The sequence below is a fragment of the Gluconobacter sp. OJA genome (genome assembly GCF_039638325.1).
GTDB classification, from domain to species: domain Bacteria; phylum Pseudomonadota; class Alphaproteobacteria; order Acetobacterales; family Acetobacteraceae; genus Gluconobacter; species Gluconobacter cerinus.
Window position 1 is genome coordinate 342204 of sequence record NZ_JBDIWI010000001.1, and the last position, 56281, is coordinate 398484.

The following is a 56281-nucleotide window of genomic DNA, read 5'->3' on the forward strand; positions in this document are numbered from 1 at the left end:
ATCACTTCATGATGACGCCAGTCAGCGATCAGCTCGTGGTTTACGCTTTGCCTGACGCCGTTAAGTAAAGCCGACGACTGTGGCGGATGTGCTGTGCACATTCGCTACACTCCATCGTCAAGGGGGGACTTCTGTGCTAGCAGGGCATGGACGTCTCCCTTTTTCGTTTCTGCCTGTTTTTTATTCTTAATGCCGCAGGTGCAGACCGATCAGGAAGGCTTCTCGTTCGGATCAAATTTTCAGAATTGCCCGCCGAAACGCTCATGACTGACCGTTCTCCTGTGATCCTCCAGGTCCTTCCTGCACTCAGTACTGGGGGGCTTGAGCGCGGTGCCATCGAAATCGCCGCTGCCATCACTCAGGCAGGCGGGAAGGCCATTGTCGCTTCAAAGCCAGGCCCATTGCTGATCCAGCTGAGGCATGCCGGCGCACTTCATGTTCCGCTCAACCTGAAATCCAAGTCACCTGTTGCTGTACTGCGCCGGGCGCGTGATCTTCAGAAACTGATCCGCGAGCAGGGGGTGGATCTGGTGCACGCCCGCTCCCGTATTCCGGCATGGGCGGCCTGGCTGGCCTGTCGTCGTGAAGGGATACCGCTGGTCACGACATGGCATGGTGTTCATGGTGCGGGCTGGTGGGGCAAGAAGCTTTATAATTCTGTTCTGGCCCGTGGCACGCGCGTAATTGCCATTTCGAACTTCATCGCCGGCCGTCTGTCCAGGCAATATGGTGTTCAGCCAGACCGTCTGCGGACTATTCCCCGTGGCGCTGACCCCTCTCTCTTTGACCCGCAAAAGGTTTCCGGCGAGCGGATCCAGCGGCTTGCCGAAGCTTGGTCAGTGCCTCACGGCGCCCGCGTGATCCTGATGCCTGCACGTCTGACGGCGTGGAAAGGACAGAGGGTCCTGATCGAAGCACTGAAGTTTCTCAAACAGGTCTCTGTTGCACCCTGGATCTGTGTTTTGGTTGGCCCGGAAACGGATCATAAATTCGCGCTTTCTCTTGGGCGGAGAATTCAGGAGCTGGGTCTGGAAGACAGGGTTCGCTTCGCAGGGACATGCCGGGACATGCCAGCGGCCTGCGCTTTGGCGTCCGTTGTCGTTGCACCGTCTTTGCGGCCTGAACCATTCGGGCGCACGCTTGTAGAGGCGCAGATGATGGGCAAACCCGTTATCGGAACGGCACAGGGCGCCATGATGGAGACGGTATTGCCCGGACAGACCGGTCTCGTTATTCCTCCTGATAATCCTCAGGCATTGGCAGAAGCACTCGTCGGCATTCTGTCGGCCGATGATGAAACGCTTGCCTATCTGGCGGAAAATGCCCGTGAGCATGTCTTGCGAAATTATACGATCCGACAGATGCAGTCGGCGACACTCGGTGTATATGACGAGCTGCTTGGAACGCATCTTCGAGCATCTTTCGACGGACAGACTGATGACGACTGACAAGACGGAAAACGACAAAGCTACGGCCCATCTGACTGATAAGGCGCAGGCTGCCAAAGAGGCACGCGCGGCTCGTGAAGCCAAGGCGCTCCGGGCCAATCTTCTGCGCCGCAAACAGCAGCAGCGTATCCGGCCCACTACTCCCGTGCCGTCTTCCGAAAGCTAAGCCGTCATGAAAATCCGTCTGCCAACCCCGACACCGCAGGAGCTGGCGTTGGCGGGCGTTACGGCGCTCTGGGGAGGCACTTTTCTGATCCTGCATCTAGCCATGCAGCATTGCGGACCGATGTTCTTCGTCGGTGTGCGGTTTCTGATGGCCGCAGCCATGGTGGCGTGTCTGGCAGGTCGTCACATGACGGGTCTGACACGGAAAGAAGTGCGATCCGGTCTTCTGATCGGGATTGCCCTTTCAATCGGGTATGTTTTGCAAAGTGCAGGGTTGCGTGAGGTGACCAGCAGCCGTTCTGCGTTCATCACGGCTCTCTATGTGCCGTTGGTGCCATTATTCCAGTGGGCCATTCTGCGTAAATCCCCGCACATCATGAGCTGGGTCGGAATCGGCCTGGCGTTTGCCGGATTGATTGCGCTGGCAGGGCCGGCAGCCCTGACCCTGACCTTTAGTCATGGTGATTTGCTGACGGTGCTGTCAGCATGCGCCATCGCTGCAGAAATTGTTTTGATCAGCCTGTTTGCCCAAGGCGTGGACAGTCGTAGAATCACGGTCTGTCAGCTTGTTGGAGGCGGCCTTTTTGCACTTTTGCTCATGCCTGTCGCAGGGGAGCACGTGCCGACGTTTTCATGGATCTGGGTTGTCTGTGCTGCGGCTCTGGGAAGCCTGAGTGCTCTGGTACAACTCGTGATGAACTGGGCTCAAAAGTCCGTCCCACCTTCAAAAGCTGCTGTGATTTATGCAGGAGAGCCTGTCTGGGGCGGTCTGGTCGGCTGGCTGGCGGGCGATCAACTGCAGGCCACCACGCTTCTGGGCGCTGCTTTGATTGTCTGTGGTGTTCTTGCCAGTGAGATGAGACCGCGCTGGCTTGTCAAAAGGCAACAGCACCTCACGGAAAATGGCTAAACCGACACATTGCGTGATCGGGCGGCTGTCGGTAGAGCAGATCGATCCCCCCGTGTAGGAGTTAATGCGTCCATGCCAATCATGCCTGATACCTGGATCCGCCAGATGGCCAAAGAACACGGCATGATTGAACCGTTTGTGGAAAACCAGAAACGGGAAGGCGTTATTTCCTATGGTCTGTCGTCATACGGTTATGACGCGCGTGTCGCGGAAGACTTCAAAATCTTTACCGATGTGGACAGTGCCGTCGTCGATCCGAAGAACTTCGCCGCGAACAGCTTCGTGACACGGACGGGCGACATCACGATTCCCCCGAACAGCTTCGCACTGGCGCACACGATCGAATATTTCCGTATTCCGCGGGACACGTTGGTCGTCTGCCTTGGCAAGTCCACCTATGCGCGCTGCGGTATCATCGTGAATGTGACGCCGCTTGAGCCGGAGTGGGAAGGGCAGGTCACCATCGAAATCAGTAACACGACGCCGCTGCCTGCGCGCATCTATGCGAACGAAGGCATCTGCCAGTTTCTGTTCTTCCAGGGCGCCAGCCCTTGCGAAGTCAGCTACGCGGATCGTGCCGGTAAATACATGCGCCAGTCCGGCGTAACCACGCCTCGGCTGTAAGGAGCGCATCACTCATGGACCGTTTCATTATTCGTGGTGGCCATCGCCTGACGGGCGAAATCGAGATCGGGGGCGCAAAGAACTCCGGCCTCAAGCTCATGGTCGCAGGCCTGCTGACCTCTGATCGTCTGGTGCTGTCCAACGTTCCGCAGATTGCTGACATCAAAACGATGCGCGATCTTCTCAAGGGGCTGGGCATCGCCGTCGAGGCTGTGGGTGAGCGCACCCTCTCTATCGGAGGCGAAATCGGATCGGTGGAAGCCCCGTACGACATCGTTTCCAAGATGCGCGCTTCCATTCTTGTTCTTGGCCCGCTTCTGGCGCGTGCCCGTGAAGCCAAGGTTTCGCTCCCGGGTGGCTGCGCTATTGGCACGCGCCCTGTGGACATGCACCTCAAAGGGCTTGAAGCTCTGGGTGCTGAAATTCGCCTTGAGAACGGATATATCAATGCCCGTGCGCCCGAAGGCCTAAAGGGCGACCGGATTATCCTGCCGTTCGCCAGCGTTGGTGCGACAGAAAACCTGCTGATGGCGTCCACGCTCGCCAAAGGCCGCACCGAAATCGTCAACGCAGCGCGTGAGCCCGAGATCAGTGATCTGGTGCACTGCCTCAACGCGATGGGCGCACAGATTACGGGTGAAGGTTCCGGTACACTGATCATTGAAGGCGTAGAGCGCCTGCATGGCGCCAACTATGCGGTCATGCCAGATCGTATCGAGTGCGGCACCTATGCTTGCGCTGCGGGCATCACGGGCGGTGACCTTCTGCTCGTCGGTGGTCGTGCCGATGATCTGGGGGCTGTAATCCGAACCCTGCAGGAAACGGGTGTTGAAGTTGAGGAAGATCCGCGTGGTCTGCGCGTCCGTCGCACGGGCAAGCTGACAGGCGTGGACATCATGACGGAGCCATATCCGGGTTTCCCGACGGACATGCAGGCCCAGTTCATGGCGATGCTCTCTGTCGCGGATGGTGCGTCCATGATTACCGAGACGATTTTCGAAAATCGTTTCATGCATGTTCCTGAGCTGAACCGGATGGGTGCGCGCATCAATCCGCATGGTCGCTCGGCAATTATCCGTGGCGTTCCGAAGCTGTCCGGTGCTCCGGTCATGGCAACTGATCTTCGGGCGTCTTTCTCGCTCATCCTGGCTGGACTTGCTGCTGAAGGCGAGACGCAGCTCAGCCGGATTTACCATCTGGATCGTGGGTATGAGGGCGTAGATCGCAAGCTCGCAGCATGTGGTGCTGATATCGAACGCGTTTCAGACTGAAGACTGTTCAGGCTTCTTTTGATGCAAGCGGTGAGCCATTTCGGCTCACCGCTTTTTTTATGTCTCGTGCGTCTGAAGCCATCCGTTATGAAACGCTTCCTCTCTGTCGGGCGTAATACGTCAAACCCGAAAGTCTTCCTTAGGCATTTGATAAATTCCCCAGGGATTGAATGCGGCAGAGTCAGGAGAAGCAGAGAATGACGATTCCGACAGTCACGCTGAATGACGGCACAACCATTCCGGCGATCACGTTCGGAACCTATAAGCTGAACGGCGCTGCGGGCGTTGAAGCCATGAACAGTGCCCTCAACGTGGGCTATGATGCGCTGGACAGTGCGTTCAATTATGAGAATGAAGGTGCAGTTGGCCGCGCCGTGCGTGAGAGCGGCCGCCCCCGGGAAGAACTGCGCGTCGCCTCAAAGCTACCAGGCCGCCATCATGACTATGATGCTGCGCTGACAACGATCGAGGAGTCCCTCTATCGCACGCAGCTTGATTACTTTGACCTGTATTACATTCACTGGCCTAACCCGAAGCAGGGCAAGTACGTTGAAGCCTGGAAAGCCCTGATTGAGGCAAAGAAGCGCGGCTATATCCGATCAATTGCCGTATGCAATTTTCTGCCAGAACATCTTGAGCGGCTGAAAGCCGAAACAGGCGTTCTTCCGTCGATCAACCAGATTGAACTGCATCCCTATTTACCACAGGACGATATGCGGAAGTGGAATCATGATCACGGGATCATTACGCAGGCCTGGAGCCCCTTGGGGCGCGCAAGTGACCTTCTGACAAATCCGCTGTTGAAAACAATTGCTGAGCGGTTAGGCAAGGAAGTCGGGCAGGTTATTCTCCGCTGGCATCACCAGCTTGGTTCTGTGCCCATTCCCAAGTCTGCCACGCCTGAGCGCCAGATTAAGAACAGGTCCATTTTCGACTTTGCCCTGACAGAAGACGATATGACGAAAATTGCCTCTCTGGCGCGTGCGGATGGGCGTCTCGCCGATCAGAACCCTGCCACTTACGAGGAACTCTGACGTTGGAAGGGCTTCCTGCAGCGGAAGCCCCCCCCTTTGGTTACCCTCGCGTCAAAGCTCGCTGAAATAGGGTATTCGTCCAGTTCATGGCCTGCAGGAAGAGAGCAGCATCGAAGCGTGGTGCTCCATCACGCAGGAATGCGTGTTGAGCGTTAACTTCATGCCACTGCAGCTTGACGCCCGCGTCCTCAAGTCTGTCCCGGATTATACGCCGTCCCGCATAGGGAACGTGCGGGTCTGACTGGCCCCAGACCATCATCAGTTCACCAGTGATGTCTGTAGCCCGCACGAGAGAGTCATCGGACTTGCCTTCACCAAGCGTCGCTGAATGCAGGTCGGTGGCATAGAAACACGCTGTTGCTTTGACTGCCGGATGGAGAGCCGCCCGATAGGCGAGATGCCCTCCAAGGCATACACCGAAAGCACCAACGGCGCCCGTGCAGAAGCTGCTGCCTTGCAGCCATTCGACAAGGGCTGCCGTGTCGTTGTCAAAGGCCAAGACAGGCTTGGCGTATTTCAGATCATTCCCGCGATCTGTTCCATCCTTGTCATAGGCAAGGACAGTCCCGGCGGCCTCGTACTCATGATACACTTCGGGGATTGCGACGAGATATCCCTGTCCCGCAATCATGGCGCCCAATCGTTCGATAGGTGCCGTGACCTGATAGATTTCCGAAAATAGCATGACAGCTGGGAAACGGCCATCCTGAACCGGTCGAAAAATATGGACACGCATTGAGCCAGTAGGCGTTTGAAGATCGATTTTTTCGTCAGTTCTGATGATCATGAGACGATCTATCCTGCGAGAGTTTGCAAGTAACGCATCTGGCTCTGTTTGTAGGCGGCCCGCTGGCGTGCCGCAACGTCGTCTGAAAAAAGGGCTTTGTGCCGGTTGTTAATCTCAACCGGCACAGGACACCTTGATCAGCCCTTTGGCGTGATGACGTCCGCAAGTGTCGCAGCGGTTCCACGATCCTGCAGGCTCTGCCGCATGTCAGTGAAAAGCTGGACAAAAGCAGGGTTGTCAGTGAGGCCCCAGCCCGCAAAGACGCCCATATCCAGAGCGCGCGCCGGATCGGTGTCCGTCACCAGGGCACGATCTTCCTTGCTGAGACGAGGCTCTGTGACAGGGAAGTCCGCGTTTGTATCGTCCCGGCCGTTCATGTAGGCGCAGTAGCACGCCAGCAGGAACGCGATCCGGCGCATGTCACCGTTGTCTTTCACCACGATCTCGGCTGTCGGGCGAATAAAGACCGGCAGTTTGGATGTGCTGTCCGACGCAATGCGCAGAAGCTGATCACTGACAGCCTTGTTGCGGAAACGCTGGAGCAGGAGGGCCCCATATTCCGGAAGGCTGATGCCCGGAGGAGCGGTCAGATGCGGTTCTGAGTCAAAACCCAAAAACTGCTGAAGGAGGCGGAAAAGGTTCTCGTCTTCCATGGCTTCACTGACGAAGCGGTACCCCATCAGGACGGCGGGGAGGGCCAGCATGGAGTGGGACGCGTTGAGCATGCGCAGCTTGACCTGTTCGTATGGCTCAACATTGTTCGTGAATAGCACACCCGCCTGCTCCCAGGCCGGGCGCCCCTCCGGGAAATTGTCTTCCACAACCCACTGGATGAAGTCTTCGCAGAACAGTGGGGCGCGGTCTTCAATGCCGCTTTCACTATTGAGGCGAGCAATGTCTGCCGGTCCAACCGCTGGGGTAATACGATCAACCATGCAGGCCGGGAACGAGACGTTCCGGGAAATCCAGTCCGCCAGTTCGTCGTCTCGCAGGCGTGCGAAGGACAGGACGGCGTGGCGCGCAACCTCTCCGTTCGACGGAACATTGTCGCAAGAGAGAATTGTGAAAGCATTCACACCGGCTTCACGGCGCAGACGAAGAGCCTCGGTGAGGATACCAAATGCTGTTTCCGGCACTTCACGCTTGAGGTCCGCAACGATGGTCGGATGGTCAGCCATGAAGTGGCCTGCCTCATCCATGTAATATCCACCTTCCGTAATCGTCATGGTGACGATGCGGATTGCTGGATCGGTCAGGCGCTTCAGGGCTGCCAGACGGTCTGCGGGAGCGTGGATGTATTCCACCAGGGATTTTACAACCCTTACGACGTCCGGACGGCCCGATGGGCATTCCCGCAATGTGTAAAGACCGCCCTGAGACTGAAGGGCTTCAGCCTTCTGCACTTCAGACGGCATATCCATCAGCCCAAGGCCAACAATGCCCCAGCTTTCCTGGCCCGGCAGAGCCAGTGTGCGGTCTGTGTACACGGCCTGATGGGCGCGGTGAAAGTTTCCGACACTGAGATGGGCAATCCCCGCAGTCACCTTCTGGCGATCATAAGGGGAGGTGAGGATGGTCTCTGGAAGGTGGGCCAGAGTTTCCGGGGTCAGTTTCATGATGGTTCTTCCGAACGAAAGGCCCGACCCTTTTAAGAAGAAGACGTGATGAGGAAACTGTTTTTATTAAATATAAATTTTTTCTAATATTTCTCGCACCAACGAGAGGCTTCATTAGGGAAACGAAAATATTCATAACCCGAAAGCAGATGCTTCCGGCATGGGAATAAAGTCAGGCAGCGCTTCTATACGCTCCAGCCATTGTTGAACTGCAGAATAAGGCGCTAGAGACACCGCGCCCTCAGGTGCGCGTTTGATGTAAGCGTAACAGGACAGATCGGCGAGCGTGGGCATGTCACCTACGAGAAATGGCCGCTGTTTCAGTTCATCATTCATGAAGGGAAGCAGCTTCGCAGCCTTTGCCTGAGCCGGGGCAATATCATCCGGGCGCTTCCAGAGCGTCGCCGCACGCGCCATAGCCGGTCCATACCGCAACTCGCCAGCGGCAATGGAAAACCATTTTTGAACTCGCGCCGCGCCGAGTGCATCCTCTGGCAGCCATGAACTGTCGGATGCATAGGTTTTCGCGAGATAGACCAGAATGGCATTGCTGTCTGTCAGGATAATATCGCCGTCTTCCAGAATCGGAATTTGGCCCAGCGGATTAAGCTTCAGCACTTCAGGCGACTGCATTGAGGCTTCAACGAAGCTGTAATCCAGCTTCAGGATCGACAGGAACAGCCGGACGCGATGCACATGGCCGGACAGAGGAATTCCATAAAGACGTCTAGCCATGATCTGGTCCGGTAATGGTGAAAAGGGCAGAGTGGCCATCGTGACGGAGACACGCAACGGCTTTATGGTCCTGTTTCATCTCATTTTAACTCAGGATCATCCGACATGAGTGCGCCTATCCATCGTCTGACCGTGGAAGATCTGGTGGAAACCGTTGAATCGGTTGTCGCGTCTGAAACGGATCAGATTGCGAACATGGCCAATATCGCGGCCCTGCTGTTCGAGGCCTTGCCAGACATTAACTGGGCCGGATTCTATCTTTTCAAGGATGATCAGCTGGTCCTTGGCCCGTTTCAGGGGCGTCTGGCCTGCACGCGCATTCCGCTTGGGAAAGGCGTCTGTGGAACTGTTGCCCAGCAGAAAACCACGCTTGTTGTCCCGGATGTGCATGCGTTTCCAGGGCATATTGCCTGTGATGCTGCCTCGGCTTCCGAAATCGTGGTTCCCATCCTGCATGATGGAAACCTGATCGGAGTTCTGGATATTGATAGCCCTGTGAAGAACCGCTTCGATGCGGAAGATCAGGCCATGATCGAGAAGATTGTCAGCGCCTTTGAAAAGACGCTGACAGCCTGATTTTCAGGCAGGAACGTTTTCGCGCAGATGGTTCATCAGCGCGGGAACATCTTCCACAACGGTGAACAGCTTGAGCGTGTTGGGGGAGGCAAAGCCCTGCTCAACGGCATCGGTCAGGGTGCGGACAAGCGATTTTGCCCAGCCACCAATATTGACGATGTAAATCGGGTCCTGGTGCAGACCGAGCTGCTTCCAGGTCAGAATTTCCATCAACTCATCAAAGGTGCCGAATCCGCCTGGGATGATGGCATACGCATCTGAAAGCTCGAACATGCGGGCTTTGCGGCTATGCATGTTGGGTGTCACTTCAAGCTCTGTCACGCCTTTATGCATGACTTCGCGATCATGCAGGAACCCAGGAATAACGCCGATAACCTGCCCTCCCGCAGTCAGGGCGGCATCCGCGACGGTACCCATCAGACCCACATGACCACCGCCGTAAACAAGCGTAATTCCGTTCTGGGCCAGAGCTGTTCCAAGTTCGGATGCACCTTCTGCATACACAGGGGAGTTGCCGAAGCGGGAGCCGCAGAAAACAGCGCAGGAACGAATGGTCATGGGAAGCAGGTCCTGTAAGGAAGCGGGCAGAACGCTTAGACGGCAGGCTTCCGCCCAAGCGAACGGCTGATGAGCACACCGACCAGACAGCACACCGCAGTCGTGCCGAACATGGTCTTGTAGCCAGCAAACTCGATGACCTGCCCGAGCACAAGACCCGAACATGCAATCGCCAGATCAATGAAGATCGAATAGGCGCCCAAAGCGGCCCCGCGGTTCTGTGGGCCAGCACTGTTGACGGCCAGAACACCAAGCGCAGGGAACAGCAGGGAGAAACCTGCGCCAGTCAACGCCGCACCGATCAGAGCAGCCCCTTGTGAGGGGAAAATTGCCAGACAGGCCAGCCCGACAGCTTCGATCAGCAGAGAGACGATCGCCACGAAGACGCCGCCACGCCGGGCAATCTGTGAGGCGAAAAAGAACCGGATAACAACGAATACGATACCGAAGACGGACAGGGCTGTTGCAGCGCCCTCCCAGTGCAGAACGGCATAATACAAAGCAAGAAAGGATGAGATGGCACCGAATCCGATGGAGCCAGCCGCCAGCGCCATGCCATGCGGCAGAACCAGACGAAGCGCGCGCGTGAAGGGAACGGGCTTTTCCGTGGAGGGAAGAGGCTTGATGCCCTTGTAAAAGCCGATCAGGGCAAGACCAAAGAGCGGAAGAATAACGGACAGGATACCGACCGAGACAATGCCGCCATAAGGATGAGGAAGCTGTGAGAGCTTGGCGCCAATCGGTGCACCAAGAGCAATGCCTCCATAAGAACAGATACCGTTCCACGAAATGGCAATAGCTGTGTTTTCAGCTCCGGCCCGGCGAATATTCCAGACAATAACGCCCGTGGCGGCCCAGCTTTCTGCCCAACCTAGAAACAGACGACTTAAGAGCAAAATTCCAAGGGAAACGGCTGGTGTTTCGCCCGACCACCCCGCACCGATCATCAGCAGGCCTGATATGAGGCATGTCACCAATCCGCCTAAAACAACCGGTTTGGGGCCTATGCTATCTACCAGCCGACCAGCAGAAGGGCGCGCTGCAAATGTCGCAAGATATTGCAGGGAGAAGGCCAGACCAGCGATCGTCGTGCTGTAGCCCAGCGTATGGTGCACAAAGATCGTCAGGACGGCATTCGGAAGCCCGATAACGATGTAAACCAGAAGATTGAACAGAACGACGGTAAGAACCCGCTTCGTCGGTGAACTCACCGGCGTTTCTTCCGCAGTCATGCCTTCAATCTCCTGTTTCTCTAAGTAACTAACTGGTTACGTCCTGTCTGGCATAGGACAGTTTGAACGATCCGTCACGGTCAATGGACCCCTCAGGTCCAAAAAACAACAGTATGTGATCTCTCGGGAATGAACATCCCGAGAGAAGGTGGCCTTAAAGCATGTTCTGCAGGCGGCTTGAAACCGCTGAGCATACTTTCTGGCGCAACGGCTCTGCCAATGAGGACAGGGAGTATTGCTGGGACGTATTCGTCTGGTTGCTGACGGCCTGAAGAATGCCCTGCTGGCCAGCACTGTATGCCGGGCTGTTGGTCACGCCTGCTGCCTGTGTGGCAGTGGAGAGAAGACCCGTAGCATTCGTCCCCGTAGCCAGGTTGTTCGTCACGCAATAGTTCAGCACGCCGGCCAGATTGCTGGTGGAGGTGGAGGAGAGATTGGGCAGCCCAAGGGCGCCCGTCAGGCCTCCGGTTAACTGTGAAGCTGTGCTCTGGGCTGCGGCAGTTGCAGCAGATGTTGCCGCTGCCTGCGTTTCCGGATTCTGGGCAGCCGACATCCCGGACGTGCAGCCTCCAAGAGAGAGGGCTGCAATGGCAGCAATTGCGCCAGTCGAGAGCAGGGCTGGCAGGCGGAACGGAACCATAAAATTTCAACTCCTGTAAGGACAACCATGAGGCGTGACCTGCCTCTATGCGTCCTAACAACGCTCAAAAGAGAGAAAGTGAGCGAAAAACCTGTCGATTTTCGGGGAGCGCCGTTTCTGGCTGATCGAAAGCAAGCTGCATCTGTGAACTCTCGTCCGGTATCTCCAGCGTTGATCCCGCGAGAGCGGATAGCGTGAGGCCGAGAAGACGCACGCCGGGCACTAAAGGAAAAAGCGGCGTCAGGAGAGACTGCCCAACTTCGGCCAGAAGGGCCTCGGATCCAACAGAGACAGGCAGACTGCGGGCACGGGTAATTTGACGAAAATCTGAGTATTTGACCTTGAGAGTTATGGTTCGGCCTGTGATCTGTTTACCCTGGGCCTGTAGCCAAAGTTTGGTGGCAATCATTCCAAGAGCATTGCGTGCGGCGGCTTCATCTCGCAGGTCTGTCAGATAGGTCTGTTCCGTTCCCAAAGACTTGCGCTCGCGATTAACCACGACGGGGCGGTCATCAATCCCGCGGGAAATACCATGATAAAAGGAAGCGGCCTTTCCAAAGTGGCGTGTGAGCGTGAGCAAATCTATTTTCCGGAGGTCCGCGCCGGTTTTAATGCCCAGAGCATTCATTTTTCGAGCAGTTGCCGGGCCAATTCCATGGAACTGGTCTACGGACAAATTCAGCACAAAATCCGGTCCCATTCGCGGCGTGATGACAAAAAGCCCATCAGGTTTGCGGTAATCAGACGCCAGTTTGGCCAGAAACCGGTTGTAAGAAACCCCAGCGGAAGCTGTAAGGCCGGTTTCTTTGCGGATGTCCGCACGAATGCGCTCCGCAACCAACGTGGCCGAACCATAAGCGCCCAGATAATCTGTGAGATCCAGATAGGCCTCATCAAGGGAAAGAGGCTGGATGAGGGGCGTATATCGGGCAAAGATCTCGTGGATCTGCGTGGAAACAGCACGATAGACGTCAAACCTGGACGGTACGAATACAAGGTCCGGACAAAGGCGCTTGGCTTTCAGGGACGGCATTGCAGAGCGCACACCAAAAGGACGCGCTTCATAACTGGCAGCGGCAACAACGCCACGGGCCTCGCCCCGTCCAACCGCGAGGGGGCGGCCACGTAAGGACGGGTTATCTCGCTGTTCGACAGACGCATAAAAAGCGTCCATGTCGATATGCACGATCCGGCGGGACTCCATCTGTACAGTGTCGCCGATCAACAGGAACGAAACAAGATCGGATCAGTCCATGAGCATCGAAGACGCCCGTCGCGCCGCTGGTTTCCAGACAGTCTCAACCCGTCTGGCTTACAGTAATCCGTGGACGGCCCTGCGAGAGGACATCATCATTCATCCTAACGGCAAGAAAGGCCTTTATGGCATTGTCGAGCGTGGAGAGTTCGTGGTGATCCTGCCCATGCATGCTGATGGCCGCGTGACCCTGATCCAGCAGTTTCGGTACCCGGTTGGGGAGCGCCTGCTCGAACTGCCAATGGGAATGTGGGAGACGAAGGAGAACGTCGATCCTGTCGAGCTTGCTCTTGGTGAACTCCGCGAGGAAACGGGCCTGCGCGCTGGCGAGATGATCCATGTGGGAACGATGTATCAGGGGGCCGGATATTCGAACCAGAAAGGCCACGTCTTTCTGGCGCGTAACCTCACGCGCGGTGAAGCCGAGCTGGAAGACACCGAGCAGGACATCACGACGCAGGACATGACGCTGGGCGAATTTGAAGACCTGATCGCCCGTGGCGAACTTAAATGCATGGTGTCTCTGGCTGCCTTTGCGCTGATTCGCGCAAAGGGCCTGATCTGACGTTTGTTCAGATTACCGTATCGAGAAACACAACTTTCGAGCCGCCGTCTTCAACCAGTGTTTCTATGGCCTTGTTGAAGACGCGGCCGTGCTCGTTGGAAATATGCGTTCTGAAAGCAGCTTCATCACGGTAGCTTTCTTCCACATGGAAAAAATCAGGGTCTTCTGCCAGTGTGTGCACAACGAAGCGCTCACAGCCGGGCTCAGCGCGCACATCGGCAGCTAAAGCAATCAGAAGGTCACGGACCTTCTCACGGCAGCCCGGCAGGGCTTTCATCGTGGCGTACAGGGATTTGGACATTGATCTTATCCGCATTAATGGTCTGAAAAGCGTGTCATCATTGGGCCTCCTGACGGTCTACATCAAGTGGGGCAGTGCTTAACCTTTTCCGACGAGTTCTTGGCACCGCATGAATGACAGTTTTTCGCGAAAAATGAACAGGACATAGTAGTCCAGCTCACGGCTGCGGGTCTTTGTCGTGCGGGTATAGAATGGATAAATATCCAGCGGTCCCTGCAACCCTGCAGGGCGAGGCTCTGACTCTAAAATACAGTCCACCCGGAACAGCGGCATATAAACCGCATCTTCCCCAGGATTGCGCCGGACGTGCCACAGATTGCGCCGGAATTTCTTAAGCCGGTCAGGAAGCGCAAAGATCATTGATTTTTCAATGAAACCGGCTGGAAAGACCTCAGGCCGATAGTACTGCATGTCTTCGGGCATATTGCAGAAGTAAGGGTGGTCCTGAACAATCATGACCACCCTTTACTCCATTCATTCTCATAGACGAAGAGGCGTGATCTTCAGTCGGCGGATGGCTTGTCTTCTGGTGTTTCACCGCTGATGTCGGCTGCAGCCTGCCGCAGGATCTGCACCACCCGGCGCAGTTCCTCTGCATTCGCTCCGCGACGGGATTTCAGAGCCAGCTTCAGAGCCAGACGTGCCTCATGCAGGTCCTGACCCAGGCTTGGATCAAGATCATTCACTCCACTGAAGGCATCCCGAACTTCCGACATCCGGGCACCAATCCGGGCGAGGACCTCGAGAATACGATTCGCCGTCTCCCGGTTCGCTTCATAATGGGTGCGTCCCTCATTCGTGAGGCTGTAAAGCTTACGGTTGCCTTCCTGTGTGACAGCGGTCAGGCCAGCCTCTTCAAGATAGGTGAGGGAAGGGTAAATGACGCCAGGACTTGGCTTGTAGAAGCCACCGGAGTGCTCTTCGAGGCGGCGGATCAGCTCGTAGCCATGCGCAGGCTGATCTTGGAGAAGGGCTTCAATGACAATCTGAAGTTCCTCAGCTGTCAGTTTGCGACCACGTCCGAAAGTGTCGTCACCAAAGCCGCCGCCACCGAACCGGCCGCCACCGCGTGATCCCCGACCACCAAAGCCGCGTCCGCCACGGCCTTCTCCACCCCGGCCACCAAATCGGCGCCCTGCGTGTTCGCCACGCTCTGGACGAAATCCGCCTTCATGGAAGTCCGGACGATCCTGCATTTTTTCTCCTTCGCTGGTTGATGCGTCGCTGCGGCTTTGACCGCCCTTGCGATGCTTGTGTCCGCCGTAGCCAAAACCCCGGGAGAACCTTGAGAAACCGCGCTCAGCGCGATGGGTATCATGTTTGAACATTCTGTTTTCCTTCATTCGATATGTCGTACGATATAGTATCTTAAGATATATCTGCAAGAGTTTCTTTTTCAAAATCTGCTCGTGCCATAGCCGCGTGCCGTTTCCGCTGGTATCCGGCGGAGATGGGTAGCCCGATCTCTTCCCCTCCTGATCCCGAACTGCGGCGAACATTTCGTCAGCTTGTGCCGTGGCGTGCTGCTTTGACGATTGGTGCGATGTTGTTGTGTGTGGCGCTGTTGCAGCGGTTGCCCTTCATTCATCGTCTGCTGGAAAACGCGCCGCATTGGCACGAGACTCCCTATGCAGCGGTCTGGTTCCTGCTACTGGCCATTCCGTATTGTGCCTGCGGTCTGCCTCGTCAGGCTTTGTGCATTGCCGCGGGGCTGGCGTTTGGAGTCTGGGGTGGGCTGGGCCTGTGTTCTCTGGCGTATATGCTGGGTGCGATGGCGGCTTATGGCTGGGCCAGAGTGCTTGCACCGGTAAAATTTCGACAAAGGTTGCATGACCGCCTGCAAAGGAATTATGCAGCGCTGGCAAGAATCCTTCATCGCAAACCCTTCCGTGCTGTTCTGACCTTGCGGCTTATGCCTGTTGGGTCTGCTCTGCTGGTCTCCATGGCAGCCGGATTATTTGAACTTCCGCTTCCAGCCTTTGCGTTGGCAACCTGCCTTGGCGGTTTGCCTCAGAACCTGGTGTTTGTTCTGGTAGGGGCTGGCACACGTATTGGTCATATGATCCAGCTTGGTCTCGCGGGTGGCCTGTTTGTGGTTTCTGGCGTTCTGGGAGCATTGCTCCTGCGTCAGGCAGATGAATAACCGTTCGAACATCTCGTTCTGAACGATTCACTGGTTTGATCCGTTCGTGAGGGACGGATCCTTTCTCATCTTCTGAACATTGCTTTTTCACAGGCAGAAACGAATGACAGAACAGAGCATGGCGTTCCGGCGTGGAGATACCATTCCGGGATGGTTGCCGCTTATGCTGGGTATCTTCACGGCAGTCGGACCTGTCTCCACAGATATCTATCTCCCGGCCCTCCCTGAAATGGAACGCCAGCTTCATTCTGCTCCCGGTTCAGGCAGCATCACCATGGCTGCCTGGGTTATCGGACTGGCCATTGGTCAGATCACGATTGGCCCGGTGTCAGACAGGTTCGGCCGACGGCTGCCGCTGCTGATTGGCATGATCGGCTACACAATCGGCGAGATCGGCTGTGCACTGGCCCCGACCATGACCATCATGTGCATCTGTCGGGTTTTTTCAGCTCTGATGGCCTCGGCCGGACTGGTGATTCCCAATGCATGCCTTCGGGATCTGACGGAAGGTGATGAAGCATCCCGCCTCATGTCGCGCCTGATCGTTGTACAAGGTGTTGTCCCGATTCTCGCGCCCATGCTGGGTGGCTTTGCGCTGAAGTTTGTGGACTGGCGGGTCATTTTCTGGGCCACGGCCGTGTACGGCGGGCTCTGTACCTTGATGCTCCTGACTGTATTCCCGGAAACGCTCCCTACGCAGGAGCGCCGGGACATGCGGCCTCTCTCCATCATCGAACGCTATATCTATATTCTGCGAACACGAAGCTTCATCACGAATGGCCTCGTCTGGAGCTTTCTGGGCTTCGTAACTTTCACCTATCTGACAGGCGCTCCCACGCTGTTCGAAGAGCGCTTCGGCATGTCTCCGTTCCATTACGGAATGCTGTTTGGTCTGTTCGCGGTCTGTATGATCGGGGCTTCCGCCATCAATGGGCTTGTGGTGGGGAAGGTCAGTACGACGCACATGCTTTTCAGTGCGCTGGGGATCAGCCTGACAGGCAGTATCCTTTTCCTGGCGCTGGCCGTCATCTCCGCTGTTGATCTGACTGCGGGCGGACAGCTTCGATCCTTCTTCCTCTGGCCGCTGATCATCTCGCTTGTCATCACAATGGCGCCAACAGGCATCATTGGACCCAATTCAATGGTTGGCATTCTGTCCGAACAGTCCGAACGTGCAGGCTCGGCTTCTGCTCTGGCAGGAACAATGCAGTACCTGTTCGGAGCGGTAGCAAGTGCGCTGTTCGGTCTGATGTCCCCCGGGACGGCCATTCCATTTGCGGGCTTTCTGGTGTTCGCCTTCTGCGCGGCAACCGTGTTTGCTCTGCTGAGGCCCAGACTGCCATCATCAGCGCCCTGAAGGAGTTGAGAGTGATGCAGGTACTTCTTGTTGAAGACGATGTGGCCGTGGCCCTCGTGGTAAAGACGGTTCTGACGCGGGAAGGATGGGACGTTCATCTGGTTGAGGATGCTGAAAGTGCCTTGGCATGGGACGGGTCCGCAGACCTGCTGGTGACTGACTACAATCTTCCAGGTGTGCTCAATGGTCTGCTGCTGGCCCGGAAACTGCGGGAACAGAATGCCAGCCTTGCCGTGGTTCTCATGTCAGGAGACTTCGAGGAGGGGCAACTGATGGGGGAAAGCGTGGCTGTTCTGCCAAAGCCGTTTCGCAGGAATGCGCTGCTTGAAGCCATCGATCAGGCCCGGAACGCAATCCGGGCTTGAGTTGTAAGGGAAGAGTCCCCTACATGGCCCGCTGTTTGCCACGCCCAGAAGAAAGCAGTGTCGCCATGTCGTTTCAGGAACCCCAGCCGCTCAACCTCAAGGACTACATCCGTGAGGTTCCCGATTTTCCGAAGCCGGGTATCCTGTTTTACGATATTTCCACGCTGATCCGCTCTGCCGAAGCCTGGCAGGTTGCAACGGGTCGTCTGGCACGTATCATCTCTGCCTGGCAGCCGGACCTGCTGGCTGGCATCGAAAGCCGCGGCTTCCTGACAGCAGCGCCTCTGGCACAGCGCCTCGGCTGCGGCTTCACCATGTTGCGCAAGCCGGGCAAGCTGCCAGGTGAGACAATCTCCCTGAAGTATGGTCTCGAATATGGCGAGGACGAACTCCATATTCAGGCTGATGCTATCAAGCCGGGCCAACGCGTCGTTGTTCTCGATGATCTGTTGGCCACGGGCGGCACGCTCGCTGCCTCCATCGACCTCCTGCGCAAGGTTGGTGCAGAAGTTGTGGGTGCCAGTGTGTTGATTGAGCTTGCAGGTCTCAAGGGACGTGACAAACTGGATGTCCCGCTGAATTCGCTCATCACTTACGAAGACTGAGGAACCACCATGTCCGGCATTTCTTCCCTGTGGCAGACCCGCTATCGCACTGACGCCCCGAAAGACCTGCCGGACAATCCGGTTCTTCAAACTCTCCTGAAACACCATTCCGTCCGCGCATATTTGCCGGATGCATTGCCAGCCGGGACGCTGGAGGCTGGAATCGCAGCATCCTCTTCTGCGGCAACGTCCAGTAATCTGCAGGTATGGTCCGTTGTTGTGGTTGAAAATCCGGAGACACGGGCAAAGCTTGCCGAACTCTGCGGTAATCAGAAGCACATCGAAGTTGCACCGTTGTTTCTGGCGTGGATCGTCGATCTGGCGCGTCTGGAACGGATTGCGGAACGGGCAGGCAAGGGGAGTGAAGCGCTGGATTATGAGGAGATCTTCCTCATGAGCACGCTCGATGTCGGTATCGCTGCCCAGAATGCTGTGACGGCGTTTGAGTCCATGGGGCTTGGGACCGTTTATATCGGTGGCTTGCGAAATCATCCGGAAGACGTTGCCAGGCTGCTAAACCTTCCGCCCAAAACCGTTGCGGTTGTTGGTCTCTGTGTGGGACGTCCTGATCCGTCGGCTCAGAACGGTTACAAGCCGCGTCTGGGGCAGGATATCGTTGTGCACCGTGGACGCTACACTTCCGCAAATGAAGCCGAAGGTGTTGCCGCCTATGACCGCGTTGCTGATGCCTATCAGCAGGAGCAGGGCCTCGCACCGCGAGCATGGTCTGAAACCGTGGCAAGTCGTGTGGATAGCTACCACGGGTTGAGCGGCCGCCATGTCATGAAGGCTGTGCTCAACCGTCTGGGGTTTGCTCTGAAATAAAAATATCGGTTTTTGGTTATAGCATTTTGGCCGCCTGGATTATGCGCTGTGCCAGAAGCCGCGGGTTATGACAGACGACACTCGCCCGGAACCCATTAATCCCATGACCGTTTTCAAGAAGTTCGGGGTCATGAAGATAAAGGCTTCGGGAGTTCGTGACCTTATCAATTAAAACCTGATTGGATGGGGCTTCGTCTGTGTGGCAAAGGGAAAGAATCCGGTTCTTCTGATGGAAGATGCCTGTGTGCAGGGATGAGCCACTAAACCCCATAAACACTCCCCCTTCTTTCCACAGGCGAATTTGCTCAACTAACGTGAGGTTTTCGGGGGCTACAATTTCTACTCCGTAAGCGGCCAGATGATGTGTAAGCTCTTCTTCCTGTTCGATGCGTCGGATACCAGATTGTAAATGGTGCTTAGTGAAATAAATCATCCTATCTGGGCATTGTTTGACAGGCGTTGGCACCAGGACTGATCCCAGCCAGTTCATCAGATCTTGATAGGTTCTGTGGATATGGCTGTTTTCCTCGAACGCGAGGCCGGGAACTTCAATGGACTCAAAGACTGCCCCGTGAGGAAATCTGACAAAATTTTCCTCTTTCAAACCCAGGGCGTCCCAAAGGATTCGAATGTGAGGAACCGCAAACATGTCCTCAACAGTGTAGTCTTCATCAAAAACCAGGCGCAGGCGCGAGCGGTTTCCAGATGACAGGTTCCAAAGGCGCGCGACGGCTCCTATAAGGAAATGACCATAGTGCCGGTTGACGTGCCCTAGATGAATATAGTGAAAATCCCTGCTGATTTTTGGAAGATCAGCTCCGGTTTCCAAAGTATACAGTCTCCCAAGAGGAGTATGGGGTTCTGGAAAGCCGCGGAATGTCAGGGACTCAGTGACAACCCGACCGGAAGGCTCATAGAGGCCTTTTGCATCTCTGTATCTTGAACGGGGCAACCATATGGCGCCTTCAATGATGCGGGTTGGTGGATTCTGCTCAATCAAAGCAGCATGTCCGTACATTTTTGTGCAATTTATGAGCATCAAGTATCCTGATTTTGCCCTAAAGCGTGGCAATCAATTCAATATGTTTATTTGAATGAGCCTGAGACATATATCTCCGTCAATGACCAATGCTGCTGTTCGACGTCTGGCCTCTAATTCCGGAGTTTTGTCCTGAGCGATTTCCTTTCTCCGGATCTTCCGGTTGCGGCTGTTCTTTCTGATCTTCTGAAAACGTTAGAGCAGCAGCCAAACGCTGTTCTCGTTGCTCCTCCCGGTGCCGGTAAGACAACCCTGACGCCACTGGCTCTGCTTGAGGCACCATGGCTTGGGGGGCAGAAAATCATTCTGGTCGAACCTCGTCGTGTTGCTGTGCGAGGGGCTGCGTCACGGATGGCCTCCACGCTGGGAGAGCGACCGGGTGAAACGGTAGGCTTTCGTACGCGCACCGACAGCGCCGTATCAGGCCGAACGCGTATTGAAGTTGTGACGGAAGGGTTGCTTGTACGGCGCCTTTTGGCAGACCCAACGTTGGATGGGGTTGGCGCTGTCCTGTTTGATGAGGTGCATGAGCGCTCGTTGGATCTGGATGCGGCTCTGGCGTTCTGTCTGGACCTCCAGCGTGAACTCAGGCCGGATCTCCGCATTCTGGCCATGTCCGCAACGCCTGATGGGCGTGCGTTTACAGATCTTATGAATGCCGCCCTGATCGAGAGTGAAGGCCGACAATATCCCATCGATATACGCCACACCCGGGATGTAATGTACCCGCGTGACCTGCCAGAGGCCTGCGCACGCGCTATCCGGCAGGCTTTTACAGAGGAAGAGGGCGATATTCTTGCGTTTCTTCCCGGGGTTGGGGAAATTCGCCGAACACAGGCTCTGCTTGGAGATACTGTGCCTGTTTTTCTCCTTCATGGAGAACAGACGACAGAAGATCAGGACCGCGCGATTGCGCCATCCGACAGACGGCGTGTTGTGCTGGCAACGTCGATTGCCGAGACTTCCGTGACGGTTTCCGGGGTTCGGATTGTTGTCGATGGTGGTCTGCGCCGGGCACCGCGTCTGGATTCCAACACAGGGTTATCCCGGCTGGAAACACTGAAGATTTCGCGGGCAACGGCCACTCAGCGCGCGGGGCGTGCGGGGCGTCAGTCTCCTGGTGTCGCGATCCGTCTGTGGTCCGAGGCGACGCAACGCTCTCTGCGGCCACAGGATGCGCCCGAAATCCTTGTTGCGGATTTAACGGACTTCGCTCTCGTGACGGCAGCCTGGCAGGACGTCATGGGAACAGCGCCCGACATGTTGCCACTCCTTGATGCGCCTCCTGCCGGAGTGCTTGCGGGTGGGCGTGAGTTGTTGCGTGAGTTGGGTGCCCTGAATGAAGCCGGTCAGATTACGGCTCTTGGAAAACGCATGGTGGGGCTTGGAACTCACCCGCGTCTTGCGGCCATGCTCTGTGCGGCGAAAACTATCCCCGAGCGTGTGACGGCTGCCTGCCTGGCCGCTCTTCTGGAAGAGCGTGATCCTTTGCGCCCCAGACCGAATATGCCTTCCGGGGCATCTGCGGGAGCGGACATTCGCACACGTCTGGCTTTGTTTGAGCGGGATGATCCACGAGCGGACAGGGCCAGCCTGTTCCATATGCGTCAGGCGGCGAAGCGCTTTCTGCGTCGCATGGGTGGCAAAGACCTTCCACTAAGTCCAATGCCGTCTCATGCAGGGCCACTTCTGGCCGCCGGTTTTCCTGATCGTGTGGCGCAGGCTGCGGGAGAGATTGGACGATTTCGGCTTGCAGGCGGCGGGAGTGCCCGTGTGCAGGCCAATGACGGTCTTGCGCGGGAAAAGCTTTTGGCTGCCGCAGCTTTTCACACGCGGACTTCGACGGAAATCACGCTTGCGGCGCCTCTGGATGCTGAAAATTTACCCCAGACGCTTCTGGATCGGACAACCGAGCAGGTTGAAACCAGTCTGGACGGGGCTTCAGGTCGGATCATCGCGCGACGCAGGCTGCGTCTGGGCGCGTTGATCCTGCGTGATCGCAATACAGAAGTAACACCTGAGGAGGCGCAAGCCCTTCTTCTACAGCAAATCGCGGCTGATCTTGCCCGTGCTTTGAACTGGTCTGACGCAGCGTTTCAGTTCCAGGCCCGCGTGGCGCATGCACGCGCGACCTACGCACCTCATCTGCCGGACCTGTCGATGGCTGCTCTTGCTGACGATCTGGCGTGGCTGGAGCCATATCTCGCAGGCTGCGACCGTCTGACCCAGGTGAAAGCTCTCGATCTTCTGTCCATTCTTCGGTCCCGTATGGACTACAGCGACCTGTCCGCGCTGGATCGAAAGCTGCCGCCTCGTCTGACGCTCAAAGCCAGCACCCACGACATTGATTATACAGGGGCCGTGCCAACAGTGTCTGCACGAGCACAGGCATTCTATGGCACGGCCGGAACGCCGTTGCTCGCTGATGGCGCCGTGCCGCTTCAGTGTGCATTACTGTCACCGGCGGGCCGCCCACAGGCCATTACTGCTGATCTTGCCGGTTTCTGGAAAGGGAGCTGGTCAGATATGCGCAAGGATATGCGAGGGCGCTACCCAAGGCATGACTGGCCTGAAGATCCGGCAACGGCTGAACCGCCAAAGCCACGTCCCAAACGCTAGGTTCCATCAGGCCATCTGGAAAACTGCCTTACGGAACAGGGAGCGCACGCCCTCGGCATCCACCTCTGTGCAGATCTGAACAGATGGGCGATTGTCCCAGTCTCCGGGTGGATAAACCCGACCGTCTGCTTTTTGAACTGATTCACCAAGGGTAACGCCTTCCGTCGAGACGCGAACAGCACCTTTTTGGGTTTTGAACAATTCCGGCGCAATCACGTATGCTGCAGCAGAGGCATCGTTGACATAAATGCCGTCCAGACCAAGCCCCCGATGAAACATCATGTAGACCCGCGTGATATCCCACAGGAAACGCCCTGACTGGCCCCCATGCTGGCGCAGGTTTTCGAAGTAGGCGTCTGTCATCAGGGTTTGTGTCGTGACATCGAGCCCTACGATTGTCACCGGCCAACGCGCGGCACAGATCTCATCGGCAGCTCGTGGATCCCCATGGAAATTGGCTTCCGCCGCGGGTGTCACATTTCCCCGTGCATCGTGATGCCCGAATGCGCCGCCCATCAGCACGACATCCTTCACCAGACTGGCAATGTCTGGCGCCTTGCGCAGAGCGAGCGCGAGATTGGTCATGTGTCCTGTCGCGACGAGAGTGATCTCGTGTGGGTTGGCGCGCACCAGATCAATGATGAGATCATGCGCGGGGCGAGGATCGAGTTTTTTGTGGACGGCCGAGAGAGGAATATCTCCCAGAGCGTTTCGTCCATGAATGGTGACAGGAGGGGACGATGTCACACCATCCAGAGACGCGCCTTGGCCTTTTGAAACCGGGACATCGATCCGGAAGCGTTCGGCCAGATAGAGCGCATTGCGTGTTGTGGTGTCGATCAATCCATTACCGGCCGCAGTCGTAATGCCCACCAGCTCGATGTTTGGCGTGCCATGCAGCAAAAGAAGCGCCATTGCGTCATCAATGCCGGGATCTGTGTCGAAAATGACTTTTCGTGAGGCAGGTGCAGCGCGGGCCATATTCGGGAGCAGAGACAAGGATGCAAACCCGGCGGACTGAGCGAGCAGGGAGCGACGGGACAGGCGCATGACGGGTCATTCCTTGAGAAAACGAAGTTACCGTTACCATCAAGGAATGACCTGTCTGCGGCAAGCTTTTAGCGGAGCCTGATTGCGAAGCGTCCTGCGCCAGCGGCGGCAAGAGCGAGCAGGCCACCTGCAATGCTGATGTTCTTATAGAAATGGATCATCATGTCGTAGCGGAGCATTCCGGACATCGTCCAGAAATGATGGCCGATCAGTCCTGTCACGATGGTGTAGAGGGCAAGAACAATCGCAATGGGTTCCACTAAAATGCCGCCAAGCAAAGCTAGTCCTGCCCCGAGCTCCACAACGATAGCGAGGATGGCTGACAGGGTGGGAACAGGCGCACCGGTCTGAATCATGTAGGACACTGCTGCGGGGAAGTCGGCGAGTTTGCCCCATCCCATGACGAGGAAAAGACCGGCGAGCAATACGCGACCTATGAGGAGAAGGGCATCGCGAGGCAGAAAATTGGTGAGCATCGGGAAAATCTTTCGAAGCAGAAGAACTGCCTTGAAAATATGAAAAGTAGATATTTTAAAAAATAGAAATGATGGAATGGTATGATTTCCAAAATGCTCATTATCGGGTTTTTACATCTCCCTCCGGCCTGGCAGGAAACCCCTGTCTGCGGCTTCTTTTAGGAGCTTTGACGGTTTTGTGTTAGCAGCTGAAACATGACGATGTTCGTGACCTGTTTCCCATGAATCGCTCTCTTCAGGCCGCTGCAATCGGGGCCGGAACAGCGACTGTCGTGACAGTAGGCCTGATGCTGGCATTGCGTCTGCACAGCCACGGAGAGCAACACGCTCCCACATCTCAGCCTGCTGCAACGACCATTCAACAGCAGGCCGTTAAACCGCTTTCGTCCATTAGTCCGGACAGCCCTTTGGCAGGAGAAAGCACGGACGCACACGGGATTCCGACACAGCCTCCGGTGCCCGCCGCAGCACCGGCACTGCCTCCCTTGTTGGTTAAATACGGTCCTCTGAGTTTTGCGCCGCTTGTGCGTCAGGTCATTCCGGCCGTTGTGAACATTGCCATTACCCAGAGCAGCCCGGACGGCCATGATCACGTTCCACCGCAAATCAAGGGAACCCCGCTGGAGAAGCGCTATCATGATCGCATGAAGCGCCAGCAGGACGAAATGGTTGGCGCAGGCTCGGGCTTCATCGTGGATGCCACCGGAATCATTGTAACCAACCGGCACGTTGTCGGTGGAGCGGACAAGGTAGTCGTCTCCCTTTCCAACGGTCATGAAATGCCGGCCCGTCTTCTGGGAGCTGATCCGCTGACGGATATTGCCGTCATCAAGGTTGATAGTCCTGAGCCGTTGCCGCACGTCACCTGGGGCGACAGTCGCCAGACGGATATCGGAGACTGGATTCTGGTCGCAGGGAATCCGTTCGGGTTTGGCTCGTCTGTGACGGCGGGCATTGTTTCTGCCGTAGGGCGTGACCTGGGTATCGGCTCTCTGGACGATTTCATTCAGCTCGATGCCCCCATTAATCCGGGAAATTCTGGCGGTCCGGCCTTCAATATGCGGGGACAGGTCGTGGCGGTGAATGCTGCCATCGTGACGCCTGCTGGGGGCTCCGTAGGCATTGGCTTTGGTATTCCATCTGAAATCGTCGCCCCGATCGTCGCTGAAATCGAAGCAACCGGGCATGTCGAGCATGGTTGGCTCGGTATTACCCTTGATGACGGGGACACGGACGTCGGTATTGCGGGTGTCGATAACGGTGGGCCGGCCCAGAAAAGCGGTCTGCGTCGTGGCGACATCGTGCGGCAGGTAGATGGAGCGCCCGTTATCAGCGCCCGTATGCTGTTGCGAAGCATCGCTGCGGCCCGGCCGGGCATGGTTCTGAATTTTGGCGTCAGGCGTGGCGGCACGGACCTGACGCTTCCCGTTCATATCGGACCACGCCCCAAGAACGCGGATAACTGATCGAGCCTCCACTTTGACCCGTGGACACAAGCCGGTATTCTGAGGCCCTGATACGGCGCCCAGTCGCCCGGAAGGAAGAGAGTAAAATCAATGCGTATCCTGCTCGTTGAGGACGATTCCACAGTCCGCGCCTTTGTGCTCAAGGGGTTGCGTGAAGCCGGGCACGTCGTGGATGAGGCGGATAACGGCAAGGATGGTCTGTTTCTGGCCGTCAGTGAAAATTATGACGTTGTGATCCTGGACCGTATGCTGCCCGGTGGGATTGACGGCCTGCGTATTCTGGAAACGCTGCGTGGACAGCAGAATGCGACGCCGGTTCTGTTGTTGTCCGCTCTGGCAGATGTTGATGAACGCGTGGCTGGCCTGAAGGCCGGTGGCGATGACTACATGACAAAGCCATTTGCCTTCTCAGAGCTTCTGGCCCGGATTGAGGCGCTCGGCCGCCGTGGTCGTCCTGAGTCTGCTCCTCAGACACGTTTGACTGTGGGCGATCTGGAAATGGATTTGCTTTCCCGGACTGTGAAGCGTGGGAATGAGAAGATTGATCTTCAGCCCCGCGAATTTCGTCTGCTGGAATTTCTGATTCGTCATGCGGGGCAAGTCGTCACGCGGACCATGCTGCTGGAGCGCGTGTGGGATTATCATTTTGACCCACAGACCAACGTGATTGACGTGCATGTTTCACGCCTGCGCCAGAAAGTGGACAAGCCGTTTGCAACGCCCCTCATCCATACGATCCGCAACGCCGGATACATCCTGCGCGCGGACTGACCCGTGAAAATCTGGCGCGGGTTCCGCCGTCTGGGGAAGCGTTTGCGCTGGCCGATCCGGTCTGCAGGGCTGAATTTTGCCCTCGCCTACGGGTTGGTGTTCATCATTTCTGCGGGCGTGTTCCTGTCGTTCATCTGGTGGAACACGACTGGCCAGCTGGACCGTCAGGTCGAAGCTGCCGTGCAGGTGGACGCCCACGATCTGGCACAACGCTGGGTTCATGGTGGCCCGGCGGCTCTGGCGCTCGCCATTCAGGACCGATTGGATCAGAACGTCGAGGATGACGAGCTGTATTTGCTCGTCGGGCCTGACGGTCGCAAATATGCTGGAAATCTACCGGGGTGGCCTGTGGTCATCACCCAGATGGATGAGTTTTATGAGCTCTCCATCCGCCGGGATGGTTTTCGCACCCAAGCCAAGATGCACGCCTTTCCGTTGTCGGAAGGCTTTCGCCTGATTGTTGGGCGGGATGTTCGCGGCCGGCAGGTCGTCCGGCACGTTTTGACCGATACGCTCATCTGGGCCTGGGTCATGGTGTCGCTGCTGGCGGCGGGTGGGACGCTCGCCATTCGGCGAATTTTCCGACAGGTCGTGCGCTCCATTGCCCGCACGACGTCTGCTGTAGCGCAGGGAGACCTCAGTCGTCGCATACCGTTGACCGGCAATGAAACCGATCTTGTCGCTCAGACGGTTAACACCATGCTCGAACGTATCAACCGTTTGATGGATGGCGTGCGGCAGGTCTCGAATGCCATTGCCCATGACCTGAGAACACCCATTGCACGAGCGCGCGCGCGTCTGGAAGATGCGAGCCTGACTGCTACGTCTGAAGACGAGCTCCGCGCGGCGATTGATCGTGCCGTTCTGGATCTGGACCATGTGACGTCTATTTTCGAAGCTCTTCTGCGTATCGCCCAGCTTGAAGCTGGCGCGCAGCGGGCGGCGTTTACAGTGCTGGACATTCCGTCCTTGCTGGAAGGTCTGAGCGAGCTTTATGAAGCATCCATGGAAGACGCTGGCCTGAAACTCGATTTTCGGATCGGGGTACTGGCGCCGGTCAATGGAGACCCGCATCTTCTCCAGCAGGCTGTTGCCAATCTTCTCGATAATGCCATTAAGTTCGCGCCGGAAAATACGACGATCACTCTCTCTGCCGTCATGCAGAAAGGGCGTGTTGCCGTCAGTGTTTCAGATCAGGGCCCTGGCATGAGTGAACTGGATATGGCCCGTGCGTCAGAGCGATTTTTCCGTGCAGAAACAGCGCGGAATACCCCCGGCGCAGGGCTTGGGCTTTCTCTGGTGCAGGCCGTTGTTCAACTGCATGGTGGAACCATGGAGCTCTCGGACGGAAAGCCAGGGCTGCGAGTAACACTGCTTTTGCCAGCTCTCCAAAATGCCAAGACCCTCCCTGCATGACGGAAGTTTCATTCCTCCCTCACCCGTGGCTTAGGTGAGACTGTGTAAAGAGGGCGGAATGCGCCTTCTCCCTCCAATGTCTGTCTGTCTTCTGGGTCTGGTGGGAAGCCTTGCGGCTGCCCCGGCTGGACATGCGCCACCGCAGAATGCGCCTGCCCGACCTGTCACCGGGAAAGAAGAAGGCGTAATTTCCGTGACGTCTGACAGCGCGGAATACTGCACCCAGCTGACACAGAACGTGGATCATCTTCTGGCGACACCCCATGGAATCCCTGTTGGGGCTATGGATGATGCGCACCGTCTTCGGATTGAAGGCGATACACTCTGCAAGCACCATCACCTGCGGGCGGGGATCGCGAGGCTGCGTCGTGCGTTGGTCCTTTTGGAACATAGTCAGGAGCACTCATGAAGCGTCTTTTCCGTCTGGTCACCCCACTCGCTGTCCTGTCTCTAGCAATTTGCTGTCAGGCCCGGGCAACAGAACCCCAGATGACTGGGACAGAGTTGGATTTCACAGTCACGGGTGAAGCCCATGCAGCGCCAACGCTTCTGACGGTGCGTCTTTTCGGGCGAGTGGACAGTGCCTCTGCCATCGAAGCGCAGAAAACCCTGAATGCCCATATGGCGGAAGCCATGAAAATGGCATCCGGGGTGTCAGGAATTGAGGCGCAAGCTGGCAGTTATTCCCTGTCGGACCAGACGCCAGAGCATGGCCCGACGCGCTGGACCGCCCGTCAGGATTTAAGTCTGAGCGGGAAGGACGCTGTGTCTCTTCTGGATCTGTCAGGCAAGCTGCAAAGTCACGGTTTGATGATGGATGGCCTGGACTGGTCGCTGGACTCCGAAACACGGGAGACGTTACTGCGCCAGGCCCGTACCCAGGCACTCCAGAAAGTTCGGCAGGAAGCCGATGAAAGTGCCAGAACGCTGGGGCTACATGTTGTACGACTGAAGCAGGTTCGTGTGTCTTCGATGGAACCGGGCCCGCGGCCGGTCATGTTGATGGCGGCTCGTGCAGCTAGCGATTCGTTCACACCGCCACAAGGCACTCCGCAGGAACAAACCCTTCGCGTTACAGTGAGTGTTGAAGCCGAACTGGCTCCCTGACATGTCACGTCTGACGGTCTGGCATGACGGAAACTGTCCTTTATGCCAACGTGAAATCGCCTTGATGCGTCGGCTGGATCGGCGTGGAAACATCGACTTCATTGATGCCTCCGGAGAAATTGCGGATTGCCCGTTAGACCGTGCAGCCTTGCTCGCCCGGTTTCACGCACGCGAGGGCGAGCAGCTCTATGACGGCGCGGCTGCTTTTGCGGCCATGTGGCGTGCCATTCCGGTTCTCCGGCCTTTGGGCGAAGTCGCCCGTTATCCGCTGGTGCTTAAAGGCCTTGAGGTCCTGTATGGGCAGTTTTTAAAAGTACGGCCCATCCTTCAACGGCTGGTTCGCAAGGCCGGTCAATAAGGCATCCTTCATTTTTTATTCGGAATAGTTGTACAAGCTGTAAAATTCAGACATGGTTTGACATGAAATGTCGTAAAGGGCTGTGTCATGAAAGTCTGGATGCCTCTTGTTGCCGCATTGCTTGCCTTAGCGCCTTCTCTCCACGCTCAGGAGAAACTGGTCGTGCAGGGTTACTCTGCCGATCAGACCCGACATGCCGTGGAAGAAATTGTTCAGCCTGCCAGTGGTCGTCAGATTGCTCGTTGGGACCGAACGGTCTGTTCGCAGTTCATCGGTTTTCCAGCCGGGGTGGAAGAGAATTTTCAGAGCCATCTGGCGGAGCGTTTTGCGAAATATGGTGTTCACCTGCGGGCGAATTGCAGGATACCCCGGCTTTTCATTCTCGCGACTGTCCATGAAGACGATCTCATCTCCCATATCCTGGATCGTGATCCCTATCTCATGCAGGGTCTCGACACATCGCCCGTGTTTACTGACAACATCCGTCTTCCGTCTCCACGCGTGAAGAAAGCCTTGCAGGAAAGTTATCCTGTTCGCTGGTTTGCGGATGTCGGGATTGAGGACACTTACCACATGCCCATGCATGTTGGTCCCACACTTATGGCCCCAGCTTATGTGCATGAGCCGTTAATGACGTCTTTCCTCGGATCACAGACGGTCGAAACGATCAAGTATATGGCTGTGACGGTAGATCTTTCGAAGATGGATGGCGTCTCATGGCCGTCTCTTTACGAGTATGTCTCCATGATTGCTCTCACAAATCCGGCGCTTAAGGATTACGACACCACAGAGAGCATTCTGGGCAGCTTTGTGCAGAAGAAGCAGCCACAGCAGGGGAGTTTTTCCATGACCAACCTTGATGACGCGATTGTTCATCAGGTCTATTCCCTGGACCCTGCTGAAGATGGCCGCTCAGAAACGCAGAAAATTACGTGGGACGTTACGGCCAGTCTTCATCACTGAAGTGCTTTCAGGACAGAGCCATCGTGGTCAGATCGCCGCAAAGGGCAGCTGTATTAACGGTCACGACGTGCTCTTCCAGAAGCCATTCGGGGCGCAGACAATCCAACACATGAATGGGAACAATGCGCCCTTCGCGTGCTGTCAGGGTTGAGGCAGCCTGCAGCGCGCGGGGGGAATGTCTTTCCATGATCATGACAGCACATTCCGGCAAGGCCCCTGGATCAACGCGCTGGATACGGTCGGCTAAACCGGGAGAAAGGCGCTGCATCCAGTCCAGTGCGTGATCTGGGCCAAGAACCAGAGCAGGGTTGCCGGTTCCCAGAGCCATACCGACAGCCCTGAGAATGGCAGGCCAGCTTTCACCTGCGCAGAGTACCGGGCCACAGGGCTTGAGTGTCAGTGTGTTGGTCTCTCCAGCGGGGCCGGGCAGTGTCATTGAGAAGCCCGTCATGGCATGCGCAATATCCTGTCGGATCTGGCGGGCTGAGACGGCATCCCGGCTTTCAAGAAACGTCACCAAACTTTGCGCATGGCGCGGGATACTACCCGGATTTGCATCTTTAGGCGCAAACCATGGGGACGTGCGGGCACTCATACGGCGGAGGGCAAAGGGACCTCCTGCCTTGGGGCCACAGCCTGAAAGTCCGGACCCACCAAAAGGCTGCGAGCCAATAACTGCTCCTGTTATGGTTCGATTGACGTAGATGTTCCCCGCCTGAATGCGGTTAGTCGTGCGATCTACTGTCATGGCGACACGCGAATGAACGCCAAAAGTCAGGCCGTACCCCATGGAATTTACAGCGTCGATCACGCCGTCCATTTCGTTGCGGTTGAAGCGACGCACATGCAGGACCGGCCCGAACACTTCATGCGGAATATCGGCAACACGGCCGATTTCAATCAGCGTAGGCGGAAGGAAATGGCCGTATCGACAGTTTTCACCCAGTTCGGGGGACCAGACCGTTCGGCCAGCCCGACGCATCATTTCAATATGATCCATCGCTTCTGTCCGGGCTTCCGGAGAAATAATTGGCCCGATATCCGTTGAAAGGCGTGCCGGATTCCCAATAGCCAGATCCTGAATTGCGCCCTTCAAAAGCTCAAGAACATGGTCTGCACAGTCTTCTTGGATCAACAGGATACGAAGAGACGAACAGCGTTGCCCCGCACTGTCAAAAGCAGAGCTCAGAATATCCTGCACGACCTGTTCTGCATGCGCGGAGCTATCGACCAGCATTGCATTCTGTCCGCCCGTGCGCGCCACGAGAGGAACAGGTGTGCCCGTGCGCCCCTGCCGATCAAAGATCTGGCGTGAAACGGCTTTGCCAACGGGCGTGGAGCCGGTGAACATTACGGCATCAACCCGGTGATCGGCTACCAGACGCTCTCCCACCGATCCGTCGCCGGGTAAAAGGTGCAGAACTTCAGGTGGAATCCCAGCATCATGCAGAAGCTGAACGGTGCGGCTTGCAATAAACGGGGTTTGCTCGGCTGGCTTGGCCAGAACAACATTTCCAGCGGCAAGAGAGACGGAAATCTGTTGCACGAACGCCGCCAGTGGGCTGCTCCAGGGGCTGATACACGCAACAAGGCCAAGCGGTGAGGCCTGCAAATGATAATCCCGCCCTTGCAGACGTTCCGCATCATGGCGAAGAATACTGACGGCCTCACGGACTTCATCCTGAGCAGCTGGAAGGGTCTTTCCAGCTTCCCGTACCAGAAGCGCCATTAGCTCAATCCGGTGGGCCTCAATCAGATCAGCAGCTTTCCCCAGACAGGCAATCCGCACTTCAGGGCTGCTGCCTGCCCAACTGGCAAGCGCACGCTCCGCTGTCTCCACTGCAGACAGCAGTGTCTTTCCATCAGTCTCGACAACGTCTCCGATCGGGTCATGTCGGTCTGCGGGGTTGTAGAGCAGACGGGAGCGGTCGTGCTGACTGGTGACACCCGGCGTCAGAGCTCGGGCGTGGAGGAAGGGCGCATCTCCATCAAGGGTTTCATGGAGGACACGAAGTGTCAGCTCGTTGAAAAGATCCAGGCCTGCCGCGTTGCGTCGCCCAGGCTGGAAAATGTCTGACGGCGCACGAACTGCACGATTAGGGCGCTCGGTTCTCAGAATGGCGCGTGTTGCCTCGACGGGGTCAGCTGTTAACGCTTCAATCGTAATAGCCGGGTCCTCGTCGCGGCTGACAACAAGCGAGGCAGCCCCGTTTTCCAGTAGCTGTCTCACGAAACTGGGCATGAGTGCCGCGACTTCCCCGATGGGAGCATGCACCCGGCAGGGCAGGTTCATGCCCTGTTGGTTTCGCAGATGCTGCGCGAGGGCCAGCCCCAGCCCATGCAGGCATGAGAACTCGAAATCTCCCGGCCGAACCTGCCCTGCGAGCGCCAGAATATGACCAATAGTCCGCGGGTTATGGGTGGCAAACTGCGGGTAGGTGGCATCCAGCGATTCAAGAAGCTGTCGGGCGCAGGCGAGATAACTGACATCCGTGTGGCAACGGCGCGTGAAAACAGGGAAGTCAGCCAGTCCGGTTTTCTGGGCTTGTCGAATTTCCGAATTCCAGCAGGAACCTTTGACCAGTCTGACAAGAACACGACGCCCGGTGCGCCGGCCTAGATCAATAAGAAAATCTACGACAGCTGAAGCACGACGATCATAGGTCTGGACGGTCATGCCAAGCCCGTTCCAGTTCCCGAGTTCAGGCAGTACACAGAGTGCCTCAAGCAGATCCAGCGTCAGCTCAAGATGTGTGCTGTCTTCGCTGGAGAGCAGGATGCCAACATCCAGTTGCCGTGCCCGGATGGTAAGTCTTTGCAGGATCGGCAACAGCTCTGTCATGATCCGCTCGCGCCTGAAACGGCTGAATCGCGCGCTCAATGCGGGCAGGCGTACATACAGCATCGGGCGGTCATGAAAGTCGCCGGTGATGCCCGCGTGTTGGCTGATATCTTCCAGTGCGTCTTCATAGACGGTAAGGGCATCGAGGGCTTGATGAGCCGTCAGAGCGGTGTTGACCTGCGGATCATATGCATATGTCAGCCCGTATTTTTCTGCAGGGGCGGACAGTCTCAGAGCTTGAGCCAGTGTGGAGCCCAGAATAAATCCGCTTCCTACGGCACGGATAGCTTTTTCCAGACTGCGGCGAACCATGGGAGTAGATGTCTGAAGGGTTAGCCGACGAAGGCTGAACCCCTTGCTCTGGTTGAAACGCCCTGCAAGGGACAGGTTCAACGCAATCGAGTTCACAACCGACGCACGGCGTTTACTGATATGCCGTCCCCAGTCGGTAGCTCCCACGAGAGAACGGATCAGCGCATCCTGAGTCGCAGAATCCGGAATGCGCAGGAGTGCCTCTTCCAGAGCCAGAACAGATTGCCCTTCAGGTGAAGACAGAGGGAATGCCTGCAAAAGGCTCCCCACAATATCGGGCGAGGAGTCTCGTGCGGCCTCAGCAAGGCCATGGGCTACTCTGGTGGCTTGACGATCCTGCTCAGGCGTCAGGTCAGCACGCGGCAGCAGCGCATCCACACATTCCGCCTCGGGCCGATAGTGAGCAGCGGAGACAGCGTTACGGAGCGGTGAGCGTGGTGCGCGTGAGAGTAGAAATTCCGCAAATGGCGCGGCGGGGCGTGAAGCCGGGTTCGTCGTCGGATGGGTCATGGAGTCCATTCCAGGCGGGTTAAAGCCCGGGGAGGCCTTTAAAACAGAATAGAAAGCGCTCTTAGCGCAACATCGTAGCCAAGACACCCAATGATTGATCTGAAATCGGATTTATTTCTGATCACAGCCTCTTTTTCAAACGCCCATAAGATGCACTGAGAAGCTCATTTTATAAATATTGGAAATATTTTCGGACTTGTAATGTCCAATTCGAAAAGAGAATTTCTTTTAAATTATTAATTTATTTCAATGGTATCAAAGATATGGTCTCAGAAACGATGTGATGAACGAATGGAGTTTGAGGAATTCTTAAGAATTTCCTCTTACAGACAAAGGACGAGGAGTCGGAATGACCACACTTTCCCCCAGCCCCTGTCTGCTTACACGTCGTACCTTCACAGAATATTTGCGAGTAGCAGTCGGCCTGGAAGAAGTGGGGCAGCGTGAGAGTGCTATCGACGTTCTGCGAGAGGCAGAAACGCTTCTGCCAGAAAGGCCTGAAAGTCTTTTTCTTCTTGGTGGCGTTTATGAGCGTCTTCAGTGCTGGGAAAAGGCATCCCTGTTCTATGGCCAAGCCCTCGAAGCAAGGCCTCATGCGGCAAGGGTTTGGCATCGACTGGGCATTGCCCTGCTGCATCAGGATGATCTGGGAGGGTCTATCAAAGCTCTGGAAACTGCCGTGCAGCAGGACCCGGCTATTCCTGAGTACGCTACCGACCTGAGTATGGTTCTGTCACGTGACGGACAGTTTGAAGCGGCGCTGGGTTTCGCGCAGTCTGCTTTGAAAATGCAGCCCGATGATGCAAATGCTCTCAATAACGCCGGTCATATTCTCCAATGTTTGAACCGCTCTGCAGAAGCCTTGCCGTTCTACGATGCGGCGCTTCGACGGTCTCCTGATCATCCCGTTATCCGTTTTGGCCGTGCGACGGCTTTGCTGAAATCGGGTGATTTTCTTTTAGGATGGCAGGAATACGAAAGTCGTTGGCTCTCTTCGAGAACAGTCAGGGCTGATATCGCCGCGCCAGTCTGGGAAGGGGAATCCCTGAAGGGATGCACCATTCTTGTTCATCACGAACAGGGATATGGAGACACTCTGCATTTCATCCGCCTGATGCCGATACTGGCCCAGAGGGGTGCCGAAGTTGTAGTGCAGGTTCCAGTTCCATTGGTACGACTGATGCAGCGTGTAGCGGGCGTATCCCGGGTAGTCTCAGTTCTCGATCCTGCCGACAGCTTCGACTATCATTGCCCGATGATGAGCCTTCCCGTGAGGCTCGGACTGACGGCAGAGTTTGTTGGACAGTTTCCCTATCTGTCTGTGTCAGAAGAAGACATGACAACTCAGGGAGGCAAGCTCAGTGCCCAGGTTCAAGGTTCCTGCCAGCCTCCGGATTTCGTCGTAGGGCTTGTCTGGAGTGGAGATCCCAGACCTCATGACCTGCGTGCGACGCAGACGGATCGCCGCCGCAGCATGTCGTTGGAGACATTGAGGCCTTTGTTTTCAGTAAAAGGCGTGCGTTTCGTAAGTTTCCAAATGGGAGCGGCCCGCCATCAAGTTGCTGAAACCGGATTGCCGCTGGTTGATGGGACGGAGAATATTCTCGATTTTGCTGATACCGCTGCCCGACTCTCTGGTGTGGATCTTCTGATTACGGTGGATACGTCCATGGCTCATCTGGCGGGTGGACTATGTAAACCCGTCTGGATGCTGTCACGCTCTGACGCTTGCTGGCGTTGGGGAGATGCAGGAACTCAGACCGCCTGGTATCCGGATATGCGAATTTTCCGTCAGCCTGTGGCAGGAGATTGGGGGAGTGTGGTTGACGATGTTCGGCTCACTCTTGTCCGGCTCCTGGATTTGTATCGCGGCTATCAGCATGAGTCCGGTGAATAGGCGAGCTCCAGGACTAAAGGCATAAAAAAAAGCAGCCTTCCGAAGAAGGCTGCTTTTCCTGTGGATCGCGTAAGAACCCGGTTTTAGCGCGGAGCTATAACCATGAGCATCTGACGGTTTTCCATACGGGGCATCTGCTCAACCTTGGCCTTTTCTTCGACCTCGATGCGGATGCGCTCCATCATCTTTGCACCCAACTCCTGGTGAGCCATTTCACGGCCCTTGAAGCGAAGGGATACCTTTACCTTGTCGCCATCATCCAGGAACGAGTTGATGGCCTTGAGCTTCGTCTGGAAGTCATGCTCGCCCGTGCCGGGACGAACCTTCACTTCCTTGATCTCAACGACCTTCTGCTTCTTGCGGGCTTCGTTCTTCTTCTTCTGCTGCTCGTACTTGAACTTGCCGTAGTCCAAGATCTTCACAACAGGGGGAACAGCGGTCGGGCTGATTTCCAGGAGGTCAAGGCCAACCGAGAAAGCACGCATCAGAGCATCCCGGGTCGTCATGACGCCTTGCATTTCGCCTTCTTCGTCAATCAGACGAACCTGCGGAACACGGATTTCCTCATTGACGCGCGGCCCCTCACGTGTGGGCGCGGCCTGCATCGGCGGTCTAGCTATGGTCAGCTCCTGTCGTAATTTTCATACAAGAACCAGCACTGACCCGAACGCCCGCGCCTCGTTAAAGAGGGGCGGGTTTCGATCTTTGCCGATCCCATTCCTTTTGCACATAGTCCTGCGCCCTTCCGGGCGCAAGGGTATTACGCTCAATCCTTCGAAAACCGGGCAATATCAGGCGGGGTGGCCTCGGCTGTGAGAGTTTTTACAGCCTCTTCGAGTCCCAGGATTTCCTGATTGGCGCCGCCAAGGCGACGCATCGCCACTTTGCGCTCTTCTGCTTCACGGCGTCCAACCACCAGAATAACCGGAACGCGCGCAAGACTGTGTTCGCGGATCTTGGCGTTGATCTTGTCGTTGCGAACGTCGGTTACAACCTGAAGCCCGGCTGCCTTCAGTTCTGCAGCAACCTCATTGGCGTAATCAGCAGCATCGGAAACGATGGACGCCACTACAACCTGCGTCGGCGCCAGCCAGAGCGGGAACTTGCCAGCATACTGCTCGATCAGGATGCCGATGAAGCGCTCGAAGCTGCCCAGGATGGCGCGGTGCAGCATAACCGGGCGGTGACGCTGGCTATCTTCACCAATATAGGACGCATCCAGGCGCTCTGGCAGAACATAGTCCACCTGAAGCGTACCACACTGCCAGTCACGACCGATGGCGTCCGTCAGAACGAACTCCAGCTTCGGGCCATAGAAGGCACCTTCGCCAGGGTTGTACTCGTACTCAACACCAGCAATTTCACAGGCCGTCTTGAGCGAGCCTTCGGCCCGATCCCAGACTTCGTCAGAGCCGGCGCGCGTCTCCGGACGGTCCGAAAACTTCACGCGGAAGCTCTCAAAGCCCAGATCCGTGTAAACCTCGGCCAACATCTTCACGAACTTTGCGGTTTCATCCGCAATCTGATCGTCCGTGCAGAAGATATGAGCATCATCCTGCGTGAAGCCTCGAACGCGCATGATTCCATGCAGCGAGCCGGACGGCTCATAACGATGGCACGCCCCGAACTCAGCCATACGCAGCGGCAGTTCGCGGTAAGACCGCAGGCCATGGCGGAAGATCTGCACATGGCACGGGCAGTTCATCGGCTTCAGGGCGAGGGTTTTGTCCTCATCCTCAACTTGCGCGATGAACATGTTCTCACGGTACTTGTCCCAGTGACCGGAGGCTTCCCAGAGGGCACGGTCCACGAGCTGTGGCGTGCGAACTTCTTCGTAACCATTCCGGGACTGTGCGCGGCGCATGTAGTCCTGAAGGACCGTGTACAGACGCCAGCCCTTGTGGTGCCAGAAGATCTGTCCGACGGCTTCTTCCTGAATGTGGAAGAGGTCCATCTCGCGGCCAATCCGGCGATGATCGCGCTTCTCGGCTTCTTCCAGACGCATCAGATGAGCGTCCAGCTCCTTCTTGTCGCGCCAAGCCGTGCCGTAAATGCGGGTCAGCATGGGGTTGCGATGGTCACCACGCCAGTAAGCACCGGCCACGCGCATAAGCTTGAAGGCCGTGCCAACGTCTGCTGTGCCGCGCAGATGCGGGCCGCGGCAGAGATCGAGCCATTCGCCCTGACGGTAGATCGAAATCTGCTCGCTTTCCGGCAGATCGCGGATCAGTTCGGCCTTGAAGTCCTCACCCTTCTCTTCGAAGAAGCGAATGGCTTCGTCACGGTCCCATACTTCACGGGTGAAAGGGGCGTTGGCAGCGACGATTTCGCGCATCTTGGCTTCGATGGTTTCGAAGTCATCCGGCGTGAACGGCTTTTCACGGGAGAAGTCGTAATAGAAGCCATCCTTGATGCTCGGACCGATCGTGACCTGCGTTTCCGGCCAGAGCGACTGCACGGCTTCTGCCAAAACATGCGCCGCATCATGGCGGATCATCTCAAGTGAGGCATCGTCCTTCTTGGTGACGAACTTGACGGCCGCATCGTCCGCAATCTCGGTTGAAAGATCGACGAGCTTGCCGTTCACCTCCATGGCCAGGGCGGCTTTTGCCAGCCCCGGGCCGATGGAGGCCGCGATAGTCGTGCCCGTCACGGTCCCGTCGAACGTGCGGACGCTTCCGTCGGGGAGTGTGATGGCGGGCATGGGATCGCTCCTCTGCGATTGCTCCCGGCAGCCCTCTGCCGGGAAAAAGACACGCGTAAATGGCCTCAATCGGGGATTGGCCGCAAGCCCTGCACCGGCCTGAAAGCGGATTTATACGGTAGGAACTGCCGCCTGAAGCAGAAATGGCGCCATTCCGTTGGCATTCGGGCGCCGTCCTTCGCGCCATCCGGCGTCCATGTAATGGATCAGCGGCCAGATGCCATAAAAGGCGTCTTTCACCACATCTTCATTCTCGTAAGCGTAGGCGAGGGGATCAAATAGGCCGTATTCGTGCTGTGATCCATCTTCCAGTCGACGATGAGCCAAAAAATTCTGTGGAACATGCACCGGGAACTGCGGCGCGGCCGTATCTCCGAGGATTGGCGCAGGATCTACGCCTAACGTCCGGAAATGGTCTGCGATGACGGGCGCATAAATATCGGGTGTGTGCAGGTAGCTGCGGAGGAAATCTTCTTGGCTGGCCTGAAAATAGTACCGAAGATGATATCCCTCTTTGGGGTTCTCGGGTGTGATCTGGCCCGCTCTTGGCTTTTCCCCTGGAATTGCGCCAGCGATATGAGCGAGCTTCTGACGGGCAAAGCGGCGTATGTCTTCGTAGTCAGGTCGATTGTGCAGATGAAGATGCACAAAGGGCGTCCGGACGCAGCGCTCCGGGTAGATGGTCTGTGGGGCATGCAGACCCCGATCCAGCCCCACAATCGTATGAGCCTTGAACAGTGCCCTCGGAACCGACTGGGGGCGGTAGTAATTGGGAGCATTCGGTACGTTCAGAAGGAGGCGATCGGTAATCAGGGTCGCCTGTTCGTCTTTCAGAAGCTCGAACTGCGCGCGGATTTCCGCCGGGTCCACCGACAGGCGGTCGAGGAAGAACGCAAGAAATTCATCGCAATCCATGGGAAGTGCGAAATCACAGGCATTTTCCGCATCCCAGCCTCGGATAATGTCCGTGAAGATTTCACCTTTCCGCAAAAAATCCTTTTGGGACCGATATTTGCGGATGATCTGCACACCCTGCGCTTCATAACGCTTCTGCACATCTTTGACGTGTGGGTCTGTAGAGCCATTGTCGACAACGGTCAGATTGGAGAGGCCGAAAATGGCCCCGTGCCAGAGGATCCATGGCTCAAGAAGCGCGGCCTCGTTTTTCTGCATCGTGACGCAACGGATAACTGTCATCTGGGGAGTAGAGCCTCTATGCGTGATGCAGGTAACAGAGCCAGATCTGGAACATCCAGAATGGTTGTGCGTCCCGGTGTGAGCGAAAGGGGAGCCGTCAGGCGTGGATCACTGTCTTGGGAAAACAGGGCGATGATAGGACGATCCATAGCCGCGGCCAGATGGATCGGACCTGTATCGTTGCCAATGACAAGGTCAGCTCTGTGGAGAACGCCCGCCAACTCAACCAGACTGGTCTGTCCTGTGAGGTCCAGGGCGCTCGGGCAGTCCTGCAAAATCTGTTCAGCAAGAGGCTTTTCGCCCGCACAGCCTACAATGACTGGAGTCAGGCCGCGGGCAGCGACAGCTTGAGCCACCTCTGAAAACCGCGTGACGGGCCAGCGTTTCTGAGGCCGATGTGGGGCCGCTCCGGGAATAAGCACGACAGACCGACCGGAAATTTCTGGCCCATGTCCCTTCAGCCAATCCGGAACCTCTCGCGGAATGGGCTGAAGACCAGCGGCACGGAGCTGGTCTTCAAGGCGGGTCAGGGTGTGCATTTCATTGCGGGACGGATTGGCATGCGGATGGCAGCAGCCGTCAGAGATGCCGGACCAGTTGCGTGGTCTGCCTGCAAGCCGGAAGTAGGTGCGAGACCGCCCGGAGGTCTGGAGATCAAAAATGCGGTCAAATCCGCGCAGCGCACGGGACAGGCGAAGCAGAGCGACTGGGTGTGCCAGAGACGGGCGACGATCCGTCGTGACGTCATCGAACCAGGGCGCCGCCTGTGCCAGCTCCACGAAGGGAGGGGTCGTCAGCAGGGTGATGCTGTCGTGCGGGAACGCGGCCCGGATCGAAGCGAAGGCCCCAAACGCCTGAACGAAATCGCCCAGAGCACCGAGCTTGATGACAAGAATGCGACTCATGACCCTATTTTCTAACAGGGTCTGACGGAACGCCAACCATTAGAGCTGACGTTCCGCAAAAAGAAATCCTGCGTGAGCGGGATCAGGCGGTCGTGTCGAGACCCGGAGACGCCTTTGCTGCATCAGCTTCCGGCGTTCCCTTGGCGACAACAACCATGGCTGGCTTCAGCAAACGGCCCTTCAGAAGCCATGCTGGCGTCCAGGACTGCATGACGTGGCCGGGCGTATGCTGATCAGAGGGCTGTTCCGCCATGGCCTGATGCAGGTTGGCATCAAAAGGCTTGCCGGTCGGGTCTTCACAGGTAATGCCGTGACGTTCCAGAATGTTGATGAAGGACCGTTCCGTGCCTTCAATTCCTTCACGCAGCTTTGTGATGAGGCTGTCTTCGCCTTCGGTCTTTGTCGGAAGGGAGGCAAGGCCGCGCTGAAGATTTTCAGCTGCTTCAACAACGTCACGCGCAAATTTCTGAATGGCGTACTGACGAGCGTCTTCCACATCCCGCTTGGCGCGGGCGCGGATGTTCTGGTTCTCTGCTTCAGAACGGACCCAGCGATCCTTGAGTTCTGCCACTTCGGCTTCAAGAGCCTCAATGCGCGCTTCCGGCGTGGTTTCTTCCAGCGTTTCGCCGCCGGTTTCGTTCATGCCGGGGGTCTCGACGCCCTGCTCAGGCACGTCGTTTACAGTTTCCGGCGTAGTCTTCTGGTCTGTCATGTCACGACCTTATCTTGTGGGACGGGCCAACTCATGGCCCCGTTCTTCTTCAGGAGATAACGCGGATTGTCTCAAAGACAAGGGTTGCAACGTGGTAGGATGTCATTGAAATGCCTATTTCCCGCCACAGTGCGCCATGCGTTATAGATAATCTACGCATCAGATTTTAGCAGACGGACCCCATATGGAGACGCCCCACACTTCCTTTCCGCCTCAATCGGCCAACTGTCAGACGCCTTCTGGCATCACGGCAGCACCGATTATCGCGCTTGTGGATGACGATCGGAACATTCTTGCTTCCGTCCAGATGACCCTCGAATCCGAAGGGTTCACCGTTCACACCTATACGGATGGTGAAAGTGCGCTTCAGGGAATCACCAGCCGCCCGGTCAGCCTGGCGGTGCTGGACGTCAAAATGCCGCGCATGGACGGTATGGAGCTGCTTCAGCGCCTGCGCGCCCGATCCAACCTTCCTGTCATTTTCCTGACGTCGAAAGACGAGGAGCTAGATCAGCTCATGGGGCTGCGCCTCGGAGCTGACGATTACATCACCAAGCCGTTTTCCCAGCGTCTGCTGATCGAACGCATTCGTGCATTGCTGCGTCGGCAGGATGCCAGCCGCGCCGAAGCGGCAGGAGCCACAACCGTGGGCTCAGCCATCGTCCGTGGTCAGCTTTCTCTGGATGAAACACGACATCAGTGTCTGTGGGGCGGTCAGGATATTGCCCTGACTGTTACGGAGTTTCTTCTGGTGAAGGCGCTGGCCATGCGCCCGGGAATGGTGAAGTCCCGCGATCAGCTGATTGATGCGGCATACGGCGACAACATTTACGTCGATGACCGGACGATCGACAGTCATATCAAGCGCGTTCGCAAGAAATTCCGGCAGGTGGATGACAGCTTCAATCAGATCGAAACGCTCTACGGCATTGGATACCGTTACAAGGATGAGTGAGGCGCTGTGACGGGTTTGCTTGTGAGGCAGAAGGTACGTCATGGGTCGTAGAGAGCTGGCCCATGCAGTCCCCTATGATCTGGATTCGGATCGCCTTGAACAGGGGCGTGACCGTCGTCGCGCGGCGGCTGTCAGGGCTGGTGTCTGGCAGTCCATCCGTCGTGTGCTCAATGCGGGCACAGGGGGAGACGGGGATCGCAGTCAACGGCGCAGGCTTGCCTCACCTCTGCTGGGGCGTATCCTTCTTCTAAACATACTGCCCTTGGCTCTTTTGGCTGTGACATTGCTGTTTCTGGACCAGTTTCAGAACGGCTTGCTCGAAACAGACGTCAATGCCCTGCGCGAGCAGGCTCACATTTATGCCGCAGCTATCGGGCAGTCAGCCGTCAGTGCTGCGCCCAAAACAGGCGGAAAGCCTGCTCCAGGCGGTGATTATGTTCTGGATTCCCGCGCAAGGCCGCTCCTTGCGCGCCTGACAGAGCCAAGCCCCAATGCTCATGCCCTGTTATTTGATCCGGATGGCAAGCTGGTTGCGGATAGCCGGACGGAGCCCAAACTGCCGCCTAAAGCTGTGGCACCCGATGCAGTTCCCGAGGGGGAAACATGGCATCCGCCGCGAAACAACGCGCTGGAAACCTTTTATGACTGGCTCCTGTCGCTGCTGCCGCTCACATCCAGTGAAGGCATTGTCACACTCGACACGCCAGATGCCGCAACTGACGGTCCCCATGATGCACAGCCGCTTAGAGCGCAGTCTGAACTGCCGCCCTTCATCCGTCGGACCAAGGATCATCAGCTGGTCGTGACGGTTGTGGAGCCTGTGGTGCATGATGGGCTGACAGTTGGGGAAATCCAGCTAACGCGGCATGCCCCGGAAGTAGATCGATCCTTGTTTGCGGTTCGCTCTTCCATCCTGTCGCTTGTGCTGGCGGCGTTGATCGTGACGGTCCTGCTGTCCTGGTATCTGTCCCTGACAATTGCTCGCCCGCTGCTGACATTGGCGCGTGCCTCACATGAAATGAGGGAATCTGACGGGCGCAAGGACCTCGTCCCGGAGCGCCTCTTGGCCAGACGTGACGAAATCGGTGTTCTGGCGCGGTCCTTGCGTGGAAGTGCTTTGGCTCTGTGGGCGCGTATGGATGACATCGAACGCTTTGCTGCGGACGTCAGTCACGAAATCAAGAACCCGCTTTCATCTATCCGGTCGGCCATTGAAACACTTCCCAGAATTGCGATTCCAGAACGGCGGGATCGTCTGCTGGGGATCATCAATAGTGACGTCAAACGGTTGGATCGTTTGATTACGGATATTTCGGATGCAAGCAGGATCGATGCCGAGCTTTCACGCGTGCGACCCGAACCCGTAACGGTCGTGGCGCTGCTCGCCATTCTGGCCGAAATGCACCAGACCACGCGTAAGGAAGATGCTCCAATTCTGCGTCTGGATGTTCGGGATCAGGAGCCACCGCTTCGGGCGTTTGCTGTCGAAGACCGTCTTGTTCAGGTGCTGCGGAACCTGATTGGCAATGCAGTCTCGTTTTCGCCTCCTAATGGGATCATCGCGCTTCATGCCAGTGCGCGGGAAGTCGCTGGCAACGGACCCGGAACCGGTAGCGTGGTGGAAATTACCATCAGCGATCAAGGGCCCGGAATTCCACCAGGAAAGCTAGAAAGCGTCTTTGACCGCTTTTATTCAGAGCGGCCGCAGACTGAGAATTTCGGGCAGCATTCCGGCCTTGGTCTGGCGATCAGCCGTCAGATTATCCACGCTCTGCGGGGAAGCCTGTTTGCTGAAAACATCGTGGACGCTTCTGGTGCAATCTCCGGTGCATGTTTCGTGGTCAGATTGCCCCGGGCTCCCTGATCTGAGCGGTGAGGCATGCTGATATGCTGCAAGCCCAAACTGATTTCCGGTGACGATAATACTCCTCTGCTGTTCCGTGCCGCCCTCCTGCAACAGGAGTGTCGCGGCGAACGGAATTGCTAGCGTGAGGATGCACAGGGGCGAGATAATATCCTTAGCCATGAGGATATGCGTCAGGCTTGGCAGCAAGCAGAACGTGCCCAACCCGATGGCTGTCTCTCTGTTCTGACCGGATGTCCCGTAGGGTCTGTAAAGCGCCTTCACGGGCTCTTTCGGCGCAGGAGGACACATCGTCCAGCGTCGCCATATCCATCGGGTTCGAGATGCTGCACACCGCCCGCGATGCGTCGTCGATTCGATTTTCAGCAGTTTGCCAACCCTGTCTGGACGTCAGGTCCAGTCCGGAAACGCTGATGGTCTGGCTGGACGTCGTAGGCACGACAGCTGGGAGAAGGGGGGCAGCTCTGCTGTGTGACACAGGGGCGAGGGAGAGTGCAGCGACAAGAGCGGTGCAGACGAAGATGGAAATACGAGACATGACGAGGGCCTTTCTGCCTGAAAGATGAGGCGATCATGTCGCCTGATTTTCACTATGCAGAAGGCGTGCCAAACTTGGTTTTCAGCGATAAAAATTATTCAAAATCTGAAAAATTAGAGGTCGAACTCAGATAATTGGCTCAAAAAGACATAATATGGTGGAATTCACCACATTATGGAGAAGGGCTGGCAATCAGGCTGAGAGCGATCCGCTGATTGGTATCGGGAAAGCCCTGAACAATTCGTAGCGTCAGGGCCGGTCTGGCTGAGGCGAGGGCTTCTCCAAGCGCGCTTTGACACTGACTGAAGCCATCTCCTTCACGCAGCATCGCAGCGACGTGGCGCGTCTGGTCAAGGGTCAGTCCATGTTCTGCCAGGGCGCCGGAGATCGCATTCAGTGCGGCCTGGCATTCTTCGGCAAGGCGCTGAGGGCGTTCTCCCTGTGGCCCAAGGCCGTCAAAGTCCGTGCAGGTCACTTCGTCACCGTGAACGGTAACAATATCATTCCTGGAAAAATCGCCCATAAGATCCGTATTTCCGATTCATCATCGGAGGCTGCGGTTGCCTCCCCAGACTCTTGATGAGCTGATGGCGATACAGCTCGATCTATCGCAAACGCTTCTAGCCCCGTCTTGAAAAGGCCGCAATCAGTGTCATCTCAGAAACGGTTTCCTGAAAGCGAAACATTTTATGCGTCCTGCGTGGCACACGATGGAGATGCGATCCTTCTGTGTGGCCCATCAGGCTCTGGAAAATCGATGCTCGCGCTGCAACTGATGGAACGCGGTTTCTCTCTTGTGTCTGATGATCGTGTTCTGTTGGATGGATCATTGGTTAGCCCCCCATCTGTACTGGAAGGACTGCTTGAGGTGCGCGGAGTGGGTATTCTCAGGACACCTTTTGTCACAAATTCGAGAGTGATTCTCAAGGTGCTGCTGGGGGGGCAGGGTGCCCGTTTGCCGATCCCGGAAAAAGACCCTCAGACCGGGGCTGTTGTTCTGCACATAAATGGCTGTCTTCCGGGGGATTCGTCCCGTGTGGCCGCAGCCTTTCTGGCCTGCCGCGGAACCTATGACTGGGTGGTGGGAGCAGGGGGCGATACTGCGGGAATCTGAAACTGCGAAATAGTTCCTTCTATTCTGAAAAAGGGCTAGAGTAGGGCATATGACACCGGCGAATATTCCCGAGTCCGAACCTTCGGCAGGATATGGTCCTGGTTCCAGACAGATCCTGATTGTCACAGGGCTTTCCGGTGCCGGAAAATCATCCATTCTACGTGTGCTTGAAGATCTGGGCCACGAAGTTGTGGACAATCCGCCATTGCATCTGCTCGACGCTCTGGCTTCGCGAAGTGGCAAACGTCTGGCTATCGGCATTGACGTTCGAAGCCGCGGATTTGAAGCGTCCGGTGTTCTCGATGAAATCGACAAGCTGAAAGCCCTGCCGGGAAGTCAGGTCCAGCTTCTTTATGCGACAGCAGAGCCGGAAATTTTGCTGCGCCGTTTCACGGCGACCCGTCGTCGTCATCCGTTGGTCACCAGTGGCACTGTTCTTCCTGGCATCGAACAGGAAACGCGTCTGTTGGCACCTTTGCGCGCTCATGCGGACTTTGTGATCGACACGTCTGATCTGCCCGCTCCTGAATTGCGTCAGCTCATCGAAACGCGCTTTGGAAGTCACACAAAAGATGGCCTGACCGTGGCTCTCATGTCCTTCGCCTATCCATCCGGTTTGCCCCGCGAAGCCGATATGGTGTTTGACGCCCGCTTTCTACGAAACCCTCACTATGACGCCACGCTTCAGCCCATGACGGGGCTGAATCAGGCCGTTGTGCAACACGTGAAGGCCGACCCCGCCTACGGTGCTTTCTTCAGTCATGTGCACGGCCTGCTCGATCTGGTGCTCCCCCGCTTTGTTGAGGAAGGCAAGAAATATGCCACTATTGCTGTTGGATGCAGCGGTGGTCGCCATCGTTCAGTAACCATCATTGAAGAGCTGGCTCGTCTTTTGCCCAGAACCGCCCCTGTTGGCCCGATGATGGTTCTGCACAGGGAGCTGGCCCGAAAAGGACTGTCCTCATGGCGCTGGGCTGTTCCCCCTCATGATGCGTCGGTCCAGGACAAGTCTGCATGATTGGTCTGATGCTGGTGACGCACGGCAGGCTGGGCGAAGTTCTGCTTGAAACAATGGTGCATGTGGTCGGGCCTCAGGCCCAGATCGGCATTGTCGGCGTTGGCGATGACGATGACCCGGCACTTCTGCGGCCGGAAGCGGACAAGCTTTTGCATCAGCTTGATACAGGCGAGGGTGTTCTTGTCCTGACGGATATTTTTGGAAGTTCGCCGTCTAATCTGGCTCTATCCCTTCGGGAACCGGGGCATGTTGAAGTTGTGTCCGGTGTGAATGTTCCCATGCTGGTCAAGCTGGCCAAGACCCGTGTTGGTCTGGATCTTGAAGGCTGTATCGAAAAAGCAACCATGGCTGGGCGTAAGTATATCGCGGTGGCTTCTCAGCTCCCTGACCCCTGTCTGCACGGGGGGCCGCGCCCCTGTGTCATGCCGGTCCCGTAAAATGAGCGAAACAACTCTCTCGCCCCGCACTTTGACCATCGTCAATCGGCTGGGGCTTCATGCCCGGGCTGCCGCCAAGCTCGTAACCACGGCTGAGCGATTTGATGCGGAAACTACGGTGGAGCGTGGCGGTAATGTCGTCTCGGCTCTGTCCATCATGGGGCTCATGATGCTGGGTGCTGGAGAAGGCGAGACTGTCACTCTCAGGTCACACGGCCGACAGGCTTCTGAAGCGCTGGAGGCGGTGGAAGCGCTGATTTCTGACGGATTTGGTGAGCGTGACTGAAACGCCACTCCGGGCGCCACGCCCAAGAGTAAGCCGTTCGCGCAAGGCGTCCAACATCTCCCTGACCCTTCAGGGTAAAGCCATTACTCAGGCGATTGGCCTTGGTCCGGCAGGGCGTGTGGAAGAACTTCCCCTTCCGGAAATCATCGAGCGATACAGCCAGATTGGTTCTGAGGCAGAGCTGACAAGGCTTCAGAGCGCCATCACCCGTGCCCTGCGCCAGATCGAAAAAATGCGCGACAGGCTTGTCGGGCTTCCTGAAGAAGGGCGCGAAGAGATCGCGACCCTTCTGACGGTTTATGAGCGCATGCTTGGCCCCTCCCGCCTGACGCGGCAAGTCAGGATGCGGATCGAGGAAGAGGGGCTTTGCGCCGAAGCTGCCGTCGCAGATGTCAGCGAAGCCTTGGCGCTTCAGGTTCTGAGAACTGCCGAAGCCATGGCTGGAGAGAACGGTGGGCAGGAGCAGGACGCCAATCTAAGGCTGGCTGGCGAGTTTGAGGAAATTGGCCGTAGGTTGATCCGCAACCTGACGGGCGTCTCTTACCGTGCATTCTCCAGCCTCCCTCCGGGGTCAGTGCTGGTGGCGGAACAGCTTCGTCCAGCTGATGTCGCTATGATTGATCCCGCCCGGATTGCCGCCGTCGTAACAGAAGGCGGTGGTGGCGCTGATCATACGGCCATCTTGCTGCGTGCGCTCGATATTCCAGCCATTCTGGCCGTGCCAAATCTTATGGCGCAGGTCACGGAAGGCGATATGCTTGTCGTCGATGGGCATCTTGGCACTATCACGCTGTCTCCCAATGAAACAGAGCTGCGTCTGGCACGGGAAGCTGCCCAGAAAGAAGCCAAGGAAAAGCGGACTTTTGGTCGCCTGAAAAAGCTTCCTGCCCAGCTTCAGGGTGGCGAACCCATTGAGCTTCTGGCCAATCTGGAGCTCCCGGCCGAATTGCCCATGCTGTTGCGCAATGGTGCCAAGGGAATTGGCCTTCTGCGTAGTGAATTTCTGTTCGGCGAGCGGGACGATCTGCCTGATGAAGACGGGCAGACGGCAACGTATCGCTCCATCATTGAAGGCATGGACGGCCGACCGGTCACAATCCGTGTTCTGGATTGGGGCGGTGAAAAAGGGCGGGCCTGCATGCGTCGCCTGGGTCTCGCGGAACAGGTGGCGGATGGAGACAACCCCGCGCTCGGTTTGCGGGGTATCCGCCTCCTTCTGCGCGTTCCGGATGTGCTGGAGACGCAGTTTGCCGCCATTCTGCGGGCAGCCTCGCCTGCTGACGGCAATACGGCCATTGGCCCGGTCCGCATTCTCCTTCCGATGGTAACATCGGCGGATGAGGTGATTGAGGCGCGGGAAATTTATGACAAGGTCGCGCGCCGCCTCAAGCGCCGTCAGATTGTTCTGCCGGACCCGCTGCCGCCCTTAGGCATCATGGTTGAAACGCCCGCAGCAGCTCTGACGGCCAATACCATGGCCCAGCATGCGGACTTTATGGCCCTCGGGACCAACGATCTGACGATGTACACGCTGGCTGTGGATCGAGCGGATTCCATGGTGGCAGACCGCTACAGTCCGCTGCACCCTGCCGTACTTCAGCTGATTGCCCTGACAGCAGAGTCTGCCTTGCGGGCTCATCGTCCTATCTCGGTATGTGGAGAAATGGCATCGGACCCGCGGGTTGTCGCGCTGCTGATTGGACTTGGCCTGCGGTCATTTTCGATGAATTCTGCCTCTCTTCCACGCGTGAAACGCCTGATCAGAACGTTGAAGATGGAAGACTGTGATCACCTCAGACGTCATGTGATGATGGAGACAGATCTGGCTTCCATTCAGTCGCTGATCCGTGATTTCGCACTCTGATTCTGGTCCGCTTCAAGGCTCTCTATCGAAAAACAGTCGGCATGATGCCATATAGGAGAGACCATGCCGGATTCGTCTTTTGAGACCTCCTCTGCGGAGGACCTGTCCTTTTCCCCATCCATCACCTCCCGTCTTGAGCGGGCTGGGGACTGGTGCCGTCACCGTGGGCAACGTCTGACGGAGACGCGACGTCAGGTTTTGGGGCTGATCCTGTCTTCCGATAAGCCGTCCGGTGCTTACGATTTGCTGGCGCGTTTGCGGCCAGCGCACCCCAATGCTGCCCCTCCGACGGTCTATCGTGCACTGGATTTCCTTCTGGAACAGGGGCTGATCCATCGGCTTGAAAGGCTGAGTGCTTTCGTTGCCTGCTCCCATGCGACAGACTGCCACCATGGGTGCGATCATGGAGAATGGGGCGTTCATCGTGCTCAGTTCCTGATCTGCAAATCCTGTGGCCGGGCGTGGGAGCTTGAACAGGAAACGATTGTGCCGGCCCTTATGCTGGCGGCCAAGGATGTTGGATTTCGGGCTGAGGCCGCGACTGTAGAAATTGAGGGTGTTTGCGCAGCCTGCCAGAAAACCGGCGCTCGAAGCGGGAACTGACCCATCATGGGCGTGAGACGTTCTCCACCGCCCGCCCTGCCGTTTGACACTCTGCCGGAGCGCTCATCACCTTCGCCCCAAGTCCGCCGGGCAAGAAAAACGCTGCATATCTCTCAGCCTGATCTTTGGGACTGGCAGCCTCCAGTGACACATCTGACTGCTGAAGATGTAGGCGCCGTCATGCTTGATGCTGAGGCGTTCCATCCCCCGGCTGGTGAGACCTTTCTGTACGCCCTGATGGGCCGCGCAGAGGGACAAGCTATTCTCGACGGCGGATTACCCCTCGCAGACGGGTTGATTTTTCTTGAGGGATCTCTGGCCGCACTGGCTCTAGCTGATGTCCCGCCCGAGCAGGACATCGGAATTCTGCGTGTGCGACGCCGGTTGATCCAGTCCTGGCTGGAGGTGGCTCACGAGGGTCACGGGCCGTGCTATGTGCTGGTCGCAAAAGATCCATCAGGTCGCTGACAACAGAGGTTAAAAGACATGACAGCACACACGGGCTCCGGATTGCTCGCGGAAGTCACGCGCGGAAAACAGGTTGAGTCACGGCATCTGGGCCGGGCTGTGGTTGTGGATGCCGATGGCTCTGTCGTCTGGTCCTGCGGGGATGTGAATGCAGCTGTCTTTCCGCGTTCGACCGTCAAGTCCCTGCTGGCAATTGAACTCGTCGAAAGTGGAGCGGCTGATCGGCTGGGTCTTTCCGACGAAGCTCTTGCGCTCGCGTGTGCCTCTCATAATGGCGAAGAGGCGCACGCCAGGGTTGCTGCCTCCATGCTGGCGGCTGTGGGGCGGGATGTCGCGGCCCTGGAATGTGGAACTCATTGGCCAACGTATGAGCCTGCGGCCCGTGCCCTGGCTGCCGCGCATCAGTCTGCATGCCCGCTTCACAACAACTGTTCCGGCAAGCACGCCGGTCTCATCTGTCTGGCTTGTGACCAAGGGGTGGATCCTGTGGGCTACATTGATCCCGCTCATGAGATCCAGCGCCGTGTGACAGATGTTCTGGCCTCCATGACCCAGACGCCTCATACGGACGCCAACCGCGGAACGGACGGCTGCTCAATGCCGACATATGCGGTGCCTCTGAAGGCTCTTGCCCATGGTTTTGCCCGGTTCGGGAGTGGTGTTGGCCTTTCTTCTGAAAGAGCCAAAGCAACACAGCGGCTTCGGGAGGCTGTGGCAGCTCATCCGTTCATGGTGGCCGGAACTGGACGATACGACACAACGGTCATGAACAATTTCGAAACTCGTGCGTTCATCAAAATGGGCGCTGAAGGTGTCATGATCGCAGCATTGCCGGAACAGGGACTGGGTTTCGCCATCAAGACGGATGACGGTGCCAACAGGGCGGCAGAAGTTGCCATGTCGGCTCTGCTGCATCATTTCGGTGGTGAATCGCTGTGCCGAACGGCAAAAGATCATGCGATTTTCGCTGACACCAAAACGCAGACACTGCGTAACTGGCAGGGCGTTACGGTGGGTGAAATCAGGGCTGCCCTCACGATCTAAGCGAGATCGTGCTATAAAGATGACAATTCAGGCATCCACCAGAACTGGTGGGTGTCATTTTTTTGCGAAGGATACCCGCCAAGCATGACGGATCAGGCCAGGACCGAAGAGATCACCCAGCCAGATAACAGTGGAACATCTGTTTTTGATCCAACACGGTTCAAGATCATTGCCATTGGAGTGATTGCCGCCCTCGCAGGATTAATGTCCGGTCTGGATATCGGTGTTGTTGCGGGTGCTCTGGATCTGATTGGTCAGGAATTCCATGCGTCTACGCTGGCGCTGGAATGGGTCGTCAGTTCCATGATGGCAGGTGCCGCTGCTGGTGCTCTGGGTGCAGGCTGGCTCTCCCATCATCTGGGCCGCAAGCGATCCCTTATTCTTGGCGCAGCAGTGTTCGTGGTTGGAACGCTGGGCTGTGCGATGGGATGGTCCCTTCCATCCATCATTGTCTTCCGCGTCATCATGGGGATTGCAGTGGGTATTTCAGCCTTTACGGCTCCGTTATACCTGTCGGAAATCGCCAGCGAAGAGTCTCGTGGCGCCATGGTCTCGACCTACCAGCTGATGGTGACGGTCGGTATTTTCGTCGCGTTCCTGTCAGACACCTACTTTTCCTACAGTGAAAACTGGCGTTGGATGTTTGGTGTCGCAGGTATTCCTGCTGTCCTGTTTCTGATTGGCGTTCTGTTTCTGCCATACAGCCCGCGCTGGCTGATTATGCAGGGACGTCACAAGGAAGCCCGTGAAATCCTCGTGGATCTACGGAATGACCCGCTGGAGGCTGCCAAGGAAATTCGCGCCATTCGTGAACAGCTTGAAACCAAGCAGGAAGGCTTCAGGCTGTTCCGCACGAACAGTAATTTCCGCCGCTCTGTCGCTCTTGGCATCATGTTGCAGGCGATGCAGCAGCTCGCAGGCATCAATATCGTTATGTATTACGCCCCGAATATCCTGGCGGCGGCTCATTTCGATGCGCATTCCCAAATGTGGTGCACGGCCATTATCGGGCTGGTCAACATGCTGGCAACGTTCGTGGCGGTTGGTCTTGTGGATCGTTGGGGCCGTAAGCCAATCCTGTATGCTGGCTTCACAGTCATGGCGATTGGAATGGGCGTGCTTGCCATGCTGCTTCAGGGCGGCATGACCACGCAGTCTTCCCAGATCGCAGCCGTGTTCCTGCTGATGATCTTCTGTGCCGGATTTGCGATGTCTGCTGGCCCGCTGATGTGGGTTCTCTGTGCGGAAATTCAGCCTCTTGGAGGTCGCGATTTCGGTATTGCGATGTCAACATTCACAAACTGGATGACCAATCTTCTTGTGGGTGTGAGCTTCCTGTCGCTCATGAAAGCCATTGGAACAGGCGGAACATTCTGGCTCTTCGCAGGCTTGAATGCACTGTTTTTGCTGCTGACAATCCTGTTCGTGCCAGAAACAAAGGGTATGTCTCTGGCCGTTATTGAGAAGCGACTGATGCAGGGCACAAAGCTGCGCAAGCTCGGCCGCTAATCTCCCAAAACATATTCTGCCCGATAGAAACGTTCGGCCTTTGGTCGGACGTTTCTGCTATAAAGGGGGCCAGCTGAAGGAGGCTGTCATGACCAATTTTTCTCTCTCGTCCGAAGGTCCGGGTCGTGGAGGCGTTCTCCTTGTTTATGGGCTCTATATCGCCCGGTTTTTCACGGGCATTTCCCTATTGGCGGGAGTGATCCTCGCTTACGTCCTGAAAGGCTCCAGCCACGGTGTGGTTCGAACGCATCTGAGCTGGCTCATTCGCCTGTTCTGGTATGACGTTGCCTTTATTATCGGGTGTGCTGCTCTTTTCGGTACCTGTTTCATTACCGAACCTCCTGGAAGTTCCGGGCCAGGACAGCTCCTATTCCTGATTCCGATTGGTATTTTTGCTCTGTGGAACATCGCTCTGCTTGTGTCGCTGTTTTATGGCGTGCGGTCCCTGACGCAGAACCAGGGGCCACTGCCTGATCGCTTCCGGGCACTTGGCGAATAAACTGGCGAATTACGCCATTCTCAGTCTGTCTTGCATTGAGTGGCAAGGCAAGCTGATAGGAAAATCAGGAACTGGCACAGTTTCTGCATGAGCTTTTTTGTTGAGGATCATCCTCCAGAGGAGTTCATTCATGTACACCACGACGATGTCCGGTTATGGAGCCGCCCGACAGGATACGGGCCGTGACTACGTCCTGCTGATTTATGCGCTGTATCTCGTCGGCTTCTTTACAGGAATTACGGCATTCGTGGGCGTAACACTCGCCCATGTAGCGCGCCGCTCCGCAACTGGCCTGAAACGTGCCCAGCTGGACTGGCAGATCAGACTGTTCTGGTACGGTGCATTTGCGCTGACAGTTATTGGCCTGATTCACCTGATGGTCGCAGGGTTTGGCGCCATCACGGGTGGCCTTGGTCTGGTCTTCATGGTCGTGCCGTGGGGACTGACCCTGACATGGGGTATTCTTACCGCCTGGGCTGTCGTGCGTGGAATGTATGCAGCATTGATGAACCGCCCGGTTGCATCATCCAACTCCTTCTGATGCCAAAGAAAGCGAATACAATGCCTGTTTTCCGTACCGTTTTCCCTGTGCTGCTTGCTGCAACCTGCCTGACTTCCAGCGCGCTCGCTGCTCCGCTCAGTCAGAGCACATCCAGCGAAGATCTATCCTACGCAACCCTGCCGGAAGGGGGGATCATTTCCACCATCAGTGGGGATGTAGAAGTCAAAACCTCTTCCGGGCCGCTGTCCATCCGAAGTGTCAGTGGTGATACGGACGTTTCATCATCCAATGGGCCTGTATCCGTCTCAACGGTCAGTGGTGATACCCAGATTGGTCAGATTCAGGGTGCGCTTCAGATCAAGTCCGTTAGCGGCGATGTCACTGTTGCCGGGGCAGCCGGGGCAGCAATGCTGATGACCGTGAGTGGTGACGCACATCTTGAGAAAGCAGCCGGGGACGTCACGGCCAAAAGCTCCAGCGGCGATCAGGACATCACCCTGATTTCAGCACCCAATGCGCGCACTGTGCTTTTGGAATCTGCGTCCGGCGATATCACGCTTCACGTGCCGAAGGGTTTTGGTGGCACCTTCGACATCCAGCTCCGTCAGGGACGTTCGCAGAAAGACTTTCCCCTTGAGCAGTCACTGGGTCTGGCTGTGAATGTTGGTCCGTGGGAGAAACCGAGCCTTGTCTCAAGTGAATCCCGGAAGATTACAGCAAGTGGAAAGGTCGGTGACGGGAAAGACCATGTCACGCTCCGGGATGTCTCCGGAACCATCCGTATCGTTCAGGACTGACCGTCCCATCCTAAATGGCGCAGCGCCTCAGCCATAGCTGGGGCGGGCGGCGCAACAGCGTCGAGGGTTTCTTCAGCGAGCGGTACGTGAAGGCTACGGGCCAGAAGATGCAGGCCCCCTGCATTCTCTGAGCCGTAAACCCGGTCACCCACAATCGGCGTCCCGAGATGCGCACAATGGATGCGAGCCTGATGGGTACGTCCTGTCAGAAGTTCCAGCTCCAGCCAGCTTCGGCTGCCTGCCTGGCCCAGAACGCGCCACCGCGTGATGGCAGCATCGCCTTTCGGGTCCACAATCATACGCCAGCCTGAGGGCATTGAATGTCTGAGCAGGGGAGCGGAAATTTGGCCTTCCTGCTGAGCTGGGACGCCTTCAACAACGGTCCAGTACAGTTTGCGGACCTGGCGCGCCTGAAAAGCATTCTGGGCTTCGATCAGAGCCGTCTTGCGGCGTGCAATCAGCAGGCAGCCAGATGTATCCGCATCAAGGCGGTGGGCCAGCCAAGGCCCGCCGCGTGGATGGGTCACAAGGCGCGTCTCTACCGAATCCTGAGTGGATGGACCGGGATGAACAGCCAGCCCGGCGGGTTTGTTCAGGATCAGGAAGCGCGAGGTTTCCAGCAGAACAGGAAGATCCTGCCCCAGATAGAAAAGACCACGCGGGGCAGGGGAGGGGGGAGTTTCGCCGCGGCTTCTGCGTCTATCAGTCCTCATGGGATGCCGGACGACGGGCTAGAATTTCGCGTTTGCCCACATGGTTGGCCGGTCCGATGATGCCTTCCTTTTCCATCTGGTCAATCAGCTTCGCTGCGCGGTTATACCCGATCGAGAGATGGCGCTGGATAAAGCTGGTCGAGGCGCGACCTTCCGTCATGACTATGTCTACGGCCTGTTCGAACAGGCTGCCCTCTCCATCTCCACCGCTTCCGCCGCTGCTCATGCCGCCACCGGAGGAGCCACCTTCTTCATCTTCCCCGGAGACAACGTCATCGTTGTAGATCGGATCGCCCTTGGAGCGCAGATCTGCCACGACTTCTTCAACCTCATCATCCGCCACAAACGGTCCATGGACACGTGTAATGCGGCCACCGCCCTGCATGAACAGCATGTCACCCTGACCAAGAAGCTGCTCGGCACCCTGTTCCTGCAGAATGGTACGACTGTCGAACTTGCTGATGACCTGGAAGGAAATACGGGTTGGGAAGTTGGCCTTGATGGTCCCGGTAATTACGTCAACGGACGGACGCTGCGTTGCCATGATGACGTGAATACCAGCAGCACGCGCCTTCTGCGCAAGACGCTGCACTGCCGTCTCGATTTCCTTGCCAGCGACCATCATCAGGTCAGCCATTTCGTCGATCACCACCACGATATACGGCAGGTTTTCCAGCGGAACCTGCTGTTCGTCAAAGACGGGTTTGCCTGTCT

Annotated in this window: 60 protein-coding genes (2 of these 60 only partly in view); 37 read left to right on the top strand and 23 right to left on the bottom strand. The window is 56.8% G+C overall.

The genetic code is table 11. The annotated features are described in order from the left end of the window. The 7 genes from ABDK75_RS01570 to ABDK75_RS01600 form a co-directional block, all read left to right on the top strand. Positions 1–68 carry the 3' portion of a PQQ-binding-like beta-propeller repeat protein gene (locus tag ABDK75_RS01570; protein ID WP_346004786.1) on the top strand. The gene continues 2152 nt to the left of window position 1, outside the view, so the window shows 68 of its 2220 coding nt (coding positions 2153–2220); its start codon lies beyond the left edge, outside the window; it ends in the stop codon at positions 66–68. A 195-nt stretch (positions 69–263) separates the two neighbouring features. Next, entirely contained in the window at positions 264–1448 is a 1185-nt protein-coding gene (locus tag ABDK75_RS01575) for a glycosyltransferase family 4 protein (protein WP_346004787.1), read from the top strand. After that, a complete protein-coding gene (locus ABDK75_RS01580) occupies positions 1438–1614 on the top strand; it encodes a hypothetical protein (RefSeq protein ID WP_346004788.1) in 177 nt (58 codons plus the stop codon). The genes ABDK75_RS01575 and ABDK75_RS01580 overlap by 11 nt, the downstream gene beginning before the upstream one ends. 6 nt (positions 1615–1620) lie before the next feature. Beyond that, on the top strand, positions 1621–2523 hold the full coding sequence (locus ABDK75_RS01585; RefSeq protein ID WP_346004789.1) for a DMT family transporter: 903 nt from the start codon (positions 1621–1623) through the stop codon (positions 2521–2523). A 72-nt stretch (positions 2524–2595) separates the two neighbouring features. After that, entirely contained in the window at positions 2596–3147 is a 552-nt protein-coding gene (gene dcd, locus ABDK75_RS01590) for a dCTP deaminase (RefSeq protein WP_064275649.1), read from the top strand. Between the two features lie 14 nt (positions 3148–3161). After that, on the top strand, positions 3162–4418 hold the full coding sequence (gene murA / locus ABDK75_RS01595) for a UDP-N-acetylglucosamine 1-carboxyvinyltransferase (RefSeq protein WP_046900589.1): 1257 nt from the start codon (positions 3162–3164) through the stop codon (positions 4416–4418). 197 nt (positions 4419–4615) lie between these two features. Then, complete coding sequence (locus tag ABDK75_RS01600; RefSeq protein WP_346004790.1) at positions 4616–5452, top strand: aldo/keto reductase; 837 nt, start codon at positions 4616–4618, stop codon at positions 5450–5452. 40 nt (positions 5453–5492) lie between these two features. On the opposite strand, the gene ABDK75_RS01605 is transcribed toward ABDK75_RS01600, so the two are convergent. From ABDK75_RS01605 to ABDK75_RS01615, 3 genes are all read right to left on the bottom strand, one after another. After that, positions 5493–6239 (bottom strand): dienelactone hydrolase family protein, encoded by a 747-nt coding sequence (locus tag ABDK75_RS01605; RefSeq protein ID WP_346004791.1) that lies wholly within the window; start codon positions 6237–6239, stop codon positions 5493–5495. A 137-nt stretch (positions 6240–6376) separates the two neighbouring features. Further along, positions 6377–7855, bottom strand: a complete 1479-nt coding sequence (locus ABDK75_RS01610) for a mannitol dehydrogenase family protein (RefSeq protein ID WP_346004792.1) — start codon at positions 7853–7855, stop codon at positions 6377–6379. A gap of 132 nt (positions 7856–7987) precedes the next feature. Beyond that, positions 7988–8590 carry a glutathione S-transferase N-terminal domain-containing protein gene (locus ABDK75_RS01615; protein ID WP_346004793.1) on the bottom strand — a complete coding sequence of 201 codons (603 nt, stop codon included), beginning with the start codon at positions 8588–8590 and terminating at the stop codon, positions 7988–7990. Between the two features lie 105 nt (positions 8591–8695). Between ABDK75_RS01615 and ABDK75_RS01620 the strand changes: the two genes are divergently transcribed. Further along, positions 8696–9166, top strand: coding sequence for a GAF domain-containing protein (locus ABDK75_RS01620; protein WP_046900594.1), 471 nt, complete (start codon positions 8696–8698; stop codon positions 9164–9166). A gap of 3 nt (positions 9167–9169) precedes the next feature. Here the strand turns inward: ABDK75_RS01620 and ABDK75_RS01625 are convergent, their stop codons facing one another. From ABDK75_RS01625 to dinB, 4 genes are all read right to left on the bottom strand, one after another. Then, positions 9170–9724: a TIGR00730 family Rossman fold protein gene (locus tag ABDK75_RS01625; protein WP_086633532.1), complete on the bottom strand. Its 555-nt coding sequence runs from the start codon at positions 9722–9724 to the stop codon at positions 9170–9172. Between the two features lie 35 nt (positions 9725–9759). Then, positions 9760–10956: an MFS transporter gene (locus ABDK75_RS01630; RefSeq protein WP_046900596.1), complete on the bottom strand. Its 1197-nt coding sequence runs from the start codon at positions 10954–10956 to the stop codon at positions 9760–9762. A gap of 154 nt (positions 10957–11110) precedes the next feature. Then, on the bottom strand, positions 11111–11596 hold the full coding sequence (locus ABDK75_RS01635) for a DUF2501 domain-containing protein (protein ID WP_046900597.1): 486 nt from the start codon (positions 11594–11596) through the stop codon (positions 11111–11113). A gap of 64 nt (positions 11597–11660) precedes the next feature. Next, positions 11661–12800: a DNA polymerase IV gene (dinB, locus tag ABDK75_RS01640; protein ID WP_346004794.1), complete on the bottom strand. Its 1140-nt coding sequence runs from the start codon at positions 12798–12800 to the stop codon at positions 11661–11663. Between the two features lie 49 nt (positions 12801–12849). On the opposite strand from dinB, the gene ABDK75_RS01645 reads away from it, so the two are divergent. Further along, a complete protein-coding gene (locus tag ABDK75_RS01645; protein WP_211513567.1) occupies positions 12850–13416 on the top strand; it encodes an NUDIX hydrolase in 567 nt (188 codons plus the stop codon). Positions 13417–13423: 7 nt separating this feature from the next. On the opposite strand, the gene ABDK75_RS01650 is transcribed toward ABDK75_RS01645, so the two are convergent. The 3 genes from ABDK75_RS01650 to ABDK75_RS01660 form a co-directional block, all read right to left on the bottom strand. Continuing rightward, positions 13424–13717, bottom strand: a complete 294-nt coding sequence (locus ABDK75_RS01650) for a putative quinol monooxygenase (protein ID WP_215749920.1) — start codon at positions 13715–13717, stop codon at positions 13424–13426. A gap of 78 nt (positions 13718–13795) precedes the next feature. Beyond that, positions 13796–14173 (bottom strand): hypothetical protein, encoded by a 378-nt coding sequence (locus ABDK75_RS01655; RefSeq protein WP_346004795.1) that lies wholly within the window; start codon positions 14171–14173, stop codon positions 13796–13798. 47 nt (positions 14174–14220) lie between these two features. Further along, positions 14221–15045 carry a PadR family transcriptional regulator gene (locus ABDK75_RS01660; protein WP_346004796.1) on the bottom strand — a complete coding sequence of 275 codons (825 nt, stop codon included), beginning with the start codon at positions 15043–15045 and terminating at the stop codon, positions 14221–14223. Positions 15046–15167: 122 nt separating this feature from the next. Here ABDK75_RS01660 and ABDK75_RS01665 point away from each other — a divergent pair, with 122 nt between their 5' ends. From ABDK75_RS01665 to ABDK75_RS01685, 5 genes are all read left to right on the top strand, one after another. Continuing rightward, on the top strand, positions 15168–15860 hold the full coding sequence (locus tag ABDK75_RS01665) for a TVP38/TMEM64 family protein (protein ID WP_046900603.1): 693 nt from the start codon (positions 15168–15170) through the stop codon (positions 15858–15860). Between the two features lie 103 nt (positions 15861–15963). Then, entirely contained in the window at positions 15964–17217 is a 1254-nt protein-coding gene (locus ABDK75_RS01670) for a multidrug effflux MFS transporter (RefSeq protein ID WP_064275636.1), read from the top strand. Between the two features lie 14 nt (positions 17218–17231). Next, a complete protein-coding gene (locus ABDK75_RS01675) occupies positions 17232–17582 on the top strand; it encodes a response regulator (RefSeq protein ID WP_064275635.1) in 351 nt (116 codons plus the stop codon). A 65-nt stretch (positions 17583–17647) separates the two neighbouring features. Then, a complete protein-coding gene (locus tag ABDK75_RS01680; RefSeq protein WP_046900606.1) occupies positions 17648–18187 on the top strand; it encodes an adenine phosphoribosyltransferase in 540 nt (179 codons plus the stop codon). Between the two features lie 9 nt (positions 18188–18196). After that, on the top strand, positions 18197–19012 hold the full coding sequence (locus ABDK75_RS01685) for an NADPH-dependent oxidoreductase (RefSeq protein ID WP_346004797.1): 816 nt from the start codon (positions 18197–18199) through the stop codon (positions 19010–19012). A 16-nt stretch (positions 19013–19028) separates the two neighbouring features. On the opposite strand, the gene ABDK75_RS01690 is transcribed toward ABDK75_RS01685, so the two are convergent. Continuing rightward, entirely contained in the window at positions 19029–20012 is a 984-nt protein-coding gene (locus ABDK75_RS01690) for a glycosyltransferase 61 family protein (protein WP_339406403.1), read from the bottom strand. A 171-nt stretch (positions 20013–20183) separates the two neighbouring features. Between ABDK75_RS01690 and hrpB the strand changes: the two genes are divergently transcribed. Further along, the gene (hrpB, locus tag ABDK75_RS01695) at positions 20184–22670 is read left to right on the top strand and encodes an ATP-dependent helicase HrpB (protein WP_346005816.1); all 2487 of its coding nucleotides are present in this window, start codon (positions 20184–20186) and stop codon (positions 22668–22670) included. Positions 22671–22676: 6 nt separating this feature from the next. On the opposite strand, the gene ABDK75_RS01700 is transcribed toward hrpB, so the two are convergent. After that, entirely contained in the window at positions 22677–23720 is a 1044-nt protein-coding gene (locus ABDK75_RS01700) for a nucleoside hydrolase (protein WP_346004798.1), read from the bottom strand. 68 nt (positions 23721–23788) lie between these two features. Next, complete coding sequence (locus ABDK75_RS01705) at positions 23789–24196, bottom strand: DoxX family protein (protein WP_346004800.1); 408 nt, start codon at positions 24194–24196, stop codon at positions 23789–23791. Between the two features lie 221 nt (positions 24197–24417). Between ABDK75_RS01705 and ABDK75_RS01710 the strand changes: the two genes are divergently transcribed. The 7 genes from ABDK75_RS01710 (at position 24418) to ABDK75_RS01740 (ending at position 30277) form a co-directional block, all read left to right on the top strand. Further along, a complete protein-coding gene (locus tag ABDK75_RS01710) occupies positions 24418–25662 on the top strand; it encodes a trypsin-like peptidase domain-containing protein (protein WP_346004801.1) in 1245 nt (414 codons plus the stop codon). A 90-nt stretch (positions 25663–25752) separates the two neighbouring features. Then, complete coding sequence (locus ABDK75_RS01715; RefSeq protein ID WP_046900612.1) at positions 25753–26433, top strand: response regulator transcription factor; 681 nt, start codon at positions 25753–25755, stop codon at positions 26431–26433. Between the two features lie 3 nt (positions 26434–26436). Next, a complete protein-coding gene (locus ABDK75_RS01720) occupies positions 26437–27849 on the top strand; it encodes a HAMP domain-containing sensor histidine kinase (RefSeq protein WP_346004802.1) in 1413 nt (470 codons plus the stop codon). 58 nt (positions 27850–27907) lie between these two features. Beyond that, complete coding sequence (locus ABDK75_RS01725) at positions 27908–28258, top strand: hypothetical protein (RefSeq protein ID WP_346004803.1); 351 nt, start codon at positions 27908–27910, stop codon at positions 28256–28258. Continuing rightward, positions 28255–28956, top strand: coding sequence for an SIMPL domain-containing protein (locus ABDK75_RS01730; protein ID WP_211502363.1), 702 nt, complete (start codon positions 28255–28257; stop codon positions 28954–28956). Before ABDK75_RS01725 ends, ABDK75_RS01730 begins: the two co-directional genes overlap by 4 nt. 1 nt (position 28957) lies before the next feature. Beyond that, positions 28958–29314 (top strand): DUF393 domain-containing protein, encoded by a 357-nt coding sequence (locus ABDK75_RS01735; protein WP_346004804.1) that lies wholly within the window; start codon positions 28958–28960, stop codon positions 29312–29314. Between the two features lie 99 nt (positions 29315–29413). Then, entirely contained in the window at positions 29414–30277 is an 864-nt protein-coding gene (locus tag ABDK75_RS01740; protein WP_346004805.1) for a hypothetical protein, read from the top strand. A 7-nt stretch (positions 30278–30284) separates the two neighbouring features. Here the strand turns inward: ABDK75_RS01740 and putA are convergent, their stop codons facing one another. Continuing rightward, positions 30285–33941 (bottom strand): bifunctional proline dehydrogenase/L-glutamate gamma-semialdehyde dehydrogenase PutA, encoded by a 3657-nt coding sequence (gene putA / locus ABDK75_RS01745; RefSeq protein WP_346004806.1) that lies wholly within the window; start codon positions 33939–33941, stop codon positions 30285–30287. Between the two features lie 349 nt (positions 33942–34290). Between putA and ABDK75_RS01750 the strand changes: the two genes are divergently transcribed. After that, the gene (locus ABDK75_RS01750) at positions 34291–35838 is read left to right on the top strand and encodes a tetratricopeptide repeat protein (protein WP_346004807.1); all 1548 of its coding nucleotides are present in this window, start codon (positions 34291–34293) and stop codon (positions 35836–35838) included. Between the two features lie 83 nt (positions 35839–35921). Here ABDK75_RS01750 and infC read toward each other — a convergent pair whose 3' ends face one another. The 5 genes from infC to ABDK75_RS01775 form a co-directional block, all read right to left on the bottom strand. Then, a complete protein-coding gene (gene infC / locus ABDK75_RS01755) occupies positions 35922–36443 on the bottom strand; it encodes a translation initiation factor IF-3 (protein WP_046900620.1) in 522 nt (173 codons plus the stop codon). Positions 36444–36604: 161 nt separating this feature from the next. Next, positions 36605–38542 (bottom strand): threonine--tRNA ligase, encoded by a 1938-nt coding sequence (thrS, locus tag ABDK75_RS01760; RefSeq protein ID WP_346004808.1) that lies wholly within the window; start codon positions 38540–38542, stop codon positions 36605–36607. A 111-nt stretch (positions 38543–38653) separates the two neighbouring features. Continuing rightward, positions 38654–39739, bottom strand: a complete 1086-nt coding sequence (locus ABDK75_RS01765) for a glycosyltransferase family 2 protein (RefSeq protein WP_346004809.1) — start codon at positions 39737–39739, stop codon at positions 38654–38656. Next, entirely contained in the window at positions 39736–40644 is a 909-nt protein-coding gene (locus ABDK75_RS01770) for a glycosyltransferase family 9 protein (protein ID WP_346004810.1), read from the bottom strand. Before ABDK75_RS01770 ends, ABDK75_RS01765 begins: the two co-directional genes overlap by 4 nt. Positions 40645–40726: 82 nt before the next feature. After that, positions 40727–41356 (bottom strand): nucleotide exchange factor GrpE, encoded by a 630-nt coding sequence (locus tag ABDK75_RS01775; protein WP_064274586.1) that lies wholly within the window; start codon positions 41354–41356, stop codon positions 40727–40729. Between the two features lie 184 nt (positions 41357–41540). On the opposite strand from ABDK75_RS01775, the gene ABDK75_RS01780 reads away from it, so the two are divergent. Then, the gene (locus tag ABDK75_RS01780) at positions 41541–42311 is read left to right on the top strand and encodes a response regulator transcription factor (protein WP_099211597.1); all 771 of its coding nucleotides are present in this window, start codon (positions 41541–41543) and stop codon (positions 42309–42311) included. Between the two features lie 40 nt (positions 42312–42351). After that, complete coding sequence (locus ABDK75_RS01785) at positions 42352–44175, top strand: stimulus-sensing domain-containing protein (protein WP_346004811.1); 1824 nt, start codon at positions 42352–42354, stop codon at positions 44173–44175. Positions 44176–44329: 154 nt separating this feature from the next. Here ABDK75_RS01785 and ABDK75_RS01790 read toward each other — a convergent pair whose 3' ends face one another. Together ABDK75_RS01790 and ABDK75_RS01795 are read right to left on the bottom strand one after the other, a co-directional pair. Beyond that, positions 44330–44713 (bottom strand): UrcA family protein, encoded by a 384-nt coding sequence (locus tag ABDK75_RS01790; RefSeq protein ID WP_346004812.1) that lies wholly within the window; start codon positions 44711–44713, stop codon positions 44330–44332. A 172-nt stretch (positions 44714–44885) separates the two neighbouring features. Then, on the bottom strand, positions 44886–45236 hold the full coding sequence (locus ABDK75_RS01795) for an endoribonuclease L-PSP (RefSeq protein ID WP_046900628.1): 351 nt from the start codon (positions 45234–45236) through the stop codon (positions 44886–44888). 126 nt (positions 45237–45362) lie between these two features. Between ABDK75_RS01795 and ABDK75_RS01800 the strand changes: the two genes are divergently transcribed. The 12 genes from ABDK75_RS01800 to ABDK75_RS01855 all read left to right on the top strand — a co-directional run bounded on the left by ABDK75_RS01800 (position 45363) and on the right by ABDK75_RS01855 (position 54854). Then, on the top strand, positions 45363–45827 hold the full coding sequence (locus ABDK75_RS01800; RefSeq protein ID WP_346004813.1) for a serine kinase: 465 nt from the start codon (positions 45363–45365) through the stop codon (positions 45825–45827). A 49-nt stretch (positions 45828–45876) separates the two neighbouring features. Then, complete coding sequence (gene rapZ / locus ABDK75_RS01805) at positions 45877–46845, top strand: RNase adapter RapZ (RefSeq protein ID WP_346004814.1); 969 nt, start codon at positions 45877–45879, stop codon at positions 46843–46845. Continuing rightward, a complete protein-coding gene (locus ABDK75_RS01810) occupies positions 46842–47282 on the top strand; it encodes a PTS sugar transporter subunit IIA (RefSeq protein ID WP_086633509.1) in 441 nt (146 codons plus the stop codon). Before rapZ ends, ABDK75_RS01810 begins: the two co-directional genes overlap by 4 nt. A 1-nt stretch (position 47283) precedes the next feature. After that, the gene (locus ABDK75_RS01815) at positions 47284–47568 is read left to right on the top strand and encodes an HPr family phosphocarrier protein (protein WP_346004815.1); all 285 of its coding nucleotides are present in this window, start codon (positions 47284–47286) and stop codon (positions 47566–47568) included. Beyond that, the gene (gene ptsP / locus ABDK75_RS01820) at positions 47555–49432 is read left to right on the top strand and encodes a phosphoenolpyruvate--protein phosphotransferase (RefSeq protein ID WP_408874402.1); all 1878 of its coding nucleotides are present in this window, start codon (positions 47555–47557) and stop codon (positions 49430–49432) included. Before ABDK75_RS01815 ends, ptsP begins: the two co-directional genes overlap by 14 nt. Before the next feature lie 63 nt (positions 49433–49495). Beyond that, the gene (locus ABDK75_RS01825; RefSeq protein ID WP_046900634.1) at positions 49496–50035 is read left to right on the top strand and encodes a Fur family transcriptional regulator; all 540 of its coding nucleotides are present in this window, start codon (positions 49496–49498) and stop codon (positions 50033–50035) included. A 6-nt stretch (positions 50036–50041) separates the two neighbouring features. Next, positions 50042–50503, top strand: a complete 462-nt coding sequence (locus tag ABDK75_RS01830) for a hypothetical protein (RefSeq protein WP_346004817.1) — start codon at positions 50042–50044, stop codon at positions 50501–50503. Between the two features lie 18 nt (positions 50504–50521). Beyond that, on the top strand, positions 50522–51547 hold the full coding sequence (locus ABDK75_RS01835; protein ID WP_346004818.1) for an asparaginase: 1026 nt from the start codon (positions 50522–50524) through the stop codon (positions 51545–51547). A gap of 84 nt (positions 51548–51631) precedes the next feature. Then, a complete protein-coding gene (locus ABDK75_RS01840; protein ID WP_346004819.1) occupies positions 51632–53056 on the top strand; it encodes a sugar porter family MFS transporter in 1425 nt (474 codons plus the stop codon). Positions 53057–53144: 88 nt separating this feature from the next. Next, complete coding sequence (locus ABDK75_RS01845; protein WP_346004820.1) at positions 53145–53555, top strand: hypothetical protein; 411 nt, start codon at positions 53145–53147, stop codon at positions 53553–53555. A gap of 130 nt (positions 53556–53685) precedes the next feature. After that, entirely contained in the window at positions 53686–54096 is a 411-nt protein-coding gene (locus tag ABDK75_RS01850; RefSeq protein ID WP_346004821.1) for a hypothetical protein, read from the top strand. 20 nt (positions 54097–54116) lie between these two features. Further along, positions 54117–54854 carry a DUF4097 family beta strand repeat-containing protein gene (locus tag ABDK75_RS01855; protein ID WP_346004822.1) on the top strand — a complete coding sequence of 246 codons (738 nt, stop codon included), beginning with the start codon at positions 54117–54119 and terminating at the stop codon, positions 54852–54854. Here the strand turns inward: ABDK75_RS01855 and ABDK75_RS01860 are convergent. Together ABDK75_RS01860 and ABDK75_RS01865 are read right to left on the bottom strand one after the other, a co-directional pair. Beyond that, the gene (locus tag ABDK75_RS01860) at positions 54845–55567 is read right to left on the bottom strand and encodes an RNA pseudouridine synthase (protein WP_346004823.1); all 723 of its coding nucleotides are present in this window, start codon (positions 55565–55567) and stop codon (positions 54845–54847) included. The genes ABDK75_RS01855 and ABDK75_RS01860 overlap by 10 nt on opposite strands. Next, positions 55557–56281, bottom strand: the 3' end of a protein-coding gene (locus ABDK75_RS01865; RefSeq protein ID WP_346005817.1) for a DNA translocase FtsK. It continues 1984 nt past the right edge of the window; the window shows 725 of its 2709 coding nt (coding positions 1985–2709); the start codon falls outside the window, past its right edge; the stop codon is at positions 55557–55559. Before ABDK75_RS01865 ends, ABDK75_RS01860 begins: the two co-directional genes overlap by 11 nt.

Coding starts and splice junctions, on each gene's coding strand:
- ABDK75_RS01575 (WP_346004787.1), top strand. CDS start 264: ATGACTGACCGTTCTCCTGTGATCCTCCAGGTCCTTCCTGCACTCAGT.
- ABDK75_RS01580 (WP_346004788.1), top strand. CDS start 1,438: ATGACGACTGACAAGACGGAAAACGACAAAGCTACGGCCCATCTGACT.
- ABDK75_RS01585 (WP_346004789.1), top strand. CDS start 1,621: ATGAAAATCCGTCTGCCAACCCCGACACCGCAGGAGCTGGCGTTGGCG.
- dcd (WP_064275649.1), top strand. CDS start 2,596: ATGCCAATCATGCCTGATACCTGGATCCGCCAGATGGCCAAAGAACAC.
- murA (WP_046900589.1), top strand. CDS start 3,162: ATGGACCGTTTCATTATTCGTGGTGGCCATCGCCTGACGGGCGAAATC.
- ABDK75_RS01600 (WP_346004790.1), top strand. CDS start 4,616: ATGACGATTCCGACAGTCACGCTGAATGACGGCACAACCATTCCGGCG.
- ABDK75_RS01605 (WP_346004791.1), bottom strand. CDS start 6,239: ATGATCATCAGAACTGACGAAAAAATCGATCTTCAAACGCCTACTGGC.
- ABDK75_RS01610 (WP_346004792.1), bottom strand. CDS start 7,855: ATGAAACTGACCCCGGAAACTCTGGCCCACCTTCCAGAGACCATCCTC.
- ABDK75_RS01615 (WP_346004793.1), bottom strand. CDS start 8,590: ATGGCTAGACGTCTTTATGGAATTCCTCTGTCCGGCCATGTGCATCGC.
- ABDK75_RS01620 (WP_046900594.1), top strand. CDS start 8,696: ATGAGTGCGCCTATCCATCGTCTGACCGTGGAAGATCTGGTGGAAACC.
- ABDK75_RS01625 (WP_086633532.1), bottom strand. CDS start 9,724: ATGACCATTCGTTCCTGCGCTGTTTTCTGCGGCTCCCGCTTCGGCAAC.
- ABDK75_RS01630 (WP_046900596.1), bottom strand. CDS start 10,956: ATGACTGCGGAAGAAACGCCGGTGAGTTCACCGACGAAGCGGGTTCTT.
- ABDK75_RS01635 (WP_046900597.1), bottom strand. CDS start 11,596: ATGGTTCCGTTCCGCCTGCCAGCCCTGCTCTCGACTGGCGCAATTGCT.
- dinB (WP_346004794.1), bottom strand. CDS start 12,800: ATGGAGTCCCGCCGGATCGTGCATATCGACATGGACGCTTTTTATGCG.
- ABDK75_RS01645 (WP_211513567.1), top strand. CDS start 12,850: ATGAGCATCGAAGACGCCCGTCGCGCCGCTGGTTTCCAGACAGTCTCA.
- ABDK75_RS01650 (WP_215749920.1), bottom strand. CDS start 13,717: ATGTCCAAATCCCTGTACGCCACGATGAAAGCCCTGCCGGGCTGCCGT.
- ABDK75_RS01655 (WP_346004795.1), bottom strand. CDS start 14,173: ATGATTGTTCAGGACCACCCTTACTTCTGCAATATGCCCGAAGACATG.
- ABDK75_RS01660 (WP_346004796.1), bottom strand. CDS start 15,045: ATGTTCAAACATGATACCCATCGCGCTGAGCGCGGTTTCTCAAGGTTC.
- ABDK75_RS01665 (WP_046900603.1), top strand. CDS start 15,168: ATGGGTAGCCCGATCTCTTCCCCTCCTGATCCCGAACTGCGGCGAACA.
- ABDK75_RS01670 (WP_064275636.1), top strand. CDS start 15,964: ATGACAGAACAGAGCATGGCGTTCCGGCGTGGAGATACCATTCCGGGA.
- ABDK75_RS01675 (WP_064275635.1), top strand. CDS start 17,232: ATGCAGGTACTTCTTGTTGAAGACGATGTGGCCGTGGCCCTCGTGGTA.
- ABDK75_RS01680 (WP_046900606.1), top strand. CDS start 17,648: ATGTCGTTTCAGGAACCCCAGCCGCTCAACCTCAAGGACTACATCCGT.
- ABDK75_RS01685 (WP_346004797.1), top strand. CDS start 18,197: ATGTCCGGCATTTCTTCCCTGTGGCAGACCCGCTATCGCACTGACGCC.
- ABDK75_RS01700 (WP_346004798.1), bottom strand. CDS start 23,720: ATGCGCCTGTCCCGTCGCTCCCTGCTCGCTCAGTCCGCCGGGTTTGCA.
- ABDK75_RS01705 (WP_346004800.1), bottom strand. CDS start 24,196: ATGCTCACCAATTTTCTGCCTCGCGATGCCCTTCTCCTCATAGGTCGC.
- ABDK75_RS01710 (WP_346004801.1), top strand. CDS start 24,418: ATGAATCGCTCTCTTCAGGCCGCTGCAATCGGGGCCGGAACAGCGACT.
- ABDK75_RS01715 (WP_046900612.1), top strand. CDS start 25,753: ATGCGTATCCTGCTCGTTGAGGACGATTCCACAGTCCGCGCCTTTGTG.
- ABDK75_RS01725 (WP_346004803.1), top strand. CDS start 27,908: ATGCGCCTTCTCCCTCCAATGTCTGTCTGTCTTCTGGGTCTGGTGGGA.
- ABDK75_RS01730 (WP_211502363.1), top strand. CDS start 28,255: ATGAAGCGTCTTTTCCGTCTGGTCACCCCACTCGCTGTCCTGTCTCTA.
- ABDK75_RS01735 (WP_346004804.1), top strand. CDS start 28,958: ATGTCACGTCTGACGGTCTGGCATGACGGAAACTGTCCTTTATGCCAA.
- ABDK75_RS01740 (WP_346004805.1), top strand. CDS start 29,414: ATGCCTCTTGTTGCCGCATTGCTTGCCTTAGCGCCTTCTCTCCACGCT.
- putA (WP_346004806.1), bottom strand. CDS start 33,941: ATGACCCATCCGACGACGAACCCGGCTTCACGCCCCGCCGCGCCATTT.
- ABDK75_RS01750 (WP_346004807.1), top strand. CDS start 34,291: ATGACCACACTTTCCCCCAGCCCCTGTCTGCTTACACGTCGTACCTTC.
- infC (WP_046900620.1), bottom strand. CDS start 36,443: ATGCAGGCCGCGCCCACACGTGAGGGGCCGCGCGTCAATGAGGAAATC.
- thrS (WP_346004808.1), bottom strand. CDS start 38,542: ATGCCCGCCATCACACTCCCCGACGGAAGCGTCCGCACGTTCGACGGG.
- ABDK75_RS01765 (WP_346004809.1), bottom strand. CDS start 39,739: ATGACAGTTATCCGTTGCGTCACGATGCAGAAAAACGAGGCCGCGCTT.
- ABDK75_RS01770 (WP_346004810.1), bottom strand. CDS start 40,644: ATGAGTCGCATTCTTGTCATCAAGCTCGGTGCTCTGGGCGATTTCGTT.
- ABDK75_RS01775 (WP_064274586.1), bottom strand. CDS start 41,356: ATGACAGACCAGAAGACTACGCCGGAAACTGTAAACGACGTGCCTGAG.
- ABDK75_RS01780 (WP_099211597.1), top strand. CDS start 41,541: ATGGAGACGCCCCACACTTCCTTTCCGCCTCAATCGGCCAACTGTCAG.
- ABDK75_RS01785 (WP_346004811.1), top strand. CDS start 42,352: ATGGGTCGTAGAGAGCTGGCCCATGCAGTCCCCTATGATCTGGATTCG.
- ABDK75_RS01790 (WP_346004812.1), bottom strand. CDS start 44,713: ATGTCTCGTATTTCCATCTTCGTCTGCACCGCTCTTGTCGCTGCACTC.
- ABDK75_RS01795 (WP_046900628.1), bottom strand. CDS start 45,236: ATGGGCGATTTTTCCAGGAATGATATTGTTACCGTTCACGGTGACGAA.
- rapZ (WP_346004814.1), top strand. CDS start 45,877: ATGACACCGGCGAATATTCCCGAGTCCGAACCTTCGGCAGGATATGGT.
- ABDK75_RS01810 (WP_086633509.1), top strand. CDS start 46,842: ATGATTGGTCTGATGCTGGTGACGCACGGCAGGCTGGGCGAAGTTCTG.
- ABDK75_RS01815 (WP_346004815.1), top strand. CDS start 47,284: ATGAGCGAAACAACTCTCTCGCCCCGCACTTTGACCATCGTCAATCGG.
- ABDK75_RS01825 (WP_046900634.1), top strand. CDS start 49,496: ATGCCGGATTCGTCTTTTGAGACCTCCTCTGCGGAGGACCTGTCCTTT.
- ABDK75_RS01830 (WP_346004817.1), top strand. CDS start 50,042: ATGGGCGTGAGACGTTCTCCACCGCCCGCCCTGCCGTTTGACACTCTG.
- ABDK75_RS01835 (WP_346004818.1), top strand. CDS start 50,522: ATGACAGCACACACGGGCTCCGGATTGCTCGCGGAAGTCACGCGCGGA.
- ABDK75_RS01840 (WP_346004819.1), top strand. CDS start 51,632: ATGACGGATCAGGCCAGGACCGAAGAGATCACCCAGCCAGATAACAGT.
- ABDK75_RS01845 (WP_346004820.1), top strand. CDS start 53,145: ATGACCAATTTTTCTCTCTCGTCCGAAGGTCCGGGTCGTGGAGGCGTT.
- ABDK75_RS01850 (WP_346004821.1), top strand. CDS start 53,686: ATGTACACCACGACGATGTCCGGTTATGGAGCCGCCCGACAGGATACG.
- ABDK75_RS01855 (WP_346004822.1), top strand. CDS start 54,117: ATGCCTGTTTTCCGTACCGTTTTCCCTGTGCTGCTTGCTGCAACCTGC.
- ABDK75_RS01860 (WP_346004823.1), bottom strand. CDS start 55,567: ATGAGGACTGATAGACGCAGAAGCCGCGGCGAAACTCCCCCCTCCCCT.